Here is a 47,927-nt window from a genome sequence, read left to right as displayed (position 1 = left end):
ACATCTCCGATCCCTACACCATGCGATATTCCCTACATCATGGGGACATACCGCACTCGCAGAGCACCCCCCAAGGTGACGTTTGCGCAATACGGGTATCCTGAGCATCATGACGACAACGCAGGTAGACGCCACCGGCGCCCGCGAAGGGGCCATTCGGATCAACCAGGAGGCGCACACCACATGACCATCACCCTATCCACCGACGGATCCGCCCTCGGAAATCCGAATGGCCCCATGGGCTGGGCCTGGGCCGACCACACCCCGCATGCGGGCGGCACGACCGGTCACGAGCATCCCGGCGACTGCGACGCCGGTGGCGCGACGAACGGCACGAATCAGATCGGCGAGCTGTGCGCCGTGCTTGAGGCGCTGCGCGCGCATCCGGGCGACGAACCGCTCATCATCGAAACGGATTCCCAGTATGCGATCAACTGTTCCACCAAGTGGGTGCAGGGGTGGAAGCGAAACGGTTGGAAGAACGCGCAGAAGAAGCCTGTGAAGAACGCGGCGTTGATCAAGGCGATCGACGCGGAGCTTGCCCGTCGCGACGGCTCGGTCAAATTCGTCTGGGTGAAGGGTCATGCGGGCAACGCCGGCAACGAGAAGGTCGACGATCTGGCGCGCGCCTATGCCGGCGATTGCCGATCCGGTGTACGCGACGGATATCTGCCGCTGGAAGGCTGGCAGTCGCTGCTTGCTTCGGAGTATGCCAAGGGCACCGACGTGCCCGAGGACGCACGCATGCTGATGGATGGTCGTATCAGCGCCGCGCAATATCATCTTGGTCGCGGCGAGGATTCGGATGCCGGCGTTTCCGCCGCTCGGGGCGGCGTCGGCATGTCGGATTCGTCGACTGCGCAGCCGACGCGTTCGGCGCGTTCGGCGAAGCGCTCGTTGATCGATGCGCTTGCCGAACCGGAGGGCGTACCCGCCGATCTTGCGGAATACGGTCCGTTGCACGATGCTGATGCCGCGTCATCGGGCGTTCTGTCCGATCGCGAGAGGCCCGCAGACGCGGCCGAAACGGCAGCCGATGTCGCCGACACTTCTTCCGTCGCATCTGCACAACGCCGACCCGGCGCTCTCGCGGCTTCCGCCCATTCCGATACCGCGCAATCCACCCCAGCGGTCCAATCCACCACCGCAATCCAGCCTTCTGCTGCAACGCAGCCTGCCGCCGCACCCCAGTCAGCCGCCGCCCAGCAGAACGCTGCAGCCCAGCAGAACGCTGCAGCCCAGCAGAACACCGCCACCGCTATGCCCAGCGCGCAGTCGGCAACGGTCGCTTCTGGACTGACCGTGTCGGGAACACTGCGGTTTTCGCCGCCGCCGTCATCCAGTCCGACATATGACGGCACTCCGCGCATGATTCGCGGTACGGTTGCGGTCGAAGGCTACGTGAACGGCGACGGCACGATTACGCTGACCGACGCGCCGTTCGCAATCCGCCGCTCATAGGCGCACTAGACCTTGCGCATGGATCACGCAGCGCGTTCAGCTTTCGCCAGCAAATGTGAACGCATGAACAATCGTGCGGCAACGGGCGTCAACAATACGGGAATCGGCGGCTGCGGACGGCCACCCCTCGGATAGTATAGGAACCGACGTCAATCCTTGGATCACCAAGCCCGATAAGGAGCACACATGGATAAGGCACAGCAGGATGCATTGAAGAAGGCGGCCGGCATCGAAGCCGCAAAGCTGATTCACAGCGGCATGATCGCAGGCCTCGGCACCGGTTCGACCGTCCGATTCCTAGTCGATGAACTCGGCCGCCGCGTTCAGGAGGAGGGGCTGACGTTCACGGGCGTCACCACGTCGCGCCGCACGCAGGAGCAGGCCGAGGGCTACGGCATCAAGATCGTCGACATCGACGATGTCGATCACATCGACATCACGATCGATGGCGCCGATGAGGTGGACAAGAACTTCAACGGCATCAAGGGCGGCGGCGCTGCGCTCCTGTGGGAGAAGATCGTCGCGACGAATTCAAACAAGATCGTCTGGATCGTCGATGAGTCCAAGGTGGTCGACACGATCGGCAAGTTCCCGCTGCCGGTCGAGGTGATTCCGTTCGGTGCCGGACATGTCATCAAACGTTTTGAGACGCGCGGCTACAAGCCGACGCTGCGTCTCGATGCCGAGGGCAAGCCGGTGCGCACCGACGAGAACAACTACGTGGTCGATCTGCACTTGGAGCGCATCGATCATCCGAAGGATCTGGCCGAGGATCTCATCACCACGGTCGGCGTGGTCGAGCACGGCCTGTTCCTCAACATGGTCGATCAGGTCATCGTGGGCGATCCGAATGGCCCGCGCGTGCTGACCAACAGCAACAAGTAAGCCGTTCTTCAGCATTCGATTCAATCCGATTCAATTCGACACATCGGAGTCGGAGAGCACATCGGAGAGCACCTGTGCATGGTGCTCTCCGTTTTTTCTTTTGAGACTACCGCTTCGGCTCCTTCTCTTCAAGGTGTTTGTCTTTTGGGTGATCAACTGCACACATTGACCAACTGCACACCTTCCTCGCGAAGCAATGACTGAGCTGGCGCATCGGAATCATCCGGCATTACAGCTGTTGCATAGCGAAAAGCCCCTTACGGTCATTGTCCGTAAGGGGCTTTGTGGCTCACCATGTGAGCGAAAGACTACTTGCGCTGGTGGCGAGTCTTACGCAGCATTTTGCGGTGCTTCTTCTTGCTCATCCGCTTGCGGCGCTTCTTGATGACCGAGCCCATCGTCAGCCTCCTTGTACGTGAAAGATTGCAACTTGCCCAATAGTACACGACTTAGGGGACGAACGTCACGGCGTTTTCATGGAACGTACCGTAAAACAGTGAATGAACCCACGATGAACAAACCACCGGAAGGCATCCAGACCTCGGATTCCCGAACAGCAGATTTCCAAGCCACTCGAGCCAGTCACCGTAGATCACCACCCGAGTCGCAGCCGATCAAGCGTCAATCAGCCGAATCAGCCAGATCGTCATAGTGGGAATTCCTTGTAGAATCTGTCCACCGCAGCCTTTGCGCCGGTTGCCTGAAACACCACCGTGTCATTTTGCCAAACGGCGACCGAATTCGCCTCATTCGACGCATCCTTGTGCACGGTGTAAGTTCCGGTCGTCGTACCGGAGACCTTGACATTGCCACTCGCCAGCTCGTCGCCCGTCAGGGCGGCCGCCACGGAGTCGTATTGTGCTTTGGCGTTCGTCGCCGTGGACCATTGTGCGACGATAAGCGTGACATCCTTTGATTTGACTCCAGTCGAATAGGTCACCGTGTACTCCTCCAACGGCGAGCTCGATGACCACTGCGCTGATGTCTCCACCTTCGAACGCACATAATTGAGCACGCTGTCCGGCAGAGCCTTGACCAATTCGGAGGATCCATCGGCTAACGGAGTGGCGGCGATGCTTGGTTTGGTAGGCTCGCTGTCCTTGGCTTTGTCACCGGTTTTGTCATCGGTCTGCGAGACGGCGTTTTCGGACTCTCCGGAAGCATTGGCCCCGTGGTTGATCGCCCAGCCAGGCCATACAAATGCGGACAACAGCGACAGCACAATCACCACGACCGCCGCAATCACCACGACGAACAGCTTGCCATGCGACGACTGCTGCACCTGCGGCTGCTGCGACGAAGGCTGCGGGGAACGAGAAATCTGATTCGACGTATTCGGCATGAGTCCGATTGTCTCACAGCTTCCTGACCCAATGCCAGACAATGGCCGAGTATCGCCCGCATGTGCCGAATCCACTCTTGGCAAGTCCGTATTGCGCATCACACACCACCTTCGTAATAGAACGCTTGTTCTCATAGTACACAAACTATCGAACATTTGTCCGCGCGTGTTGTTACTGTGACATCATGGCAAAGACAACGACTCAATACGTCTGTTCCGAATGTGGCTGGAACGGCGTCAAATGGTACGGCCGCTGCCCCGAATGCGGCCAATGGGGCACGATCTCGGAATTCCACGAGCCGCGCGCCGCGTCCGCGGCACCCCGTTCAGGCGCGTCAGGCACCAGAACGGCTGCGCCCGGCCGCACCTCGCGCACATCCGCCGTGGCTGTCGCCGAGGGAACCGCCACGCCCATCACCGAAGTGAGTACTACAAGCGTCGAGCGCATCCCCACCGGATTCTCCGAATTCGATCGAGTGCTTGGCGGTGGGATCGTACCTGGAGCGGTCGTGCTCGTCGCAGGCGAGCCGGGCATCGGCAAATCCACGCTGCTACTGGAGACAGCCGGGGCGATCGCCCGCACTCACCCCGACGCAACGGTCCTCTATATTTCCGGCGAGGAATCACGGGCGCAGGTGCGACTACGCGCATCACGCATCGGCGCAGTGCTCGGCAACCTCCTGCTTGCATCCACGACAGACCTGTCCACCGTTTTGGGACTGATCGAACAGGAGCGACCGGCACTGGCGATCGTCGATTCCGCGCAGACCATCGTCTCACAGAATGTCGATGGTATATCGGGCGGCTCGACTCAGGTGCGCGAGGTGGCGAGCGCTCTGATCGACACCGCCAAGAGCCTTGATGTTCCCGTCCTGCTGGTCGGGCACGTCACCAAAGACGGTTCCATTGCAGGTCCGCGCACATTGGAGCATCTGGTGGATGTGGTGTGTCAGTTCGAGGGCGATTCCCAGACCGCCTTGCGCATGCTGCGCAGCGTCAAGAATCGCTTCGGCCCTACTGATGAGGTTGGCTGCTTCGATATGAGCGGCGAAGGCATTGAAGAGGTGAGCGACCCGTCCGGGCTGTTTCTGTCGTCGGGCGGCGGCACGGCTGACGGCGACGCATCCGCAGACGCGCCTGTGGAGGGCACGTGCGTGACGTTCACACTGGATGGGCATCGCTCGCTGCCAATCGAGATCCAATCGCTGGTCACCGCTTCGGTGCTGCCGACGCCCAGACGTGCCGTCAACGGAGTCGATTCCAATCGCATCGCGATGCTGACGGCCGTGCTTTACCGCCACGGCAAGGTGAATCTTCTGGCGAACGACCTCTATGTGTCGACGATCGCGGGCGGTCTCGCCAAAGAGCCGGCTTGCGATCTGGCTATCACAGCCGCGTTGGCGAGCGCAGCCAAGTCCCAGCCCATACGGCGGACCACCTGCGCCATAGGCGAGATATCGCTGACCGGTCAGGTTCGCCCTGTACCGCGCCTCGAATACCGACTGCGCGAAGCGTCGCGTCTCGGTTTCACCACCGCCGTAGTGCCGCGCATGCGAAAGCAGCTCAGCATACCGGGCATGCACATTGTGCAGACCGCTACGCTGCGCAACGCCCTAGACGCCCTGCTTTCGTAGCGGGCGCGAAAGCGCCTGCTATGTGCTCCTAGTGGTCTGTCTCGTCATTATTTGCGAGACAGATCACTAGCAATTGGGCAACCAATGACACCAGACCGATCAGTTACCAACGAACCGCTAGCGAACTCAACGAACACCCTATTGGCAGGAGGACCAAGATGCACTTTACAGTGGCAAACAGCACATCATGCCGTCAGGCGCTTGGTCTCCTCGACGTTACGGGCAAGTTCTGCCTTCAGCGCGTCGACACCGTCGAACCTTACCTGCGGGCGAAGGAAACCGGCGAACTCGACACGCACCCGGTGACCGTACAGTTCCAACCAGTCGTCGGTGATGCAGTAGGCTTCGACCACGCGCTCGTGCAGTCCGGTCTTCTCGCTGAACGTCGGTTTGGTCCCGATGGAAATGGCCGCTGGCCATCGCGCCCCGCTCTTCGCAGCAGTGGTATCGTCGGCTTCCACAGTCGCATCGGTTCCAGCACCGGCATCGGTGTCAACGTCAGCCACGGAACCAAGATCAATCAGCCAACCTGCATATACGCCATCGACCGGCAGATATCCGATGACATCCGCACTCAGGTTCGCCGTGGGAAAACCGATCGTGCGTCCGCGCTCCTCTCCGTGCACCACCGTGCCGATGACACCGTGCGCACGCCCGAGAATCTCATTGGCATCCTTGATGCGTCCATGTCCCAGCAGATAGCGCACATTGCTGGAACTCCATGCGCGCACGCTCCTCGCCTGATGACGCTTGCTCCACGCACGGCGTTCCGCCTTCGACGCGACGGCCAGCGGATCAGCCGGCTCTCCCCACGCATCCGGCATCTGCGGCTTCCAATCTCGAGGAATCCTCACCTCACCAGGACCGAGGTCATCAACCACATCAAGCTCGAACACCCCGGCGGAGGCAGCGAGAGCGGCGATGGTCTTCACATCGCCCTTCCGCCCTGCGCCAAGCGCGGCATCAGCACCCAACACCAACGTGCGCATACCCAGTCTGCCAGTGCACTGGCCAAGGAAGAACAGATACGACTTCGCCGCAAATGCCAGCGAGTAACGAACCACCAGCGCATGCTCCACACCGGCCCGACGCATATACGCCAAACGATCATCAACCCCGCTCAGCGCATTCACATCGGTCACATCGTCGGAAGGCTCTTCACCGTCATGCGCGGCCGCCCACCCATGAACGAATGCAGGACGAGGATCAAACAGAATGACGATCGACATCGCGTCATGCTTCTTCGCCAATGCCACCACGCGATCGATCACCGCCTGATGCCCACGATGCATGCCATCGAATGCGCCCAGCGTCACGACGGAGCGACGATTGCGATCGAAATCCGGCCACGCGATGTCGCCGTTCTCATCCGGAGTCAGGTACGTGATATCCATTGCCGTCCTTGCTGTTGCTGTTCATTGAAGACCATTGCGGTCAACGCCGCAGACCGATCATGTGCGAGAAGATGCCATCGCACGCCATCGCACACCGATCCGTCCGCATGCCACGATTCAAGATGCCGCGTCTACTGTAGTGGGCGGCATCGAAAACCGTGCATTCACCGTATCGAACGTAGGCAGCCACGCTCACTGCGCAGCCGTGAACACTGTCACCGGCTTGATCTGATGGGCATTCGCGCGTTCGACGATGGCAACGAGATCACCGAGCTCAGCGTCACCATCTCCGTCATCGCCACTGTGGCTCGCATCGCACACAAACGGCGCGATCGCAGCATACGCCGTGTCCTTGCGCAGACCACTGCGCTCGATGCGCTGGCCGAAGCGCAGCAGACGCGCCTCATCAATGGTGATATTCAGGCATGGCATCGCCCCTCGTGCGGCATCCGCCATGTGCAACGCCTGCGAGCGCAGCCATCCGGCCCTGTCGAGCGACAGATCGCTGGCAGAGCCGTTGCCTGCCTCACCGTCATGGTTTCCATCGGGATTTCCCTTGGGATTCCCATCAGCGTTTCCACCGGAGTACCCCACAGAACCACCGGCATGGGTGGCACCAGAATCATCGGAGCCACCGTTATCACCCGTATCAGATGTGTCATGCACCGCAACGTTTCCGGCGACGCCAGTAACCGACGGCACATCAAATACGCACTTGAGCCGCGTCACGGTCTCGCCGTCGCGATTCACGAACGTCTTCGGCTCGGCATGCGCATGGATCACCGGCATGTCAATCACGGCCGCATCACCAGTCACACCTGCATCAACGCGCTCAGCCACCGTCGTAAGCAACAATCGATCGGAATCCACCGTTGCACCCCCGGCATTCGCCGCACCCTGATAGTCGGGCAACGCGAATCTGCCGACGCGGGTGCGACGCAGCCTCGTCAGGTAACCGCCGCAACCGAGCATGGTGCCGAGATCGCGAGCCAACGCGCGAATATAAGTGCCAGCGGAACAAGTGACACGCACATGCACATCGATCGCAGGAACAAACTCAGTCCGCTCACAGCTTTCCGTGCGCGCACTGGAACCGACGCTACCGATGCCCGCATCAACGATACCAGCAACATCGATATTGACCTCATCGACATTGACTCCAATGAAGCCAGCACCGACAGAATCAGCGCCAGAAGAACCTCTGCTAGCAGAGCGAGCATCGGCAAGACAACCATCATCAGCAACAGAGCAACCATCAGCAACACAGCCAGCAGCCGCATAGTCGAGCAGCGGCCCATTCGTGCGACCCCGATCCACGAATCCGATGCGCATATCCAGCAACGAAAACGCATGAATGACCACCGGCCGCGCTTTGAGCTCAACGTCACCGCCCGCTCGCGCCAGGTCGTAGGCCCGTCGGCCATTGATCTTGATGGCGGAGAACGTGTTCGGCACCTGTTCGATGCGTCCGGTCAGCCGTTCGGCGATCGTGCTAGTGATGAGCTTTCGCCACTCCTGCGTTGCCGAACCCATGTCGATAGCCGAGCCGCCACGCGAGTCCAACCGCGCAGCCAGCACACGCCACGCATCGCCATACTCGGTCAGCGGCATATCAATCAGTTCGCCGTCCGCATCATCGGTGGTGGTGGATCGACCGAGACGAATCGTAGCCTCATAGGTCTTGTCATGTTCGACGATATACGGCAGCAGTCGCGTCGCATCGCCGAACCCGACGATCAGTGCGCCGGTCGCCATCGGATCGAGCGTGCCGGCATGGCCGACCTTCTTCATGTGCAGCGTCCCACGCACGGCAGCCACCACGTCGAAACTCGTCACCCCCTGCGGCTTGTCGATGAGCAGCAGTCCGCTGAGCGGCAGCCGCCGACTCGGGCGCTTCTGCATCGACTTCACCCGATTCGACCGCCCCCGACTCGGCGGCTGCCCCGCGCCAGAAGAAGACGCCGAGACCATATGCGTCGCGATCACGCCTGATCCACCGAATCCGGGCCGTCGAAGTCCTCGACCTGCACGGCATCGGCATCGCCTTCGGCCTCATCGGCCAGCAAGGCATTCTCATCGCCGTAGTCGGCGTCAATGTCCGTGTCGTCGTGGTCAGCCGCGTCGTCATGGTCAGCGTCATCGTAGTCCGCGTCATCGGTATCAGCGTCGTAGTCCGCATCATCGTAATCGGACTCGTCGCGTTCCTCGGGATGCTTGTACGGGTCGGATTCGCCAGCATACTGCGCGGTTTCGCGCGCCTTGGCGAGTTCGGCGTCACGCTTGCGTGCCATGGCGAGAATATCCTCGATCTCATGCGCCTCGGTCGGCACCTCATCATAGATGAACTGCAGCTGCGGGGTCAGACGCAAGCCGGCCTTCGCGCCGACCAGTGAGCGCAACCGTCCCTTGGCCTGCTCAAGCGCCTGCTTGGCACGCTTGCGCTCGCCCTGCTCCTTGCCTTCGCGCCCGAGCTGAGTCCAGTAGATCTTGGCGATCTGCAGATCGTTGGTGACGCGCACGTCGGTGATGGTCACCGACGCAAGACGCTTGTCGTGCAGCTGCGCTTCCATCGACGAGGCGATGACGCGCTGGATAAGTGCGGCGATGCGCGCCGCGCGCGGATTCGTTCCTGCCATATAGAGTCCTTTCAACAAGCAAAACAAATCAACAAACAAAACAGAACAAACAAGTATGGCCCCCTCGGCTGAGGGCTGAGGGGGCCATACGATTACGGGCTGACGCTACTTGCGCTCGACCTCGCGCATCTCGTAGGTCTCGATGATGTCGCCCAGCTCGATGTCGTTGAAGGTGCCGAGGTTGATACCGGCCTCGTATCCTTCCTTGACGGACTGCACGTCGTCCTTGAAGCGACGCAGCGACGCGATCTCCAGATCGTTGACCTTGGCGACGCCCTCGCGCAGGATACGGCACTTCGTACCGCGCTTGACCTCGCCGTCCTGCACCATGACGCCGGCGATGTTGCCGAACTTGGAGGAGCGGAAGATCTCGCGGATCTCCGAATGCGAGGTGACGACCTCCTCGTATTCCGGCTTGAGCATGCCCTTGAGCGCGGCTTCGACATCCTCGATCGCCTTGTAGATGATCGAGTAGTACTTGATCTCGACGCCCTCACGGTCGGCGAGATCCTGCACCTGACGGTTCGGACGCACGTTGAAGCCGATGATCACGGCCTTGTCGACGGAGGCGAGGTTGACGTCGTTCTGGGTGATCGCACCGACACCGCGGTGGATGACCTGGATACCGACCTCGTCGGACACCTCGATCTTCATCAGGGAGTCCTCAAGCGCCTCGACGGAGCCGGAGGAATCGCCCTTGATGACGATGTTGAGCATGTCGACCTCAGCCTTGGCGAACTGCTCCTTGAGGCTTTCGAGCGAGACGACCTTGCGACGCTTCGCCAGCTGGGCTGCGCGCTCCGTGGCCTGACGCTTTTCGGCGATCTGGCGCGCGGTGCGGTCATCGCTGGCGACGAGGAACAGGTCACCTGCGGTGGGCACCGAGGTCAGGCCGAGCACCTGAACCGGCGTGGACGGTGCGGCGGACTGCATGTGGTTGCCGTTCTCGTCAAGCATGGCGCGCACGCGGCCATACGAGGTACCGGCCACGATCGCGTCGCCGATGTGCAGCGTACCCTGCTGGACCAGCACGGTGGCCACCGCGCCACGGCCCTTGTCGAGTCGTGCTTCGATGGTGGCGCCACGCGCATCCATGTCGGGGTTGGCGCGCAGATCGAGATCGGCGTCGGCGGTAAGCAGGACCGCTTCAAGCAGCTTGTCGACGTTGGTGCCCATCTTCGCGGAGATGTCGACGAACATGGTGTCGCCGCCGTACTCCTCGGGGACGAGTCCGAACTCGGTGAGCTGGCCGCGCACCTTTTCGGGGTTCGCGCCCGGCTTATCGATCTTGTTGACCGCGACGACGATCGGCACCTTGGCAGCCTGCGCATGGTTGATCGCCTCCACGGTCTGCGGCATGACGCCATCATCCGCGGCGACGACGATGATCGCCACATCGGTGATCTCGGCGCCACGTGCACGCATGGCGGTGAACGCCTCGTGGCCAGGGGTATCAAGGAACGTGATCTTGCGCTTCTCGCCGTCCAGCTCGACCGTCACCTGATAGGCGCCGATGCGCTGGGTGATGCCGCCGGCCTCGCGGGCGACGACGTTCGTCTTGCGGATTGTGTCGAGCAGTCGGGTCTTACCATGATCGACATGGCCCATGACGGTGACGACCGGAGGACGAGGCTTGAGATCCTCGTCATCCTGCAGCTCCTCCTCATCAAGGTTGATGTCGAACTGCTGCAGAAGCTCCTTGTCTTCCTCCTCGGCGGAGACGATCTTGATGTTCCAGCCGATCTCCTCGCCCAGAATCTGGAACGTGGACTCGTCGAGCGACTGGGTTGCGGTGGCCATCTCGCCGAGATGGAACAGCACGGTGACCAGAGCCGCCGGATTGACGTTGATCTTCTCGGCCAGATCGGCGAGCGAAGCGCCCTGACGCAGACGGACGGTCTGTCCGTTGCCGGTCGGAATGCGCACGCCGCCGATGACCGGAGCCTTCATCTCCTGGAATTCCTGACGCTTTGCAAGACGGTTCTTGCGCGCCTTCGAGGACTTGCCGCCCTGACGACCGAACGCGCCTGCAGCGCCGCCGCGACCTCCACGACCGCCGCGTGCGGGACCATTGCCCGAACCGGCCGACTGGAAACCGCCGCCCTGCGCGCCATTGCCGCCGAAACGGCTGCCGCCGCCCTGGCCCGGACGCGCACCGCCCTGCCCCGGACGGCTATGCCCCCACTGACCGGGACGAGGAGCACCGCCCTGACCCGGACGACCACGGAAACCGCCACGCTGCCCGGCACCTGCACCGGCGCCACGGCCACCGCGACCTCCGCGCTCGTTGCTGTTCACGGACGGACGCGCCATCGGATGCGGACGCGGGATATCGCCCGGCGTGGGCGTATGCATGCCCTGCTTGCGGCTGAACGGATTGTTGCCCGGACGAGGTCCGGGAGTCGCACCATGCATGCGATTGCCGGCCGCGGCTGCAGCCTCGGCACCCGGCTGAGCCGGACGCGGGGTATGCGGACGCGGGGCGCCCGACATCGGGCGACCGCCGCGCTCACCGCGCTCATTACGCTCACCGCGACCATCACGGCCATCACGAACCGGACGCTCATCGCGATCACGGCGCTGCGAAGGACGAGGCAGAGCCGCGCCCGGCTTCGGGACATCGTGTGCAATGGTGTGAGGCGTCGGAGCGGACGGCTTCGCCGACATCGGGGAAGGAGCCGCAGCCGGTTCGGATGCACCCGCATCCCGAGTCTGCCTCGGTGCGGTCGGCATGGGTGCCGCGGCACGCGCGGCCGGGGTCGGAGCCGACTTCACAGCCTGCGGATGACCCGCAGCGGGACGCACCTCGCGCTGCGTCTTGTTATCGCGGTTATCGTGATCGTCCTGCTTGCCACCGGGGATTGCCCCCTTCTTGACAAGCGCTGCATGCAGTCGCCGAGCAGCCGGCGGCTCGACGGTTGATGATGCGGACTTGACGAACTCCCCCAGTTCCTTGAATGTGTCAAGCACCGTCTTGCTGTCTATGCCATAATCCTTGGCCAATTCATACACGCGCTTTTTCGCTGCCAATATCTCTCCTGTTCACAACCGCGTGCATGTGAGCCGCGGTTATTGTTTGATTACCGAGCGCCTACCTCGTATCATCGTGCGACCATGATCGTGCTGCCTCAGTTCTTCGTCATTCAGGCATGACCGTAGAGCGCGGCCATGCTCGGATTCGCACACAAGCATACCCGTGCCGCTGGATGTGCGCGCCCAGCGCGACACACCCGAATGGATCGGGCGCCGCACAACGCGACGCCCGTCGATCACAACGTCAATATCACCATCACGTAGTCGATATCAGTCAATATCACGGAAGACTCACCGGCGTCAATCTCACAGGCGCTTCATTTCGCCTGTGTCGCCTGCCGCTGCGTCATTGCGCCGACTGAGCCGACTGAGCCGACTGCGCAGCCTGAGCAGCCGCCTGCTTCTTCGCGTGCGCCTCAGCCGACTCGATACCGATCTTCCAGCCGGTGAGCTTGGCCGCAAGACGGGCGTTCTGTCCCTCCTTGCCGATGGCCAACGACAGCTGACTGTCGTGAATGAACGCGATGGCGGTTTTGTTCTTCTCGCTGATGATCTGCACGCCGGTGGCGACGGCCGGAGACAGCGCCGATGCGACGAACACCGACGGATCCGCGGACCAGTCGACGATGTCGATCTTCTCGGAGCCGAGATTCTCCATCACCGCACGCACACGTGCGCCGCCAGGACCGATCAAAGCGCCCTTGGGATTGACGCCCTCCGTATTCGCCTTGACGGCGATCTTCGTGCGGGCGCCGGCCTCACGCGCGATGGCCATGATCGACACCGCGCCGGAAACCAGTTCGGGCACCTCGCGCTCGAACAGTTTGCGCACCAGTTCCGGATGGGAGCGGGACACGACGATCTCCGGCCCCTTGAGGCCGCGGGCCACGTTGACCACATAGACGCGCAGACGCTCGCCGTGGCGGTAGCGCTCGCCCGGCACCTGCTCGCGCCGGGGAAGGATGGCCTCGACATCGCCGATGGCGACATGCACATTGGTCGGATCGCTGGCATCCTGCTGTACGACACCCGTCACCAGATTGCCCTTCTGCCCCGAGAACGCGCCGAAAATGCGATCATCCTCGACTTTGCGGAACAGCTGGCCGATGACCTGGCGCGCGGTGGCCGCCGCGAGACGACCGAAATCGCGCGGCGTATCGTCATACTCCTCGCTCAGCTCGGGCTCGGGATGCGGGTTGTCTTCAGTGGGTTCGACCGGAATCTCCTTGCGCGCCCAGATGGTGAAGGTGCCGGCGCGCTCATCGAGCTCGACGCGAGCATGCTTGGACGGATGAGAAGTCTTCATGTATGCCAGACGCAGTGCCTCGGACAATGCGGCATCCAGCGTCTCGGGATCAATGCCCTGTTCGGCGGCCAGCCGATGCATCCCCGTCAGATCCAGTTCCATGCGTCCCGACCTCCTATGAAGTTATACAGGGCTTTGTCGCCCCTATGGTCACAGTCAGATATTAGTGTAGGAGCTTATGCAGACACGTCATCGACTCTCCCCCGCCCGCATAACCGCATGTACGCTGGCGTTCACGATGACTGCGATCGCAGGCGGATGCGGCATGCCTCGCGTTGACGGTGCGGCAGAATCGCAGCAGACCTTCAGCGCATGCGAATCGGCGTTCTATGCCGCGTCCGCCCACCACGACACCGTATTCGCAGCCGCCGCACCGCTGATCGAACGGTATTTCGCGGCGCGATCGGCCGAATCCGAATGGCTGGACGTTGCGGCCGGATGCGAAAACCGCATGCAGGAGGGCGCGTTGCGCAGCGCGCAAGCCGGCATTGCGGCATGGCGGCTGGTGCAACGACTCGATTCCGCGGATGACGACTATCCCGATCCATCATCCGACGCAATCGATGCGACCGCTTTGTCGGCGCTGTCGACACAGTCGGATCGGTCGAATCCGTCGAATCAGTCACAGAATGTCGCCGCGGTCGCGCCGAAGCAGCTGACGACGATGTCGCTGGCCGAGGATCGCGCGGGATTCGCCCTGGAGCTGCTGGCTGCGCGCGGCGCGTCGGGCGCGAGTCTGACGCTGAGCGATCATCATAAGACAACCGCGCAACAGCTGATTTCAGCCGCGCAGAAAGCCGACCATACCGTCAGCGATCCGCGACAGAAGGTGTATGCGATCGATCAGCTCATCGCCGACCCTGATTCCGCGATCGATCCGGCGACCGGGCTGCATGCGCCCACGACGGCCATCATCGAAATCGACTGCGCGCGCGAGGAGCTGGGAGCCTTTGCCGACGACAGCACCGCGACGGGCACCGATGGCGCGTCAGGCGCCGCGGCTCTCGGCACGGTCGATCCGGCACGACGCGCATTGGCACTGCTTGCTGCGACGCGCGCCAAGCAGGCCTTCGCACTCGGCTACCCCAGCGGCGACTACGCATTGTTCCGCTGAACACGGCACATGGGCATGGGGCATGGATCGTCCGTCGCCGTCCAAAAACCACCCAAATTGCCTAGTCTCAAACACAGAAAAGAAAACAGAAAAGCGCCAAAACCCTTGAGTTTCAGCGCTTTTCGTGGCTTGTGCCACTGGTACCCCCAGAGAGAGTCGAACTCTCGTTGTCAGATTGAAAGTCTGGTGTCCTAACCGTTAGACGATGGGGGCAAACAACTTGATAGACGATACCGGTTCATACTGAAAAAGGCAAATCAGATGCCAAACGGCGTGTCGCACGATGCCACGGGCGTCCGTCACGGATGTCCGTCACGAGCGCCGTCACGAGCGTCGCGGACCGCACATTGCATTGCGACCCGCATGCCCCCGCGCAGCCCGTCCGTTCACATCGCATCACATCGCATCACGATGCGACACATCGCGTCAGACCGCGCGATACGCGAAATCATGAATCACACGACCCGCCGCAATGCCTTTCTTCTCGAAGTTGGTGAGCACCCGACCCTCGAAGCGGCCCGACTCGGGGAAATCCGCATGAGGCAGCTGCCGCGCATCATCCGCGTTCCCTTTGCCGACATGGCCGGTCGGCAGACTGACCGTCACATCCTCTACGAGACGCCACCCGACGCGCCCATCCATCACCTCGTGCACATGCAGCGCATAGTCCTCGATATCCGTGGCGATGCGCCACACGCCATCGGCCACCAGCGCGCGATGCACGTCATCCGCAAGCTTCGGCTGCACGATGCGGCGCTTGTGATGCTTCATCTTCGGCCACGGATCAGGGAAGAACGTCCAAACCTCCGCCACCGCTCCGGCACGAGCCGAGGCGAACAGATCCGGCGCGTTGATCCTCGCGATGCGCAGATTCGTCAGGTCGTTCTTTCCGGCAAGCAGCATGGTATGCGCCACGCCGGGATCATAGACCTCCAATGCCAGATAATTGCGATCAGGATGCGACTGAGCCGCGGCGACGATGTTCTCCCCCTGCCCCGTGCCGATTTCCACGGTCAGCGGATGATCGTCGCCCCAATGGCGCTCCACAAACGCGCTATCCAACGTGCAGCCGGGCCGCAAGCGCAGCGATCCCTCACCGTCGTTGATATCCAACAGATACCGTTCGCCATACGCATCCCATGCCCGCTGCAGTCGCGCATCCAGCCGCCCGGAGCGGCGGACGAACGACAGCAGCGGACGGAACGGATGGCCGCCACGCGCGCCGGCCGTGTTATCATCGGCTGCGGCAGCGGCGCCGACGTCGGCTGCCGCATCGTCATCAACGGCGGCACCACCGTCGGATGTGGCACTACCGGCAGTAGCGCCAACGACTGCGGCACCACCAGCTGCAGCGCCAGCTGCGGCATCACTGATCACTGCGGCCGCCTGCGTCAACGTCTCCTGCTGATCGGACTGCTCTGCGGCCATGACAACTCCTTGCGACGCGATTGATAAGGACACAATGTAGGCCATCATATCGTTGCCGCCACCCGAGCCCGGGCCGATGCTGCCGAGAAGCGGCGGCTGGCCGATCATAAGGCGATGCGAACCGGGCGCGGACCGATGCCAGCGAGTCCAAGTCCGGCAAATGCCGACGACCGCGGCACGATCACCCCGGCAGCGCCCGATCACCCCCCCCAGCAGCGCAAGAGAATCTCGAAATAAGCGGCCATCTCGAGAAAACCTTGCGCTGGCATCCCTCGCAGCGCAAGAGAATCTCGAGATCAAGGCCAACCCCGAGAAAAACTTGCGCTTAGCCGTGGTTTTCCGCAAGGTTTTCTCGAAATGGCCGACGATTTCGAGATTCTCTTGCGCTGTCGGTGGCACAGCAATATGGCACACCACGGCGGCACAGCATGACGACACACCACGGCGGCACAGCATGGCGGTACACCACGGCGGCGCGAATCCGCTGAGGTCGAAACCGCGCCATGGCAGCATACCGCGCCGATTCCGCGCTGTGCCGATTCCGCGCTGTGCCGATTCCGCGCTGTGCCGATTCCGCGCAATGCAGTCGATAATTCGTTGAAAACACACGCGACACGCCGCAATTTGCATTCACCGCCAATATGGGTAATATTTCTACTCGTTGCGCAAAGCAAGCAACACGGCCCCGTAGCTCAGTTGGTTAGAGCGCCGCCCTGTCACGGCGGAGGTCACCGGTTCAAGTCCGGCCGGGGTCGCGAATGGTACGAGACCCGGTTTTCCGGGTTTTTTCAACTATTCTCTGGCTCTGTAGCTCAGTTGGTAGAGCGAGCGACTGAAAATCGCTAGGTCAGCGGATCGATGCCGCTCGGAGCCACCACCAATCCGGCATGCTGTTGCGTGTCGGATTTTTTGTTTTTGCTGCCGTTGGACATCTTCGATCATCTACGACATGCGCGGATGCCACTGCAGGACCATGCTTGTTCCCTCCCTGCTCTGAAGCAGCCTGATTCTTGTTCCGTCTCTACTGTGAGACGGCTTGTGCCATTTGCTGTCGTCGAGAATGCTCGTTCTCCGCGCCACGTGACCTCGCCCCGCGCGCCCAACCCAGCAGCCTGCCGCCCGTCGCGCGCCACCCGACCTAGCCCCGCCGCGCTAGGCGCGCTTGAGCCGCTCTTCGATCCAGTCGACGATGTAAGGCGCGACCTCGTTGATCTGGTCGATGGCGACCTGGAATTCGCGCGGCCCGCCATACCACGGATCGACCAGATCGATCTCATCCTCCCTACCGGCCGGCGGCTTGGGAAGATTCGGGTCGAAACTGCGATACATGTGCACTTCCGCGCGCTTCGCGGGTGGCAGCAGACGCAACAGCGAGCGCATATGCGAGGCGGTCATCGGCAGAAACAGATCGCTTTCCTCGATCTCGGAACGCGTGATGCGATGCGCGAAATGATGCGCCGGAATGGCATATCCATCCGCACGCAGCACCCGGACCGCACGCGGATCGATCGGGTGGCCGTACTCCTCGTCGCTGACGCCGCTGGACATCACCCGCACCCGATCGGACAGACCACGACGGTCAAGCTGCTCGCGCAGAATGATCTCGGCCATCGGAGAACGGCAGATGTTGCCGGTGCACACGGTCATCACGGTATATGGGCGTTCAGCGTCGCGCGTATCGCTCATGGCTGGTTCTCCTTGTCACAGTATCGCTTCAGTATCGCTTGGTTGCAGTCAGTATCGTTAGGTTGCAGCATCGCCTACTGTTCATATTGCAGGCCGTTTTCGCTGATGAGGCGACGCTTGCCGACTCGACGAGCCCGAATCGACGATGCATGCCCCCGCATTCGGCGTGTCAGCGCGTCTTCTCGTAGGTTACGAACCGGTATGCGGAGATGTCTTCCTGGGTATGCTCGGGCGTATACCACGGGGATTTCTCCGTGACCTGCCACAATCCGGCCTTGACCAGCGCTTTGATGTCGGGCGCATATGCATCGGCGTCCACGTGGGCGCGAATGCGGGTCACGTATGCCTTGTCGGCAAGCGGCAGCGCCTTCTCGAACACCTGAGCGCCACCGATGATCCAGATCTCGCTGCGGTCAAGCCCGTCGTCGGGGATGGCCTCCTGACGTGCCAGATCCAGTGCGTCATCGAGGCTTTCGACGACGGTAGCCCCCGGTGCCACATATTGCGGATCATGAGAGATCACGATGTTGTCGCGATTCGGCAGCGGACGGAACTTCGGCTGAATCGACTCCCAGGTCCGACGCCCCATAATGACGGGATGGGACACCGTCAGTTCCTTGAAATGCCGCATATCCTCCGGCAGATGCCATGGCAGGTCACCCTTGTAGCCGATGGCGCCGTCGCGACCGGATCGATCATGGGCCTGAGCCCAGATGAGATTCACCGAGAACGTCTTGGGAAAGTCATCTCCCCAGTCCTCGGACTGCTGCCCGGCCAAACCGGGCTCGGGTTCGTGATAGCCGTTGTGGCTACTGTCATGCTCCATTTCGTTTACTCCTTGGCTCGCACTAGAGCAGTAGTGTATGCGATGGTTCAGACGGCTGGGCGCAGTCGCTGTCCGGCAATGGCCGATCCCGTCAAACGGCGACGGCCGAGCCGTCAAACGGAAAGTCCAGCGGACTTTCCGTAGGCGAGGTGAGGCTCCGCGCTATCAGCGGAACCGAAGGGAGCCTGTTGCTGTCTGGCGAGCGACTCATGTCGCCCATCAAACAGCGACAGGCGCCTTGATCGTCGGATGATGCCGGTACCCGACGATCGTGAAGTCCTCATACGTGTAGTCGAACAGCGAATCGGCCTTGCGGATCTCGATTTGCGGATACGGATACGGTTCCCGACCGAGCTGCTCCAACACCTGCTCGACGTGATTGTCGTAGATATGGCAGTCGCCGCCGGTCCACACGAACTCCCCGGGCTGCAGACCGGTCTGCTGGGCCATCATCAGCGTCAGCAGCGAGTACGACGCGATGTTGAACGGCACTCCGAGGAACATATCACAGCTGCGCTGATACAGCTGGCAGCTGAGTCGGCCGTCGGCGACGTAGAACTGGAACAGGGCATGGCATGGCGGCAATGCCATCTGCTCCACTTCGGCGGGATTCCATGCGGTGACGACCATGCGACGCGAGTCGGGATGATTGCGGATCAGTTCCAGCACATTGCTGATCTGATCGATGGTGCGGTTCGGATCGTCCGGCGTGGGTGCCGGCCAGCTGCGCCACTGCACGCCGTAGATCGGGCCGAGATCGCCGTTCTCGTCGGCCCACTCGTCCCAGATGTGCACATTGTGCTCCTGCAGCCAGCGGATGTTGCGTGACCCCTTGAGGAACCACAGCAGCTCATAGGCGAGTCCCTTGAAGAACACCGTCTTGGTGGTCAGCAGCGGGAATCCCTGTGTCAGATCGAACCGCATCTGCCGTCCGAACAGCGAGATGGTGCCCGTTCCCGTGCGATCCGATTTGAGCGTTCCCTCGGTGAGGATGTCACGCACCAGATCCTCGTACGGCGTGGGGATGTCGGTGACCGGCCGTGCCGGGATCCTGGCACGGATGTCCGCCAGTTGTTGCGATGTCAAAGCCATGCCCACCAGTGTATCGTGCGCCGCGCCGAACGTGGTCAGCACCTATTCGGCATCGTTTGCGCATGGATACCACGATTGCACTACGATTGCACTACGATTGCACTACATTGGAGTTGATGCGGCACGGCGGACGTGACGCACAGTGACCTTCCAAGGAGGATGCATGGGCAAGCGACTGTGGGTGGAACGCAACAAGGACGGTTCCTGGGATGCGTTCAGCGAGGATGGCGCACATCTCAAATTCGGCAAGGGGCGCGGCGTGTTCACGCCCGGTGATCTGATGAAGATCGCCCTTGCCGGCTGCGCGGCTCTGTCGAGCCAGTTCGCCGTCGAGCATACGCTTGGCGAGGGCAAGGGGGCTCGCATCGTCGTCGATGGCACGTATGACGCCGATGACGACGCCTATCTGAGTTTCAGCGAGCAGGTCGTGGTGGATGCCATCGACGCGGGGCTTAGCGACGATGACGCGGCCAAGCTCAAGGAGCGTGTGACGCGGCACATCGAAAAGGGATGCACGGTCAAGCACACCTACGAGCGTGACACGCCGGTGCGCATGGATGTGACGGTGCGCCACTGAGAGCGCGCAGTCGCGCTGATCTGACACAACGCTGATCTGACACAACATGAGCGGGGCATGACCACTGGCCGTGCCCCGCTCATGTTGCATATCCGCTATTGCCCAATCGCCGCCGCTACCAAACGCCACGAGAACACGCCACGGGACGCTGCCAGACGGCTGCCGAACGGCAACCAAACGCTAACTGCAACCAAGCGCTAACTGCAACCAAACGCTACTGTCGATCGGGATCGATCGTCGCGTCGATGTTGCGCGCCACCTCGGTATCCGCGGTCGGCACCGCAATCTCCTCGACGCCGCTGATCTCGTCAAGCGACTTGGTCGGCACCTCGGAAGGCGAGCTGGGCACCGTATTCAGGCGGCTTTCCGCAGCCTCCACATACTTGCGCGGCACCACATAGACCGGACCGACCGCATGCTGCAGCAGCCCCTGACTGGTCGAGCCGAGCAGCAGACCGGTGAATCCGCCACGGCCGCGGGAACCGACCACCACCACATCGTGATCGTAGCTGGCCTTGGTCAGCGCGCCGACCGCAGGACCGGGTACGACGCTACGGCGGATTTTCAGATTGGGGTACTGTTCGGCCAGCGGCGCGATGCGCACGTTGAGATCCTCCATATAGGAGTCCATGACCGAACCTTCCGCATCGATGCCTTGCATCTTCGGGACGGCTGATATGACGTCAAGCTCGGCATCCCAGGCATCGGCGAAACCAGCTGCGATCTCAAGCGCCTTGAGTCCCCACTTGGACTCGTCGGAACCGACGGCGACCTTGGTGATGGTGTTGTTCAGATGCATCAGATTGCCGTCGTCGTCGGTGTAGGGCACGACGACGATCGGGCAGTACGCGTATGCCGGCAGCGACGAACTGGTCGTGCCCAGCAGCCGTTCGGCGAGTCCGCCTTTGCCTCGGTTGCCGATGACGATGAGATTGTAGTTGCGGCTCAGTTCGACGAACACCGACGCCGGGTCGCCGGTGACGATCAGCGTGGTCGCTTCGACGCCCTGCTCGTCGGCGATGGCCTTCGCCTTGGATAGGATGTCCTGCGCGTCGCTATGCGCCGCATTGTCGTCGCCCATGGCGGTATATGTGGCATCGAACGACACCGCGGCATAGCTTGGCAGCGAGTAGGCGCAGACGATCTGCAGCGTCAGCCCTGCATGTTTCGCATAGTTAGCGGCCCACCATGTCGCCTTGTAGCTGGCATGCGAACCATCGACGCCAACGAGAATAGCCTTGTCGTTGATCATGACGACCTCCTTGCGGAAAGTTTTCAACGCCTCCATGCGTCTTGATTCCACAATACCCCGTTCGTTCGCGATTGGAACGCATGAACGCGCAAATAACGCGAAATACCGCGCAAATTAGGCGCAGGAAGCGCAAATGACCATCGACTATCGGCTATCGGCGACATACGAAAACGGCGTTGTGTCGTATCGCCGGAGCAATCGCTCAAGCGACACGACACAACGCCGTTTTGCGAAAAGAACACCCCACGCTCGCACCGCACGCCTCGGCATGCGATGCGCCGCATGAATGAAAAAGCTGACTTAGAGCACGCGCACGTAGATGTAGCTGCTGGGGATGACCGAGGCGACCGCGTTGATCGCCGTGCCCATGCCGGGATTGGCGGCGTGGACCATCATGCCATTGCCCAAGTAGATGCCAGCGTGGCTCATGTCGGTCGAGATCATCAGATCACCCGGCTGCGGATCGGTGACACGCTTGCCCGCGTTGATCTGATCGTAGGTGACACGACCGATGTTCTTGCCAAACTGGGAGAACACCCACTGGGTGAAACCGGTGCAGTCCCATCCTGCCGGCGTATTGCCGCCGTAGACGTAGGGATGACCGACGTAGCGCGAGGCGAAGCTGGCGAGCGCGGCACCGTTCTTGGTGGCGGGAACATCCGCCGCGGCATCGGATGACGATGCGGAATCGGTTCCGGCGCTCAGGGATTCGCGCGCTTCGGAGCGGCTTGCGGCCTGAGTCTGCTCGGCGGCGGCTGCCGCGGCAGCCTCGGCCTGAGCCTGCTGCTCGGCTTTGGCCCGCTCTTCGGCCTGCTTTGCGGCTGCCTCCTGCTCCTTCTCCGCAGTCGACTTGGTCTTGGGCACGTTCACCGTTTCGATGCCGCCCCACTTGGAGTTGTCATCGACCTTGGTGGAGGTGGATTCCGCGAGGAAGTCCTTCTTGACCGTGGTCACCTTCGGGAACGAACGGACCGAGGAGACCGGTTGTGTTGCATCCGTCGCCTGAGCGAGCGGAGCACCGACCGCCAGCGTTGCGCCGGCGACGAACATGACGGCTATGGCCGTTAGGGTATTCTTCTTTTTCATCGCCTACCAACGTACCACACGTTGGTGTCCTACGTCGGATCCGACCCTGATGAACGCCCGCTCGCAACGCTGATTACACACGCGACACGCCGTGGTTTGATCAGCATCGGCACCATGGTTATGATTACAGCCTTCTTTTCAGGTTTCTCTCAGAGAGCAATCGACGAAACAACGCCTCAGTGGAAGACGCGAACCACCTTGTCGGGGCCTCCCGTGGAGACGTTCACGCCGGCCAACGCCACCGTGCCGCCGTTGAATCCGCCGTGGATGGCCTTGCCATTGCCCACGTAGAGAGCGACGTGATCCCAGTGGGCGCCGCCGTTGTATCCACCGGTGTACCGGTAGATGAGAATGTCGCCGGGCTTGAGCGATCCGTCGGTCACCTCGACGCCGCCGGGCACGTTGACGTACTGCTCCGGCCAGCCGTGGAAGTTGATCCCAGCCGCGGCCAGTGCCCTCGACACCAGCATCGTGCAGTCCATGCTCTGCCCGATCAGCGAATACGCCTCACCGATGGCGGCGCCTGCACCGGAGGTGACATCGCCGTCCTCATACACGAACTCGGTGAGCGCCTTGCGTTCCTCGGAACGGCTCGCCGCCTGCGCGGTCTGGCTCGCCACGGCAAGATGCTGCGACTCCTCCAAGGCGCGCTCGGCCTCCTCGGCCTTGCGACGCTCCTCTTCGGCCTTCTTCGCCGCTGCTCGCGCGGCTTCCTCCTGCTTTTCGGCGCTGGACTTGGTCCTGGGAACGTTGAGATCCTCAATGCCGCCCCAGTTGCTGTCGGACTCGACTTCGGTCGACGTGTGCTCGCCGATGAAATCCTTGCGAACCTGGGAATACGCGGGGAACGAACGTACCGCGCTGAGCCCCGAGGAGGACTCGGCGGCGTGCGCCATTGGCGCGACGGCGAACAGCATGCCGGCGGCCACGGTCGCAGTGAATGCGGACATCATGGTCTTGGAAAGCCTCATGGTTGCCCAGCGTATCATGCACGAATCCCATGCCATCGCCGCAGCAATCGGCAAAACGGCTTATCGATTGGCAACGCGCCGACCCTATGTCTGTTAATCTGCACAACGCTGTGCAAAGCAATGGATGAAGCCGACCAGTCAGCTGACCAGTCAAACCCACCTCGTCAGTCCGACTGCCAACCGATCAGCCGATCAACCAACTGGCCAATCAGTAGTGGATGTAGTTGAGCTGCGCGGCATCCGCGGCACTGAACGTGCGATGGGAGACCACGCCAAGCCCCTTGACGTTGGATTCGGAAACCTCGATGGAGCCATCCGAATTGATGCGCTCGACGACGGCGACATGCCCGTAGGTTGCGTCGGCGCCGAACTGACCGGACTGGAATGCGACGACATCACCGGGATGACGCGCCGTGTGATCCACCCAGTATCCCATGGAGCGAGCGGAATCAGCCCACATATTGCCATTGCCGAAGAACGAACCGACCGGCAGTCCGAGCTGCACGCGGCGCTCGTACGCCCACCATGTGCACTGACCGTAGGGATAGGAATTGCCGTCCTGACCGGTGGCATGGTTGGGATTGAATCCGTCCGGCGTGTGGTCGTAATCGGTGTCGAGCAGCTGTGCCACGTTCGGATTGTTGGCCAAAGAACGGGACATCTGGTCGACGTCAAGCGCGCTATCAGCGCCGAGCGTCCACTCGCCCTCTGAAGTCTCGGACGACACAGACTCACTCGCCACCGCGTTACCTGCGGCATTCGTCTGATCGCTCACCGCACGATCGGCAAGGGACTCACGAGACTCGGAACGCGACGCCGCCGCATCGGTGATGCGACGCAGCGTCGACGTGGTGGTCGCCGGATCCTGCGCAACGTCCAGCGAGGGAGCGTGCGGGTTCGAGAATGCCATTGCGGTTGCCGCAGTGCCGACCAGCGCTGCCAGCGATGCCGACGTGATGATATGGGATCGACGCTCCGCGGCACGAGCCGCCTCTCGCATGGCACGCCTCGTCTGCGGCGCGACCTCGTTGAGCTTGTCTGCGAGCGCCTGATCGATACCGAGAATAGCGGCTCCGCCGTCGGCGAGAGCCACCTTCAGCGCGGTCTGTCGAGCCGTATGCGAACCGAAGCCGGACTCGAACACCGTGCGTGCCGTTCGGATACGCTGGGAGGGCGCTTTGGCTGCCTTGTGGGCTCCATGCCTCATATGCTGACCACACTCCTTGCCATATCGATCTCGTCGCGACGGCACTGTGATACCGTCACCAAGCAACTAGTGTATACCGCCGGTGAGACCCGCATCGTGATGCGCGCCACATTCGCCATGCGTCTTCACCATGCATCGCATGCACGGCACCCCCTGAACTTCGTTTCATATGTGATATTCGATTCCCGCTCTGCGAACGCATTGCGCACGTCATCGCATCATGCCGCTAGGGTGAATATATGACTACATCAATCATCATTCCGAAGTCACTGCTGCCGCAGGACGGGCGGTTCGGCTCCGGCCCGAGCAAGATCAGGCAGGAACAGGTCGAAGCGTTGGAACGAGGCGGTTCCACCCTGCTCGGCACATCGCATCGCCAGACTCCAGTCAAGCAGCTCGTCGCATCGATCCGCGAAGGACTGGCATCGTTCTTCTCGCTGCCCGACGGCTATGAGATCGCCCTTGGCAACGGCGGCGCTAGCGCGTTCTGGGATATGGCCTGCGCCTCGCTGATCAATCGACGAGCGGCATTCGGCGTATACGGCTCGTTCAGCGAGAAGTTCGCCAAGTCCGCCCAGTCGGCACCGTTCCTGGAGGCGCCCGTCCTGTACCGGTCAGAGCCCGGAACCTTCCGACTTCCTCAGTTCACCGACAACGTGGACGCCTACTGCTGGGCGCACAACGAGACCTCTACCGGCGTCGCCGCCCCGGTGCGTCGAGTCGAGGGAAGCCTTGAACAGGATGCACTGGTCCTCGTCGATGGCACATCGGCCGCGGGAGCGCTTCCCGTCGACGTCAGCCAGACCGACGCCTATTATTTCTCGCCGCAGAAGGCGTTCGGCTCGGATGGCGGCCTATGGCTGGCCGTGCTTTCCCCGCGTGCCGTCGAACGGGCCGAACGCGTCGAGCTCAGCGCCACGCTGGAGGGGGCGCGCCGGTGGGTGCCTCCGTTCCTGTCGCTGACGTCCGCCATCGCCAACGCCCGTAAGGATCAGACCCTCAACACCCCCTCCGTGGCCACGCTCATCATGCTGGAGAATCAGGTCCGCTGGCTCAACAGCAACGGCGGCATGGCATGGGCGACCGCACGATGCGCGAAATCGGCATCGACGCTCTACAACTGGGCCGAGCGCTCCCAGTACGCTCATCCATTCGTCACCGATCCGGCGGCGCGTTCGCATTCGGTGGTGACCATCGACCTTGACGATGCCATCAGCGCCAAGCAGGTGGTGGCGATCCTGCGCGAGAACGGAATCGTGGACACCGCCGGTTACCGCAAGCTCGGCCGCAACCAGCTGCGCATCGGCGTGTTCCCCTCGGTCGAGCCTTCGGATGTGGCCGCGCTGACCGCCGCCGTAGACTACGTAGTCGAGCACCTGTAGACCGCTCGGCGAGGCTGTATCGCATGGCTTGCCGGTTGGTCTGCGTATGGTTGGTGGCGCACAAGCTGCGAACCAGGCACGGCCATGCGATACAGCGGTCGGACTACAGTTGGCGGCATGAAGATCGCCCCAATCATCAACCCCGACGTTCGTCGGCCCGCACCCAAGCCGGTGCAGGTGGATCTGCGCAAGGTGTTTCTCGTGGGAACGGCGCTGTGGTCCGTTGCGCTGGTCGTCTGCCTGATTCTGCTGGCCTTCCGGCTGCCCATATTGCAGTTGCTTGTCGTATGCGCAGCCGGCACGGTCATCGGGGTGATGATGCTGATCTGGGAGCATTTCGATCGCTGGGACTACCGGCGTCTCGGCGCATGATCATTGCGAATATCGCGAAACATCGCGATCATTACAGTCATTGTTATTGCGTCATCTGATTGCAACCATTGCAGCCATTGCGGCTAATGCAGCAGCCATTGCAGCCACTGCGGACGCGCCGACGCGCCGCCGCACTACTGCGCCAACGGCAGTATCAGGCTGAACGTGCTGCCCTGACCGGGCATGCTCCATACCGTGGCATTGCCATGATGCGCCAATGCCACATGCTTCACGATGGCAAGTCCCAGACCGATGCCGCCGGCTGATGCCTTGGTCTGGTTCGCGCCACGATAGAATCGTTCGAAAATGTGCCGCTGATCGGCGCGGGATATGCCCACGCCCTGATCGATCACCCGGACCACGGCGAATTTGCCGTCCTGCGACACCGACACCGTGGCGTTCACCGTACCGCCCGCAGACGAATACACCAGCGCGTTGTCGATCAGCCGGTTGATCGCGGCGCAGATCTGCGCGCCCTCGCCGTTCGTCGTCAGCGACGCATCCCCCTCCACACGAAGATCGACGCCCAGCCGGTCGGCAAGCGAACGCAGCTGCCCGGCGGCGCGATCCAGCTGATGCTTGACGTTGACCCGATTCGCAGACGATGCGATGACCGGCGCCTGCACCTTCATCAGCAGCAGCAGATCCTCCACCATATGATTGAGCCGCAGACACGCCTGGCGCACTTGACTCGACTCCTGCGCCACGCGCACGGCATCCGTGCTGTGCTGCTCCATCGATCCGGCCAGCTGCTCCAACGCATCCATCGGCTGCACCAGCTGCTCGGAAACGTTTGCAATGAAATCATCCCGCGTTCGCGCGAATCGAATCGCATCGCTGACATCATCGATCAGCACAACCACGAAACGCGCGTCGATGCGGCCGACGGTGATCTTCAGCCAGTTGGGGCGCTCCACCGATTGCGTATCGTCGGAGATCTGCATGGAATCATCGTCCTCGGCCTCGGCGCCCGAGGCGGTCATGCCCGCATAGAACTCCGGCGTGGATGTCGTCAGATCAAATGATGAGCGCCCGCCCATCTGACGGACCTGGCGAATCGCATCGCGCACCCGCTCATTGACGATCGCCTCGTCATCGACGATGCCCAGCGTATAGGCGGACGGACTGGCGCGCAGCACCGTATCATGATCATCCACCAGCGCCGACGCGGTGGGCAGCATGGACAGCAGCGACAGCACCGCCGCGGGCGGCTCCTCCTCGCCGTCCGCACCACCGTGATGACAATGATGCATCTTCGCCGTCAGATCGCTCAGATGATGCCGCCACGAATCGTCTGCAGCCGCCGTATGGGCACGCCCCGCCAGTCTGGCGGACACGCGCCAATACAGCGCAACGACCGCCGCAGACAATACGGCCAGCGCGATAAGCGCAAAAACCCCACCTATGATCCATGCCGATGCATCCTGTGCCATAGCCACCATTGTCTCATACCCGACGCGGCTCCGCAGTCAAAGTGAATGGACGGTGAACCATTCAATGAATTTTGCACCAACACAGCATGGCGTTTAGCTACGTTGTCGACAAAGATGCGCCCTTCCTAATACACTAATAGAGGTTGCAATAGAGGTTGCACTATGCGCCATGGGTTGCAAAACGCCAACGCAGGAAAGGCTTTAGAAATGCGCGTGATTTTTAACGAGGAAATGAAGGCCGTGGCCGACGATCTCGACCGTATGGCCCAGGATGTCCGCAAGGCCATCAAGGGCGCCGGCGAGGCTCTGCTCAAGTCCGATGTCGAGGCCGCTCAGGCCGTCATCGACGGCGACATCGAAATCGACGCTCTGGAGTTGAGCATCATCGACCAGTGCGTCCGTCTGCTCGCCAAGCAGACTCCTGTCGCCACCGATCTTCGCGTGGTCGTCTCCACGCTGCGTCTCGCCGCGACGTTCGAGCGCATGGGCGACCTTGCGCGTCACATCGCCGAGGCCGGCCGCCGCTCCTACCCGACCTCCCCGCTGCCCGAAGAGGCCAAGCCGCTGTTCGAGCAGATGCAGGCGTTCCTCAATGAGACCGCCGACCGTCTGGTGACGATGCTGCAGGATCGCGATGCGAAGACCGCCGAGCAGATCATCGCCAACGATGACACGCTCGACGAGTTGCACAGCAAGACCTTCCAGCTGGCGCTCTCCGACGAGTGGACCGGAACCCGTCAGCAGCTCATCGACGTCGTGCTGCTTGGCCGCTTCCTGGAGCGTCTCGGCGACCACTCGGTCTCCGCTGCGCGTCGCGTGGTCTACATCGTCTCCGGCTTCGACCCTTCCAAGGAGCCGAGCCGCGACGAGGACGGCGCCGTCGAGTGACGTTTGTCCAATAGGCTTGGCACTGGTTTAGGCTTGGATTTCACTCAGCAAGTTTGTGAATCCGGCTGGTGATCCGGCTTGCGATCTGGCTCCGTACAGGTATGGAAAAGCCTCCCCTTGGCGGGAGGCTTTTCCATACCTGTACGGCAAATCGCTAAGATGCCTAGGCGACACGTGCCTGGGGACATGTGCTTGGGCGACATGTGGGGCAAAACGTCACAGGCGATCCGTCGTGCGATTCATCAGACGGTTCGTCGGACGATTCATCGGACGAATCGTCGGCCACTCAGCCGAATCGGCAAAGTATCTCGTATTGTCGATCACCCGCAGCCCGATCACACGACGTCCCGTGACAAAATACGAGTCTTCGCCAGTTTGTGTGGTGTGTGGTTTGGTCTCGGTGTCTTCGCCGGGGCTGATTTCGGGAGCGACGGGCTTGTTTCGAGATTCTCTTGCACTTGCGAGCTGCTCCGCGCAAGGATTTCTCGGAAAGAAGGGGAACTTCGTAGAATCTTTGCGCTGGGACAGGGCTTAGCGCAAGGATTCTACGAACTCAAGGAGGATTCCGAAAAATCCTTGCGCTGAGATGCCGCCTAGCGCAAGGATTCCAGGGACTCAGGGCAAATCCCGAAAAATCCTTGCGCAAAGGAAGCACCAGACAGGAAGCGCCAGGAAGCACCAGAGGGCGACGAGAGATGGGCGCTGTTTAGCGCAAGGATTTCTCGCAAAGAAGGGGAACTTCGTAAAATCCTTGCGCTGGGACAGGGCTTAGCGCAAAGATTCTACGAACTCAAGGAGGATTCCGAAAAATCCTTGCGCTAAGACGTCGCTGAGCGCAAGGATTCTACGAACTCAGGGCAATTCCCGAAAAATCCTTGCGCAAAGGAAGCACCAGACAGTGAAGCACCAGACAGGAAGCACCAGAGGGCGACGAGAGACGGGCGCTGCTTAGCGCAAGGATTTCTCGGAAAGAAGGGGGACTTCGTAGAATCCTTGCGCTGGGACAGGGCTTAGCGCAAAGATATTACGAACTCAAGGAGGATTCCGAAAAATACTTGCGCTAAGACGCCGATTAACGCAAGGATTCCACGAACTCAGGGCAAATCCCGAAAAATCTTTGCGCAAAGGAAGTGCGCAAAGGAAGCACGAGCGAGGAAACACGAGCGAGTGCAAGCGAGAGAACTAGAGAGAGGTAGAGAAAGATAGAGAAAGATAGAGAAAGACGCAGGAGGGACACCAGAGCAAAGACACCAGAGCAGGGACACCGCTTGGCGCAAGTTCCGTGGTTCTTCTTGGTCGATGACTTGGTCGATGACTTGGTCGATGAGCGTCTTAACCGAAAAGCGCCATTTCTCTACCATCCCAACGGCTCAGCAACGAGCCATCACCAACGATAATGACAGAAGCGCCTGGAAAAACGGGCATTTCACAAACCCATGGCAGCGCGGAAAGCTGCGCGGAAAGCCCCGCAACGCGATGTAAACGATCACAAACGATCGCGTGACTGCGCAAACCAGCTGCACGCCCCGACACGAACAACGCGACACGAACAACGCGACACGAACAATCCGAAGTGCGCAACCCGACGTATGGCCATGGCACCACAGCTACGGCACGGCAGCCATGGCACCGCATCGCGGCACAATCCACATCACAATCCGGTACAAACAATCCGATACAAGCCGAACCAGCTAACCGAACTGACATCCGAGCATCAGCCCAAACAACACTACACAAACAAAGTGGGGAAGCTGCATTGCTGCAACTCCCCCACTCAATGATCAGTGACGAAGACCGGTCTTGATGAGCGGTCTTGCCGACCGACATCGGTGGCCACAACGAATGACCATCATCCCGCGCCCAGCGTCCAAAACCTACTGACTACCGACTGCCGACGAATCGGCAACCCACCATCAGCAAGAGACGCGACGCAGGGAGTCAGATCACTTCTGGCCCTGAGCGGCGACGGCGGCGGCACCGGCGGCGGCAGCCTCCGGGTCGAGGTACTCGCCACGCGGCTTGACCGGCTTGAAATCGTCGTCCAGCTCGTACAGCAGCGGGATGGCGGTCGGGATGTTGACCTTGGCGATCTCCTCCTCGGTCAGGTTGTCGAGCATCTTGACGATGGCACGCAGCGAGTTGCCGTGAGCGGCGATCAGCACGGTCTTGCCGGCGCGCAGCTGCGGCTCGATATCGGACTTGAAGTACGGCTCGACGCGCTTGACGACATCGGCCAGGCACTCGGCTTCCGGAACCGGGTCGCCGGTGTAGCGCGGGTCATGGTTCTGCGCGTACTGGTCGTTCGGGTCGATCTGAGGCGGCGGGGTGGCGTAGGAGCGGCGCCACAGCATGAACTTCTCGTCGCCGTACTCCTGACGGATCTCGGTCTTGTTCTTGCCCTGCAGAGCGCCGTAGTGACGCTCGTTGAGACGCCAGCTGCGCTCGACCGGAATCCACAGACGATCTGCGGCGTCCAGTGCGATGTTGGCGGTGTTGATGGCACGACGCAGCAGCGAGGTGAAGACGATGTCCGGCAGGACGTTCTTCTCCTTGAGCAGCTCGCCGCCGCGCTTGGCCTCGGCTTCACCCTGCTCGGTCAGCGGGACGTCGACCCAGCCGGTGAACTGATTGGTTTTGTTCCATGCGCTCTGCCCATGGCGGAGCAGTACTAGTTTGTAAGTCATATGGCCAGTCTACAGCCGAGTGGGGTCAACACGCGCGTCGATTCGCCATTCGTGAGATCGACGGTGGTCAACCTCACCGATCAGCCGATCCACCGATCCGCCGATCCGCCGCACCACCGCATCGCCGCTCCGCCGCGTCGTCTCATCTGCAGTCGTCAGCCGCACCACCGCATCGCCGCATCATCACATCATCAGCGCAACGACGACGACCAGCGCGAACAGCACGGTCTGATAGACGGAATCCGCGAGCGCGCCGCGATAGCCGCCCTTGGCAAGACCACTGACCAAGCGAGCCGGAACGCCGATGCCGGAAGCCATCAGCACCCCGCCCCACGGAATCCACAGCGCCATGCCGACGTAGATCGCGATCAGCCACGCAAGAACGATGACCACATTCATCACCATGCGCGCGCGCCGGGCACCCAGCCGCACCGCCAGCGTGCGCTTGCCGTGGCGATCATCCGATTCGACATCGCGCAGATTGTTCACCATGAGCACCACGCAGTCGAACAGCCCGGCGCACACCGCGCAGATGATGCCGAACACGCTCAGGGCACCGGTCAGCGCGTACTGCGTGCCAAGCACCGCCGCCAGACCGAAACAGACGAACACGCCGAGTTCGCCAAGGCCGGCATATCCGTATGGATGCTTGCCACCCGTATACCCCCATGCTGCGAGCACGCAGACGACACCAACCGCCAGCAGCCACCACGCCCCGGTCCATACGACCGCGATCAGACCGAGCACGCAGGCGGCAACCGCACAGCCGATCGCCGCAAACAGCACATTACGCGGAGCAACCTTGCCGGATGCGGTCAGACGCATCGGCTTGGGGTCATGCTTGCGCGCGTCCTGATTCGCATCCTGATCAGCACCGGCGGCCGTGCCACCCTCGGTTCCGCGCCCCTCATCGACGCCGCGTATGCCGTCGAAATAATCATTCGCATAATTGGCCGAGACCTGCAGCAGCACCGCCACGGCAAGGCACAACAGCAGCACCGGCCAGAACCGCGAGCCCAGCAGCGCGGCACGCTGGGCATTCGCCGCGCAATAGGCCGGCGTGGGAGAAACCGCAGGGCAGACGCCCAGCCCCTCGATGATGGGCCAGGCGACGCACGCGCCCACGACAACGGACGATACGGCCACCGGCAAGGTCATAGGGCGAGCGCCCTTGAACCACAATTTCGCACTCATATCGTCCAGCCTAGCCCATGCCGATTACCGTGGCGAAGGCGGCCGCATCAGCCACCGACTCAGGCGACGAGCGGCTTGACGAGCGGGAAGGTGATGGTCTCGCGAATCGTGGCACCGGTCAGCGCGATGAGCAGTCGGTCGATGCCCATGCCCATGCCGCCTGCCGGAGGCATGCCCACGCCGAGCGCCTCGAGGAAGTCCTCGTCGATGTCGCAGGCCTCCTCGTCGCCGGCCATGGCGTCCTTGGCCTGAGCAACGAAGCGCTCGCGCTGCACGACCGGATCGTTGAGCTCGGAGTAGCCGGTGGCCAGCTCGAAGCCACGCACGTAGAGATCCCACTTCTCGACCACGCCGGGCTTGGAGCGGTGGCCCTTGACCAGCGGCGAGGTCTCAACCGGGAAGTCGCGCACGAATGTCGGCTCGTAGAGCTTGTCCTCGTAGAAGTGCTCCCACAGGTGTTCGACGAGCTTGCCGTGGTTCTCGACCTCGTCGCGCTCGACGCCAAGCTTGTCGGCGATCGCGCCAAGATGCTCGACGCTCGTACCCGGCGCGTCCGGGCCGCCGTTGGGCACGATTCCCTCGCCGAGCGCCTCGGAGAGCGAATCGTACATGCTGATCGTCTTCCACTCGCCGCCGAAGTCGTATTCGGTGCCGTCGAGCAGCGTGACCTTGTGCGAGCCGAACACGTCCATCGCGGTCTTCTGCACGAGTTCCTTGACAAGCTGGCCGATCGTGTCGTACGTGCCGTACGCCTGGTATGCCTCGACCATCGTGAATTCGGGGGCGTGCGTGGCGTCGACGCCCTCGTTGCGGAAGTCACGGTTGATCTCGAACACGCGGTCGATGCCGCCGACGAGGCAACGCTTCAAAAACAGCTCCGGCGCGATGCGCAGGTAGAGGTCGAGATCGAACGCGTTCATATGCGTGGTGAACGGGCGCGCCGCCGCGCCGCCGTGCACGGTCTGGAGCATCGGAGTTTCGACCTCAAGGAAGTCATGGCTCGCGAACGTGTGGCGCAGCGAGGCGACCGCCTTGGAACGGTTGCGCACCATGTCGCGCGTCTTCTCATCGGCGATCATCGCCACATAGGGCTTGCGCGTGCGCGTGTCGTCGTTGAGGTCCTTGTGCAGTGCTGGCAGCGGCTGGAGCGCCTTCGAGGCGATCGCCCACTCAGTGGCGAACACCGACAGCTCGCCGGTCTTCGACGCGATCACACGACCGCGCAGATACAGGTGGTCGCCCAGATCGACGAACTGCTTGAACTGCTTGAGGGAGTCGGCCCCGATCTCCTTCTTCGAGATCATGCCCTGCAGCTTCGTGCCGTCGCCGGCCGCAAGCTGCACGAAGCACAGTCCGCCGCTGTTGCGCAGGAACAGCACGCGACCGGCCACGCCGACCATGTCCTCGGTCTCCTCGCCCGGCTGGAGCTTGCCGTCGTAGGTGGCGCGGATCTGCTCGATGGTGTGGTCGACATCCAGATGCACCGGATACGGCTGAAGGCCCGCGTCCAGCATCATCGCACGCTTGGCGACTCGCATCTGCACCTGCTCGGGGTGCGCAAGCGGACCGAACTCCTTGTTCGACGGGTCCACGGTTTCATCCAGCGTCGCGCCATCGGCGATGCGCCTGGCAATCGCACGATCCTGCTCCAACAGCATCTCGGCGTGCTCGACCGTGGTCATCGCGACCGGCGCCGCCTCTTCCTCATTGGTCTGGGAATTAGTCTGGGATTCCTGAGTTTCACACATACCGCCCCAGTGTAGCGATATTGCGCGATATACCACGCGTGCGCGAAATACGTCAACAACATATCCGCCACACACCCACGACACGCCGAAACTTGACTCGCCAACTGTACGTTGTAATATAGCGGGCGTTGCCAAAACGGGCTGTAGCGCAGCTTGGTAGCGCGCTTCGTTCGGGACGAAGAGGCCGCGGGTTCAAATCCCGCCAGCCCGACGCATCAACGACAAGGGAATCACTGATAGCTCAGTGGTTCCCTTTTCTTTGTCCCCACATCAATCACAAGCCCGCAAACCCATCACCAACCAAGCAGCCACAAGCAGCCACAAGCAGCCACAAGAAGGAACCGTCATGAAGAAAAGCCTGATCGCCCTCGCATTCGGCGCATTCGCGCTTGGCGCCGCCGAATTCGTGATGATGGGCATTCTGCCGCAGACCGCCGCCGCCATGCAGGTGGACATCCCAACCGCAGGCCATTTCATCTCCTCCTATGCGATCGGCGTGTGCTTCGGCACGCTGATGCTCGTCTTCGGCCGCCGCATACCGCCGAAGCGGCTGATCATCCTGTTCATGGTGATCACCATGGTCGGCAACCTCCTCTCCGCGGTTTCGCTGAACGCATCCATGCTGATCATCGCGCGATTCATCTCGGGTCTGCCGCACGGCGCGTTCTTCGGCACCGCCACGCTGATCGCCAAGACGGTGGCCGACAAGGGCAAGGAGGCGCAGGCCGTGTCGGTGATGGTCACCGGGCAGACGCTGGCCAACATGCTCGGCGTCGGCATCGGCACGCTGATGGCCGAATCCGTTTCGTGGCGGCTTACATTCGCATTGCTTGCCGCATGGGCCGCCGCAACGATACTGCTCTCGCTGGCATGGATTCCCGAGGTCGCCGCAGTCAAGGACGTCGGTCTCGCCGGCCAGTTCCGATTCCTTACCAAGCCCGGCCCGTGGGTGATTCTGGGGGCCGTGTTCACCGGCAATGCGGGCGTGTTCTGCTGGTGGAGCTACGTGTCGCCGTGGCTGCAGCACGTAGGCGGCTACGCTGCCGACATCGTGCCGTTCATGATGATGCTCGCCGGATTCGGCATGGTGGTCGGCGGCATCGTCGGCGGCCAGATCACCGATCATTGGCGGCATGCCGGCACCGCCGCCGTCGGGCAGATGCTGTCCGGCATCGGTCTGCTGCTTGTCTTTCTGGTGCCCGGCTCGTATGTCAGCTGCGCGCTGTTCACCTTCTGGATCGCGTTCGGCCTGTTCTTCATCTCCACGCCGCAGCAGCTGCTGATGGTCGAGGCCGGCAAGGGCGGCGGCGAACTGCTCGCCGGTGCCGCCGTTCAGGTGGCGTTCAATTTCGGCAATGCGGTCGGTTCGATCGTCGGCGGCGCGATGCTCAGTCTGTCGAATATGAACTATCACTTCACCGCGCTTGGCGGACTGCCGCTGGCGGTGGTCTCGGTGGCGCTGTTGGCGATCTATTCGATGCGCCACGAGACCAATACCGATGCGATCGAGCGCATGCGCGAAATCGCCGTGTGAGCGGGCACGCGATCAGACCGACTGTGCGATCAGGCCTTCCACCACGGGCGCAGCGGATACCAGTCGCCCATCGGGTGACCCACGCGGTCGGGACGCACGGCGAGGAACTGGTGAATCTGAATGCCGTCAAGCTCGAAGTTGAGCGAGCAGGCGGCCATGTACAGGCCCCAGACCTTGGCACGCTCGAATCCGACCTGCTTGACGGCGTCGTCCCAGTGCTCGGAAAGGTTGCGGTTCCAATGATGCAGCGTCAGCGCGTAGTGCTGGCGCAGATTCTCCTGATGCACGACGTTGAAGCCGGCATCATGGATGCATGATTCGATGAAGCCCGGCGTGCCGAGGTCGCCGTCGGGGAAGATGTAGCGGTCGAGGAACTCGTCGGTGCCCGGCTTGCCGTTGGGCTTGTCGTGGCTGATGGTGATCTGATGGTTGAGGAGTCGGCCCATCGGCTTGAGCAGACGGAACATCTCCTCGAAATAGCGCTGGTAGTTCTTCACGCCGACGTGCTCCATCATGCCGATCGAGCAGATGCCGTCGAAGTCGCTTTCCGGCACCTCGCGATAGTCCTGCACGCGCACCTCGGCGAGATCGGACAGCCCTTCGCGCGCGATCCACTCGTTCGCATACTCGGCCTGCTCCTTGGACAACGTGACGCCGAGCGCCTTGATGCCGCGACGGGCGGCGGTGATGACCATCGATCCCCAGCCGCAGCCGATGTCAAGCAGCCGCTGACCGGGCTCAAGACCCAGCTTGTCGAGGATGAGCCGCAGCTTGTTGGCCTGCGCGTCCTCAAGGCTCATCGACGGATCGTCGAACACCGCGCAGGTGTAGGTCATCGAGGGGCCGAGAAAGTCGGCGTAGAACTCGTTGGACATGTCGTAGTGGAAGCTCACGGTTTGGGAATCCGCCTTCTCCGTGTGCGGCAGCAGACCGCGCTTGATGCGGTCGAATTTGCTTGGCCCCTCGGTGGCCGGCACAGGCGGACGACGCAATCCGTGGCTGAACACGCCGGAGGCGACCTTGGCGACGGCCAGCGGCCTGATCGGCTTGACGTAGGGCGCGATGGCGAGCAGCTGACGCATCTGCGGGTACGGATCGGCGTAGTCGATGCCGTCGAAGTCGATGTCGCCAAGCACGTAGGCTCGCACCGCGCCGATCTCATTGGGTTGGGTCAACAGCTGATAGACGGCATCCGGACGCACAACCCGCACGCGCAGGTCGGCGGACGGCTCGCCGAACGTCGATCCGTCGAACGCCTTGACATAGATGGGCGCTTCCGGTTTGATGAATTGACCGATCATCTCACTTACGGTCATGGATTTGCCGAATCCCATAATCGCCTCTTTCCCCAACAATTGCGAAACGACAATGCATGCCTCACGCGGCACGGCCGTCGCGCGAGGCGATCACCGCCAGTGTAGTCCCGTCATGGCGATTTCGCCCACAGCCGCCCACAACGCAGTCAGATGGTCGCCGGCAACGCAGCGCAGCCGGCTATGCAGCACAGCCGGCAACGCAGCATGGCCGACCACACAGCACAAGTCAGTCACACAGCACAGTCAGCCAAGCAGCGCAAGCAGATCGTCGCGCGTCAGCGAGGCGATCGAATGGCCGGTCGCAGAGGCCGCGTCGACGAACCGCGATGCGAGATCTGTCTTCGACTGCTGCAGTCGCAGAATGCGCTCCTCGATCGTGTCCTTGGCGACGATCTGATAGACGTTCACATCGCGCGTCTGGCCGATGCGGTGCGCACGATCGGTCGCCTGATTCTGAGCGGCGGCGTTCCACCACGGGTCGGCGTGGACCACCACGTTCGCTCCGGTGAGGTTGAGTCCGGTGTTGCCCGCCTTGAGCGAGATGAGGAAGACCGGCGTGTCGCCGGCGTTGAAGCGATCGACCAGTTCCAGACGCTTCTTCTTCGGCGTGGCGCCGGTGATCGTATAGTAGTCGACGTCGTCCGCGCGCAGCCGCTCGGCGATCAGATCGAGATAGCTGGTGAACTGGGAGAAGATCAGCATTCTGCTGCCGGCGTCGATGCAGCTGGCGACCAGCTCCTCGATGGCGTCGAGTTTGGCCGACGAGGGGCGTCTTCCCGGCTTTCCGGATTGTTTCACGGGTTGTTTCACAGCTGATTTGGCTGATGCCGCTGATTTGGCTGATGCTGCCGAGCTGGCCGCATCGCGCGCATCGCGCGCATCGTCGTCGCCTTGGACGTTCGCGTACAGCAGCCGTGGATCGCAGCAGACCTCGCGAAGACGGGTCAGCTGGGCGAGCACCTGTATCTTGCCCATCGCGAACTCGTCGTCCCTCTGCCGGTTGATCGACGCCCGCAGCTGCTGCTCAAGGGCCGCATACAGGCGACGCTGTTCGCCGGCGAGCTGCACGGTGATGACGTTTTCGATCTTGTCCGGCAGCTCCTTGAGCACGTCCTTCTTGAGACGCCTGAGGATGAACGGGCCGACCAGCGCCTTGAGCCGCGACTGCACATCCTCGTCACCGGAGAGGATCGGACGCTCGAAACGTTCGGAGAACCGTCGGTACGAGCCGAGCATGCCGGGCATGAGAAAGTCGAAGATGCTCCACAATTCGGCCAGACGGTTTTCGATCGGCGTGCCGGTGAGCGCGAAATGATGCCGTGCCGCGATGAGGCGAACGGCCTTCGATGCCTTGGTGGCGGCGTTTTTGATGTATTGCGCCTCGTCGAGCGTCACGCAGTAGAACTCGATGCCGTCGTAGTTCTCGATGTCGCGGCGCAGCAGATCATACGAGGTGATGAGCACGTCGGGGATGACGGTCGGCGGTTCGCTTGCTCCGGCAGCATCATCCACGCCGGCAGCATCATCCACGACAGCAGCATCATCCACGACAGCAGCGCCACGCACCCCGTCGAGCATCGCCTTGCGTTCGGCGGCGGAACCGGCCACGACCCCTACGTTGAGCGATGGCGCGAACTTCGCGCATTCCGCCGACCAGTTGTAGACCAGCGATGCCGGGCAGACGATCAGGGTCGGACCGACCCTGCGCTGTTCGTCGCGTTTGGCGACCAGCAGCGACAACAGCTGGACCGTCTTGCCCAGACCCATCTCGTCGGCGAGAATGCCGCCGAAGTTCTTGTCGCAAATGGCGTTGAGCCAGCGGAATCCCTCGACCTGATAGGGACGCAGCACATGCTTGAGCGATTCGGGCACGACGTAGGCGGTCGGGTCGATGACGCGCGTCGCTTCGAGATAGCGTCTGAACGCGACATCCTTGTAGCCGTCGTCAACCTCATGGTCGAGATAGTAGGCATCCCACGACGGCACGTCCACCGACCCGTCCTCAAGACGCTCCATGTCGATGCCCAGATCGTCGGCGATCCGGCTGACCGCGGAGACGTCCACATCGGCCATATCGACGAACGCGCCGCTGCGCAGCCTGTGGAAGCGCCGACGATGCCGGTAGCTGGACAGCAGGGCCGGCACGTCCTTGGGATCGATCTCGTCGGCGATCGGCGAGATCTCCACCAGATCGGACTTCATCGACAAGCCGACGCGAATGACCGGTCGCGGCGCCGCGCTCAGCCCGTCGAACGCGGGCGTGGCATAGACCTCGCCCACGCTGCGCAGCACGGACAGCCCCTCGCGCAGCAGATTCCACACCGCATCCTCGTCCGTCTCATCGATCGCAGCGACCGTGCCCTCGCTTGGACGCGGGAAATAATGCGACACCGCCTCGACGGCAAGACGCTCCAACGCCTTGTCGCGTTCGACGGGCTCGTGCGCGCCGATGCCGGCGAACACCTCGAAGGACCGATCACCGTATCGCGCCCTCGCATCGCAGGTCACCAGACCGTCGGATCGGTCAAGATAGAAGCCGATGCTGCAGGGCACGCGCATCAGTCCCTCAAGCGAATCGGGAATCTCGATATCGAGACCGCCGCCGGTCTCGCCTGAGGGTGCCGCCGGCGCGTCTGCATTGCCGCCGTCTGCACCGTCGGATGCAGCATCGTTCGGCACCGCACCGCCATCGGCTGCACCGCCGAACGCGCCGCCATCCGCACCCGCATCACCATGCGCCGCCCCGGCAGCCATCCGGCGCAATGCGGGCAGCACGGTCTGAGCGAACGAACTCGCGTCCGCACCCGACAGAAACATGCCGTCGCCGCCATCGCCGCACAGCATGCGCAACAGCCGGCCGTTGCGCACCAATGCAGCGTCGCAGCGACACAGCATGCCGCGTTCGGCCGGTTTCGGATTCGCAGGGCTCCTCGACGGCACCACCAGCACATACGACGACTGGCGACCGGCGGCGAGCGCGACGATGCTCAATCGGTGCTCGATGCGGTATCCGTCCTGAAACGGGGTGATGCGTATGCCCAGATCCGGATTGCCGTCGACCACCGTCGTCGGCACGGTGTCGGTGGTGTAGCTGCCCGGCACGGCGATGTTGAGCGGCACGCCGGAATCGACATACAGATCGAACAGCTCCACCGCCTCGTCGTCGGTCAAGGTGAGCTGCCCGACCTGGGACTTGGGGCGATAGTACTGGTAGCGGTAGGTGTCGGAATAGTCGGAGGCGACCGAACGCCGGATGCGCATCGCCCGGTCGAGAATATCGAGCAGTCCTTGGGAACGCTTGTCGAACGCGTCCGATTCGTGGATGAACGCGAGCTTCTTGCCGTAGGCATGGAACGACCCCGCGCGCACGAGGGATGCCAGATCGCCGAGATCCTTGACGACGTAGGTCGCCGAACGACTCGGACAGCTGATGCGCAGCCTGAGCTGCCATCCGGTGCCGTTGCCGAAGCATTGCAGTTGCGGCTGAAGCACGATGCTTCCCGGCGGCACGATTCCCGCCGCGCCGGCGTTGCCGACATTGTCGATGCCGCCCGCGTTGCCCACGTTGCCGCCGCGGCCGCCTGTCGCGGCATCGTCGGCGGCCGACAGCCCGCTGATGCGCCGCAGCAGCCCCACCTGACGCTGCTGATCGCGCTGACGAATGCGTTCGGTCTCCTGCTGCATGAACACGGCCAGCGGATACGACGTCCGCTGCTTGGCCGACTTGGATTTGGCACCCTTGCGACGGCCTGACGCACCGGCACCGGTCTGCGGTCGGGACTGCCACGTCGTGCGCTGCACGAGGGAATCATCGCTGGATCTCGTCTGGTGGAACAGCTCGGGCGATTCGTTGTACATGCGCGCGAGCGCCACGACGTGCTTGCAGCACAATGCGCCGTACCGGCCGAACGCCGGGCAGCTGCAGTGGGATTTGACCAGTCCGCCCGACGATTCGTCGATGAGCGCGGACACCTCGTAGTCGTCCCCGAATCCGTCCGCCGCTCGACTCGACCCCGACAGCACCAGATAGTCGCCGATGTCGGTGGCGGCCAGCCCGGAGAGCCGATGGCCGAAGATCACCTCGTTCGCACGATAGTAGGCGTAGCCGGAGGCGCGACGCAGATCGTCCTCGTCGATGGTGACGACATGCCCGTAGATTCTGCCGTCCACGCCGGCCGCGTCGTCCGAAAAATCCGGATAATCCGAACTATCCGAATAATCCCGGGAATCGACGCCGGGGTAGCCCGAGCCGGACGAGCCCGAGGTATACGAGCCATAGGAACCCGAGCCGTACGAGCCGTACGATCCGGGACCATCGGAACCGCCGAATCCGCCGGAATCACCGCCGAATGAGTCGTCTCCCGCGCGAGATCCGTATACCGACGCATGCCAGTCCATCGCCACCACCTTGCCTCGACGCGGTGCAAGCCCGCATACCGCTGCGCATACCGATCGACCTTAACACAAGTCGCACATCGCGGCATGCGCCGAAGGCACCCGCGCGAAAGCGTCAGCGCAATGCCGTCAGCGCATCTGCTGGGCGTTGTCGATGAGCGCGTTCTTGAGATCGGCCTCGATCTGGCGCATCTTGACCTCGGCGGCCTCGCGGTTGGCCTTGCCCTCCTTTTGGATCTGCACGGTCTCGCGCAGCGTCGAAATCAGCTCGCTGTTGACCTTCTCCAGCGTCTCCGTGTCGATGACCGCACGCTGGTTGGCGCGTTCGGCGTCCACGGCACCCTGATGCAGGGCGCGCGCGTTCTGGGCGAGCATGCGGTTGGTCACGTCGTCGGCCTGCTTCTGCAGGTCAAGCGCCTTGCGCTGGTTCTCCAGGCCGAGCGCGATCACCATCTGCGACTTCCACACGGGAATCGTCGTGGAGATCGTCGTGTCGATCTTGTCGACGATGGTCTGATCGGCGTTCTGGATGATCTTGATCTGCGGCGCGGTCTGCAGCGCCACCACCGACACGCGGTCGAGATCGTCGAGCCGCTTGGCGAACCGGTCGAGCTTGGCCTTGAAATCGGTGAGGATCTGCGCCTGCATCGGATCGCTGGAGGCCTGCGCCTGGGCTTCGAGCCTGGGCAGCTGGTCGCGGTTGAAGTCGCGCAGGGCGGTCTTGCCGGCGAGCACGTACATCTTGAGCTGACGGTACTGTTCGGCGTTCTGCTGGTACATGGTGTCGTACAGGGAGATGTCGGCGACCAGACGGGTCTGCTGCGCCTCCAGCTTGCCGACGATCTCGTCGATCTGCGACGACACCTTCTGATACCGGCGACGCAGCTTGTCGGCGCCGCCCAGCAGATTGCCCAGAATCGGCACCTTGCGGATCGCGCCCAGATCGGCGTCATCGACGGTGGTCAGCAGATTCTGCAGCAGTTCGCCGGCCTGACCGGTGTCCTTGGACTGCACTTTGGCAAGAATGTCGTCGGCAAAGCTCGACGTGGACCGCTGCGCATCCTTGGCGTATGACGATTCGATGCCCTTCTTCGTGAAGTCGATGCCGTCGGCCAGCTGCATGATGCGGGCGCGATCCGCATCGGGAAGGTTGGCGATCTGCGCGTCGAGCTGCGCCTCGGGCGTCAGCTGGGCGTGATTCGCCTCCAGCACGTTGCCGGTGCCGTTGAGATCGTTAAGCGTCAGCGCCTGCGACTCATCCGCGGTCGCGGTCGCCGGGGCCGCCGCGTCGGATCCTTTGGTCAGGTCGGCGAGGGATATTTCCTTGGCCATGTCATTGTCCTTTCGATAGCAGGGTGATCAACGCGTTCATCGCGTCGTTGCCGGGCAGTTCCGATACGGCACTGATCGATTCGAGCGTGCCTGGCACTTTGAACCGTGAGATGCTGGACGTGCCGTTGAAGTTCGCCGCCCGGAATCCGTGGCGCTCCCATGCGAGCTTCTGCACGTCGCCGCCTTTGAGCAGCTTGAGCAGCTTTTCGCCGTTGTCGTCGGTGGGGATGAACACATGGGTGGACCATACGGTCGGCGTCGGGTAGACGATCACGACGTCGTCCTTGACCTGGTTCCACGCGTCGGGATCGTTGACGGCAAGATCGAGGATCTGGCTTTCGTAGCCGACCATCAGCGGCTTGGAGCCGACGCCGAGGTTGAGGAACTGGTTGAACGAATCCTCGGAACTGGTCTCCATCCAGCCTGATTTCGAGAAGATCGCGCTGATCTTGTCGCCGTCGCGGCTGATCGACGCGGTCGTCGCCGGACGGCCGCCGTTGAGGACGGTGGCGATGAGGGCGGCGTATTCGTTGCCGGAATTCGATTTGACCGGATCGGTCGAATCGATGCGGAACTGGCCGTATCCCGACGTCCAGCCGACATCGGCCCACGTCTTGTCGGCGATCATCGCATCGACCGCCTTGGCCATGTCCATGCGATACACGCCGTCCGTCCTGCTCATCAGCCCGGATTTGACGAGCGCCTCGGCCACCGGCTTGTGCGTGTACAGCACGATCGGCGAATTGAATACGATATCACCGCGCGAAGTGTCCACGCCCTTCGCCTTGCCGTATTCCACGGCGGCGCGCGACGAGGGGAACAGATAGTCCATGCCCTTGCGGTCGGCATCCATCATGGCCAGCGAGCCGGCCTTGCGGTAATCGACCTTCAGCCCCTGCGCCTCGGCGAGTTTGTCGAACTGCTCGTCGTCGAACAGCGAGATCTTCTCGCCGCCCAGATATCCGTTGACCGTGGTGAGCTCAACCGGCTTCGGCTGCGACTGACGCCATACGATGATGCCGCCGAACACCAGAAACACCAGTAGAAGCGTCACGAGTCCGGCGACTTTGGCTTTCGTGAATCTCATTGCCTCTCCCCTCGTCGCCCGGTCGTGTCGGCCGGGTCAGTTGCGCCAGATGCGCCGGCAGCGTCAGATGCGCCGGTCGCGCCGTCGGCTTCAGCCGTACCGGCAACGTCGGCAGCGCCGTCCGCCGACGCGGCGGCATCCAGATCGTATCCGTCCATGCTGGCCAGCCGCACGATCGCATCGGAATCCGCCGACAACGCGAGCGTCTTGGCCTCCACCGCGCGGCGCAGTTCGCCGGCGGCCGTGGTCTCCAACGCCTGAAGCGCCTCGATGGCCTCGGTGCGCGCCCTGGCTATCTGCGACGGCACGCCGGAGCGCTCCACGTCGAGATAGCCCTTGATCAGGCTTTCGGTCTGCTCGCCATACACGTTGATGTAGTGGCTGAGCGTCGGATAGGAATGCGGATCGGTGTTCACGTATCGGATCAGCGCCTCGGTGGCCGCAATGAAGTCGGCGGCCTCCTTGTTGACCCGCCCATCGATCACTCTGGCGGACAGCGCGCGAATCGACTTCAGCCTCGCGTTCGCCGCATCGATCGCAGCCAGCGCCTTGTCGCCATCCGGCACCAGATCAGCGGTCATATCGCCGATCTTGCGCGGCCGTTCGGCGATCAGCGACACGCCCACATAGCCGCCCACCGCAACCACGGCACCGACCGCCAATCCCAGCAGCCCGCCATGCAGCAGCGCGAACGCGGCGCCGCCGAGCAGCAGCCCGGCAATGAAACCCAATATCAACGACACCATCAGTTGTAGCCCTTCACCTGACGGAACACGGATGCAAGATCGCCGTTGCGCCCGTCGAACACCTTCGCATTCGACAGCGTGGCGATCTCCTTGAGCTGAGTCGGGTCGGCGTCGCCGAACATGATCGAGAAGATCGGATACTGCCTGGACGCGGACCGGTAGTTGTCGTTGAACGTGGACTGATCGTCGGTCAGCGACTGACCGTCGGTCATCAGCACGATGGCGGTGGTGTACTTCGACGGATCGGACGGCATGTTGCTCTCCAGCGCCTTGTCGAGACCGTCGTAGATGTTGGTGCCGCCGCTGGCATCCAACGATTCGGCCTGCGCGAGCAGATCGGACGTGTCGGTGCCGGTGGCCCTGATCGCGCTCATCGCCTCCGAATTGAACGGAATGAGGATGTTGACGTCCTCATCGCCCGGTTCGATCATCGACTTCGCCGCTTCGGCGGGGTCGAGCGCCGACTTGAGGCCGTTGACCACGCCATTCTTGCCGGCGCCGAACATGGAGCCGGAATAATCGACCACCCACACCGTCCAGCTGGGCTTGCGCAGATCGCGCTGGTAGACGTCCAGCGCCTCGCTGATCACGCTCGCCGAGGGCAGCGCGATGGTCTTGAGCGCGTCGGCGCTGGTGTTGATGCCCCATTCGGCGCGGAACGCGTCCTTGACCTTGGCGTCCGACGCATAGGCGAGGCGGCCTCCAAGACCGGTGCGCCGACCGGCCTGCTCGAACAAAAGCTTGCCGTCCTTCGACGTGAGCGCCTTGACGAAGTCACGATACGCGCTTTCGCTGTTCTGCCCGCGGTCGACGTAGCCGATCGGCGAATCGCTGACCGCGATGCCGTCCGATGGGTAGATCGCCAGCAGCGGGTCCTTACCCGCCTTGGTGAGCTCAAGGTCGGCGGCGATCACCAGCGATTCGTAGTTGACCATCGAATCGAAACGATCCGGGTTGGCGACGACCATGTCCTTGAGCCAATCGGAGCTGCCCGAACTGCGATCGACGCCGCTCAGCAGCGTTTTGGCGGATTCCTGCAGTTTCGCATCCTTGAGCGTGGCGGAGGTGAGCGCCTCGTTCTTGCCGCTGAGCGCGGTGAGGAACGCGAGGTAGGCGGAAGCGCCGGAATTGGATTGGGTGGCACTGGTCATCGAAAACGTCAGTTTGCCGGCGCTCACCGCATCGATGAGATCCTTGGTGCTGACCGGCTTCGTGGTGCCGTCGTCGGACGCCCAGCCGAGCGAGACCGCCTTGGATTTGGCGATGCCGAAGACGATCGGCGTGGTGGAGGTGCTCTGCTGGTCCTTGACGATATGCTTCGTGTCGCCCATCGAGATCCACATGGAGCTGGCCGGCCACACAGCATCGTACTGGTCGCCGCCGCGCTTGAGGGTGCTCATGATGTCGAGCGAACCCATGTAGTCGAGCGTGACCGTGACGCCGGAGTCTTCGGCGGCCTTCTGCACGGCCGACGCGACCTCGCGGTTCTCCGAGCCGGAGGCGATGGTCAGCTTGCCGGAGGACTTGCCGGACTTCGGAGTGAAGGTCTGCGTCTTCGAGGAGTCGCCGGATTCGTTCGCTGAGTCCGAGCCGTTTCCGGACGAGCAGCCCGCGAGAGCGAGCGCCATTGCGGTGGTCGCGGCCACGACGGCTGCGAGGCGTGTGATCGCGCGGCGCAGCGGCGTTGGCGATGGATGCTGCTGGTGTTGCTGACGTTGGCGTTGCTGCCATGCCGGCCGCTGGTTCGGATCGTCTGATTGATCGGACTCGCCGAGTTTCGTTATCGCCCGGGTCATTTCTGTACCCCTCTCCGCGCGCCGCGCTGACCGTCTGCGTGTCGGATGCCATTGCGAGGCAGTTGTCAGCGGTTGCGTCAACGGCAGACGACACGTCTGTGTAGTGTCATTGTCCCGCGAGAAACAGACAATGACAACCCCGTTTTCCCTTGGAAAACTTGGGTTGCGAGGGGTTGAACATGGGATGAATGGGGAATGAATTCCAAGTGTGCAATCGGTGAGTGATCGATGTCGCAATCGATGCGCAATCAGCATTGCGATCGAGGTTGCAATCGATGCGCAGAGCGCATGCGACTGCACATGTCGCCTGCGCTCACGCTGTGACAGCACACGCCGCCCAGTGATTTGCCTTGCTCATGATTGAGGATTTCAGCCCCTGCATCCAGTCGGCTTCATAGCCGGTCGGCTCTGCACTGCTCTGTCCCTTGAGATCGGCCCATCCTTCTCATCCCCCTGTAGTCATCGTGTGCATGGCACGTGCATAACGGGGTATGATGGGGCCCTCCCGGACGTGTCGGGCCGTTGATTGTGTGCACGGAACGTACATAAGGCGCTGCTGATCGTGTGCACGGAACGTACATCTACGCGATCGTGTGCATACGACGTACACGAAGCGCGCGTTTCGCGCCTCTACACATCCGTTCCATGCACACGATGCATCCGACGACATACATCCTGTGCACACGATGGCCACGGATAGTCCACGCGGCATACATCCCATGCACACGATGGGGAAAAGCACGATGAAAGTCACGGTGAAAGACACATCGAGGTGTTCTCCAGTGATCGAAATTCGGGAATCGAGGCCACTTCTCCCGAATTTCGATCACTGCCGGCCGCTCAGCGAACAACATTCGGGAGCAATGGGCCATATTCCCGAATAATGATCACTGACACAATCCCAGCGAACGAAATTCGGGAGATAGCCGTTCTTCTCCCGAATTGTGATCGCCGAGACGGTCTGCCGAGACGGTCCCAGTGAGCGTAATTCGCCGGCGTGTCGAAGTGTATATATATTTCCTGACTTGGTTGGTAGTGCCCGGATTCTTGCGCACTTTGGTCTTCGCCCGGCTCTGCGACGATGATCAGT

The 47,927-nt window shown here is 62.2% G+C and carries 33 protein-coding genes, 4 tRNA genes and 2 pseudogenes; 12 read left to right on the top strand and 27 right to left on the bottom strand.

Annotated features, from left to right (window positions below):
• The first annotated feature begins 183 nt into the window (after positions 1 to 183).
• Both EHS19_RS06570 and rpiA read left to right on the top strand, forming a co-directional pair.
• Complete coding sequence (locus tag EHS19_RS06570) at positions 184 to 1,461, top strand: ribonuclease H family protein (protein WP_151916977.1); 1,278 nt, start codon at positions 184 to 186, stop codon at positions 1,459 to 1,461.
• A gap of 186 nt (positions 1,462 to 1,647) precedes the next feature.
• Entirely contained in the window at positions 1,648 to 2,346 is a 699-nt protein-coding gene (rpiA, locus tag EHS19_RS06565; RefSeq protein WP_151916976.1) for a ribose-5-phosphate isomerase RpiA, read from the top strand.
• A gap of 308 nt (positions 2,347 to 2,654) precedes the next feature.
• On the opposite strand, the gene EHS19_RS06560 is transcribed toward rpiA, so the two are convergent.
• Together EHS19_RS06560 and EHS19_RS06555 are read right to left on the bottom strand one after the other, a co-directional pair.
• Positions 2,655 to 2,744 carry a 30S ribosomal protein bS22 gene (locus EHS19_RS06560; protein ID WP_003817716.1) on the bottom strand — a complete coding sequence of 30 codons (90 nt, stop codon included), beginning with the start codon at positions 2,742 to 2,744 and terminating at the stop codon, positions 2,655 to 2,657.
• 248 nt (positions 2,745 to 2,992) lie between these two features.
• Positions 2,993 to 3,667 carry a hypothetical protein gene (locus EHS19_RS06555; RefSeq protein WP_421745373.1) on the bottom strand — a complete coding sequence of 225 codons (675 nt, stop codon included), beginning with the start codon at positions 3,665 to 3,667 and terminating at the stop codon, positions 2,993 to 2,995.
• 206 nt (positions 3,668 to 3,873) lie between these two features.
• Here EHS19_RS06555 and radA point away from each other — a divergent pair, with 206 nt between their 5' ends.
• Complete coding sequence (gene radA, locus EHS19_RS06550) at positions 3,874 to 5,322, top strand: DNA repair protein RadA (RefSeq protein ID WP_151916975.1); 1,449 nt, start codon at positions 3,874 to 3,876, stop codon at positions 5,320 to 5,322.
• A 185-nt stretch (positions 5,323 to 5,507) separates the two neighbouring features.
• Here radA and ribF read toward each other — a convergent pair whose 3' ends face one another.
• The 6 genes and pseudogenes from ribF to nusA all read right to left on the bottom strand — a co-directional run bounded on the left by ribF (position 5,508) and on the right by nusA (position 13,793).
• Positions 5,508 to 6,716 carry a bifunctional riboflavin kinase/FMN adenylyltransferase gene (gene ribF / locus EHS19_RS06545; RefSeq protein WP_151916974.1) on the bottom strand — a complete coding sequence of 403 codons (1,209 nt, stop codon included), beginning with the start codon at positions 6,714 to 6,716 and terminating at the stop codon, positions 5,508 to 5,510.
• A 909-nt stretch (positions 6,717 to 7,625) separates the two neighbouring features.
• A pseudogene (locus tag EHS19_RS11845) lies at positions 7,626 to 7,769 on the bottom strand (tRNA pseudouridine(55) synthase TruB); the annotation flags it as partial.
• Positions 7,770 to 8,068: 299 nt separating this feature from the next.
• Positions 8,069 to 8,618: pseudogene (locus EHS19_RS11840) on the bottom strand (tRNA pseudouridine(55) synthase TruB); the annotation flags it as partial.
• An 80-nt stretch (positions 8,619 to 8,698) separates the two neighbouring features.
• The gene (gene rbfA, locus EHS19_RS06535; protein WP_151916973.1) at positions 8,699 to 9,352 is read right to left on the bottom strand and encodes a 30S ribosome-binding factor RbfA; all 654 of its coding nucleotides are present in this window, start codon (positions 9,350 to 9,352) and stop codon (positions 8,699 to 8,701) included.
• 105 nt (positions 9,353 to 9,457) lie between these two features.
• Positions 9,458 to 12,382, bottom strand: a complete 2,925-nt coding sequence (gene infB, locus EHS19_RS06530) for a translation initiation factor IF-2 (protein ID WP_151916972.1) — start codon at positions 12,380 to 12,382, stop codon at positions 9,458 to 9,460.
• A 349-nt stretch (positions 12,383 to 12,731) separates the two neighbouring features.
• Positions 12,732 to 13,793: a transcription termination factor NusA gene (gene nusA / locus EHS19_RS06525; protein WP_151916971.1), complete on the bottom strand. Its 1,062-nt coding sequence runs from the start codon at positions 13,791 to 13,793 to the stop codon at positions 12,732 to 12,734.
• 136 nt (positions 13,794 to 13,929) lie between these two features.
• On the opposite strand from nusA, the gene EHS19_RS06520 reads away from it, so the two are divergent.
• Complete coding sequence (locus EHS19_RS06520) at positions 13,930 to 14,805, top strand: hypothetical protein (protein ID WP_241677128.1); 876 nt, start codon at positions 13,930 to 13,932, stop codon at positions 14,803 to 14,805.
• A 138-nt stretch (positions 14,806 to 14,943) separates the two neighbouring features.
• Here EHS19_RS06520 and EHS19_RS06515 read toward each other — a convergent pair.
• Both EHS19_RS06515 and trmB read right to left on the bottom strand, forming a co-directional pair.
• Positions 14,944 to 15,018: transfer RNA gene (locus tag EHS19_RS06515), tRNA-Glu, on the bottom strand.
• Between the two features lie 213 nt (positions 15,019 to 15,231).
• Positions 15,232 to 16,233 carry a tRNA (guanosine(46)-N7)-methyltransferase TrmB gene (gene trmB / locus EHS19_RS06510; protein ID WP_206666331.1) on the bottom strand — a complete coding sequence of 334 codons (1,002 nt, stop codon included), beginning with the start codon at positions 16,231 to 16,233 and terminating at the stop codon, positions 15,232 to 15,234.
• A gap of 681 nt (positions 16,234 to 16,914) precedes the next feature.
• On the opposite strand from trmB, the gene EHS19_RS06505 reads away from it, so the two are divergent.
• Both EHS19_RS06505 and EHS19_RS06500 read left to right on the top strand, forming a co-directional pair.
• Positions 16,915 to 16,988 (top strand) — tRNA-Asp (locus EHS19_RS06505).
• Positions 16,989 to 17,034: 46 nt separating this feature from the next.
• Positions 17,035 to 17,110 (top strand) — tRNA-Phe (locus EHS19_RS06500).
• A gap of 275 nt (positions 17,111 to 17,385) precedes the next feature.
• Here the strand turns inward: EHS19_RS06500 and EHS19_RS06495 are convergent.
• The 3 genes from EHS19_RS06495 to EHS19_RS06485 form a co-directional block, all read right to left on the bottom strand.
• The gene (locus EHS19_RS06495) at positions 17,386 to 17,919 is read right to left on the bottom strand and encodes a low molecular weight protein-tyrosine-phosphatase (protein WP_151916970.1); all 534 of its coding nucleotides are present in this window, start codon (positions 17,917 to 17,919) and stop codon (positions 17,386 to 17,388) included.
• A 169-nt stretch (positions 17,920 to 18,088) separates the two neighbouring features.
• Entirely contained in the window at positions 18,089 to 18,745 is a 657-nt protein-coding gene (locus EHS19_RS06490; protein WP_151916969.1) for a dihydrofolate reductase, read from the bottom strand.
• 219 nt (positions 18,746 to 18,964) lie between these two features.
• Complete coding sequence (locus EHS19_RS06485; RefSeq protein ID WP_151916968.1) at positions 18,965 to 19,837, bottom strand: thymidylate synthase; 873 nt, start codon at positions 19,835 to 19,837, stop codon at positions 18,965 to 18,967.
• Positions 19,838 to 20,000: 163 nt separating this feature from the next.
• On the opposite strand from EHS19_RS06485, the gene EHS19_RS06480 reads away from it, so the two are divergent.
• Positions 20,001 to 20,414, top strand: coding sequence for an OsmC family protein (locus EHS19_RS06480; RefSeq protein ID WP_151916967.1), 414 nt, complete (start codon positions 20,001 to 20,003; stop codon positions 20,412 to 20,414).
• Between the two features lie 214 nt (positions 20,415 to 20,628).
• On the opposite strand, the gene EHS19_RS06475 is transcribed toward EHS19_RS06480, so the two are convergent.
• From EHS19_RS06475 to EHS19_RS06460, 4 genes are all read right to left on the bottom strand, one after another.
• Positions 20,629 to 21,666: a universal stress protein gene (locus EHS19_RS06475; RefSeq protein ID WP_151916966.1), complete on the bottom strand. Its 1,038-nt coding sequence runs from the start codon at positions 21,664 to 21,666 to the stop codon at positions 20,629 to 20,631.
• A 300-nt stretch (positions 21,667 to 21,966) separates the two neighbouring features.
• Positions 21,967 to 22,752: a C40 family peptidase gene (locus EHS19_RS06470; protein ID WP_151916965.1), complete on the bottom strand. Its 786-nt coding sequence runs from the start codon at positions 22,750 to 22,752 to the stop codon at positions 21,967 to 21,969.
• Positions 22,753 to 22,928: 176 nt separating this feature from the next.
• A complete protein-coding gene (locus EHS19_RS06465) occupies positions 22,929 to 23,741 on the bottom strand; it encodes an NlpC/P60 family protein (protein WP_241677127.1) in 813 nt (270 codons plus the stop codon).
• A 190-nt stretch (positions 23,742 to 23,931) separates the two neighbouring features.
• On the bottom strand, positions 23,932 to 24,930 hold the full coding sequence (locus EHS19_RS06460) for a CHAP domain-containing protein (protein WP_151916964.1): 999 nt from the start codon (positions 24,928 to 24,930) through the stop codon (positions 23,932 to 23,934).
• Positions 24,931 to 25,169: 239 nt separating this feature from the next.
• Here EHS19_RS06460 and serC point away from each other — a divergent pair, with 239 nt between their 5' ends.
• Complete coding sequence (gene serC / locus EHS19_RS06455; RefSeq protein WP_151916963.1) at positions 25,170 to 26,312, top strand: phosphoserine transaminase; 1,143 nt, start codon at positions 25,170 to 25,172, stop codon at positions 26,310 to 26,312.
• 117 nt (positions 26,313 to 26,429) lie between these two features.
• The gene (locus EHS19_RS06450; RefSeq protein WP_151916962.1) at positions 26,430 to 26,684 is read left to right on the top strand and encodes a DUF2530 domain-containing protein; all 255 of its coding nucleotides are present in this window, start codon (positions 26,430 to 26,432) and stop codon (positions 26,682 to 26,684) included.
• A 134-nt stretch (positions 26,685 to 26,818) separates the two neighbouring features.
• On the opposite strand, the gene EHS19_RS06445 is transcribed toward EHS19_RS06450, so the two are convergent.
• A complete protein-coding gene (locus EHS19_RS06445; protein ID WP_241677126.1) occupies positions 26,819 to 28,117 on the bottom strand; it encodes a sensor histidine kinase in 1,299 nt (432 codons plus the stop codon).
• 207 nt (positions 28,118 to 28,324) lie between these two features.
• On the opposite strand from EHS19_RS06445, the gene phoU reads away from it, so the two are divergent.
• Positions 28,325 to 29,005: a phosphate signaling complex protein PhoU gene (gene phoU, locus EHS19_RS06440; protein ID WP_151916961.1), complete on the top strand. Its 681-nt coding sequence runs from the start codon at positions 28,325 to 28,327 to the stop codon at positions 29,003 to 29,005.
• Positions 29,006 to 30,948: 1,943 nt separating this feature from the next.
• Here phoU and EHS19_RS06435 read toward each other — a convergent pair.
• From EHS19_RS06435 to lysS, 3 genes are all read right to left on the bottom strand, one after another.
• A complete protein-coding gene (locus EHS19_RS06435; protein ID WP_151916960.1) occupies positions 30,949 to 31,689 on the bottom strand; it encodes a phosphoglyceromutase in 741 nt (246 codons plus the stop codon).
• 183 nt (positions 31,690 to 31,872) lie between these two features.
• Positions 31,873 to 32,883 carry a 1,4-dihydroxy-2-naphthoate octaprenyltransferase gene (menA, locus tag EHS19_RS06430; protein WP_151916959.1) on the bottom strand — a complete coding sequence of 337 codons (1,011 nt, stop codon included), beginning with the start codon at positions 32,881 to 32,883 and terminating at the stop codon, positions 31,873 to 31,875.
• Between the two features lie 59 nt (positions 32,884 to 32,942).
• Positions 32,943 to 34,631 (bottom strand): lysine--tRNA ligase, encoded by a 1,689-nt coding sequence (gene lysS, locus EHS19_RS06425; protein ID WP_151916958.1) that lies wholly within the window; start codon positions 34,629 to 34,631, stop codon positions 32,943 to 32,945.
• Between the two features lie 137 nt (positions 34,632 to 34,768).
• On the opposite strand from lysS, the gene EHS19_RS06420 reads away from it, so the two are divergent.
• Together EHS19_RS06420 and EHS19_RS06415 are read left to right on the top strand one after the other, a co-directional pair.
• A tRNA-Pro gene (locus EHS19_RS06420) sits at positions 34,769 to 34,842 on the top strand.
• Positions 34,843 to 34,977: 135 nt separating this feature from the next.
• The gene (locus EHS19_RS06415) at positions 34,978 to 36,165 is read left to right on the top strand and encodes an MFS transporter (RefSeq protein ID WP_151916957.1); all 1,188 of its coding nucleotides are present in this window, start codon (positions 34,978 to 34,980) and stop codon (positions 36,163 to 36,165) included.
• Positions 36,166 to 36,194: 29 nt separating this feature from the next.
• Here EHS19_RS06415 and EHS19_RS06410 read toward each other — a convergent pair whose 3' ends face one another.
• From EHS19_RS06410 to EHS19_RS06385, 6 genes are all read right to left on the bottom strand, one after another.
• Positions 36,195 to 37,499 (bottom strand): class I SAM-dependent methyltransferase, encoded by a 1,305-nt coding sequence (locus EHS19_RS06410; protein WP_151916956.1) that lies wholly within the window; start codon positions 37,497 to 37,499, stop codon positions 36,195 to 36,197.
• Positions 37,500 to 37,724: 225 nt separating this feature from the next.
• Positions 37,725 to 41,879, bottom strand: a complete 4,155-nt coding sequence (locus EHS19_RS06405; protein ID WP_151916955.1) for a DEAD/DEAH box helicase — start codon at positions 41,877 to 41,879, stop codon at positions 37,725 to 37,727.
• Positions 41,880 to 42,005: 126 nt separating this feature from the next.
• The gene (locus tag EHS19_RS06400) at positions 42,006 to 43,208 is read right to left on the bottom strand and encodes a toxic anion resistance protein (RefSeq protein ID WP_241677125.1); all 1,203 of its coding nucleotides are present in this window, start codon (positions 43,206 to 43,208) and stop codon (positions 42,006 to 42,008) included.
• A 1-nt stretch (position 43,209) separates the two neighbouring features.
• The gene (locus EHS19_RS06395; RefSeq protein ID WP_151916954.1) at positions 43,210 to 44,295 is read right to left on the bottom strand and encodes a substrate-binding domain-containing protein; all 1,086 of its coding nucleotides are present in this window, start codon (positions 44,293 to 44,295) and stop codon (positions 43,210 to 43,212) included.
• Positions 44,292 to 45,041, bottom strand: a complete 750-nt coding sequence (locus EHS19_RS10775; RefSeq protein ID WP_206666330.1) for a 5-bromo-4-chloroindolyl phosphate hydrolysis family protein — start codon at positions 45,039 to 45,041, stop codon at positions 44,292 to 44,294. The genes EHS19_RS06395 and EHS19_RS10775 overlap by 4 nt, the downstream gene beginning before the upstream one ends.
• A complete protein-coding gene (locus EHS19_RS06385; protein WP_241677124.1) occupies positions 45,041 to 46,837 on the bottom strand; it encodes a substrate-binding and VWA domain-containing protein in 1,797 nt (598 codons plus the stop codon). The genes EHS19_RS10775 and EHS19_RS06385 overlap by 1 nt, the downstream gene beginning before the upstream one ends.
• Positions 46,838 to 47,927: the final 1,090 nt, after the last annotated feature.

Source organism: Bifidobacterium jacchi, from assembly GCF_009078285.1.
In the GTDB taxonomy this organism is placed as follows: domain Bacteria; phylum Actinomycetota; class Actinomycetes; order Actinomycetales; family Bifidobacteriaceae; genus Bifidobacterium; species Bifidobacterium jacchi.
The sequence above is the reverse complement of the archived record's forward strand: the minus strand, read 5'-3'. Positions and strand labels throughout refer to the sequence as shown.

What these genes read in the sequence shown, in the direction of transcription:
- EHS19_RS06475 (WP_151916966.1), bottom strand. Translation starts at nt 21,666, where the DNA reads ATGATCAACGACAAGGCTATTCTCGTTGGCGTCGATGGTTCGCATGCC.
- nusA (WP_151916971.1), bottom strand. Translation starts at nt 13,793, where the DNA reads ATGGAACTGGATCTGACGGGGATGCATCGGCTGGCCGCCGAACAGGGC.
- EHS19_RS06460 (WP_151916964.1), bottom strand. Translation starts at nt 24,930, where the DNA reads ATGAGGCATGGAGCCCACAAGGCAGCCAAAGCGCCCTCCCAGCGTATC.
- EHS19_RS06495 (WP_151916970.1), bottom strand. Translation starts at nt 17,919, where the DNA reads ATGAGCGATACGCGCGACGCTGAACGCCCATATACCGTGATGACCGTG.
- EHS19_RS06415 (WP_151916957.1), top strand. Translation starts at nt 34,978, where the DNA reads ATGAAGAAAAGCCTGATCGCCCTCGCATTCGGCGCATTCGCGCTTGGC.
- ribF (WP_151916974.1), bottom strand. Translation starts at nt 6,716, where the DNA reads ATGGATATCACGTACCTGACTCCGGATGAGAACGGCGACATCGCGTGG.
- EHS19_RS06450 (WP_151916962.1), top strand. Translation starts at nt 26,430, where the DNA reads ATGAAGATCGCCCCAATCATCAACCCCGACGTTCGTCGGCCCGCACCC.
- EHS19_RS06395 (WP_151916954.1), bottom strand. Translation starts at nt 44,295, where the DNA reads ATGAGATTCACGAAAGCCAAAGTCGCCGGACTCGTGACGCTTCTACTG.
- EHS19_RS06410 (WP_151916956.1), bottom strand. Translation starts at nt 37,499, where the DNA reads ATGGGATTCGGCAAATCCATGACCGTAAGTGAGATGATCGGTCAATTC.
- trmB (WP_206666331.1), bottom strand. Translation starts at nt 16,233, where the DNA reads ATGGCCGCAGAGCAGTCCGATCAGCAGGAGACGTTGACGCAGGCGGCC.
- EHS19_RS06470 (WP_151916965.1), bottom strand. Translation starts at nt 22,752, where the DNA reads ATGAAAAAGAAGAATACCCTAACGGCCATAGCCGTCATGTTCGTCGCC.
- EHS19_RS06480 (WP_151916967.1), top strand. Translation starts at nt 20,001, where the DNA reads ATGGGCAAGCGACTGTGGGTGGAACGCAACAAGGACGGTTCCTGGGAT.
- lysS (WP_151916958.1), bottom strand. Translation starts at nt 34,631, where the DNA reads ATGTGTGAAACTCAGGAATCCCAGACTAATTCCCAGACCAATGAGGAA.
- EHS19_RS06570 (WP_151916977.1), top strand. Translation starts at nt 184, where the DNA reads ATGACCATCACCCTATCCACCGACGGATCCGCCCTCGGAAATCCGAAT.
- radA (WP_151916975.1), top strand. Translation starts at nt 3,874, where the DNA reads ATGGCAAAGACAACGACTCAATACGTCTGTTCCGAATGTGGCTGGAAC.
- EHS19_RS06560 (WP_003817716.1), bottom strand. Translation starts at nt 2,744, where the DNA reads ATGGGCTCGGTCATCAAGAAGCGCCGCAAGCGGATGAGCAAGAAGAAG.
- serC (WP_151916963.1), top strand. Translation starts at nt 25,170, where the DNA reads ATGACTACATCAATCATCATTCCGAAGTCACTGCTGCCGCAGGACGGG.
- EHS19_RS06385 (WP_241677124.1), bottom strand. Translation starts at nt 46,837, where the DNA reads ATGACCCGGGCGATAACGAAACTCGGCGAGTCCGATCAATCAGACGAT.
- EHS19_RS06400 (WP_241677125.1), bottom strand. Translation starts at nt 43,208, where the DNA reads ATGGCCAAGGAAATATCCCTCGCCGACCTGACCAAAGGATCCGACGCG.
- EHS19_RS10775 (WP_206666330.1), bottom strand. Translation starts at nt 45,041, where the DNA reads ATGGTGTCGTTGATATTGGGTTTCATTGCCGGGCTGCTGCTCGGCGGC.
- EHS19_RS06445 (WP_241677126.1), bottom strand. Translation starts at nt 28,117, where the DNA reads ATGGCACAGGATGCATCGGCATGGATCATAGGTGGGGTTTTTGCGCTT.
- EHS19_RS06490 (WP_151916969.1), bottom strand. Translation starts at nt 18,745, where the DNA reads ATGGAGCATGACAGTAGCCACAACGGCTATCACGAACCCGAGCCCGGT.
- rbfA (WP_151916973.1), bottom strand. Translation starts at nt 9,352, where the DNA reads ATGGCAGGAACGAATCCGCGCGCGGCGCGCATCGCCGCACTTATCCAG.
- rpiA (WP_151916976.1), top strand. Translation starts at nt 1,648, where the DNA reads ATGGATAAGGCACAGCAGGATGCATTGAAGAAGGCGGCCGGCATCGAA.
- EHS19_RS06405 (WP_151916955.1), bottom strand. Translation starts at nt 41,879, where the DNA reads ATGGACTGGCATGCGTCGGTATACGGATCTCGCGCGGGAGACGACTCA.
- EHS19_RS06520 (WP_241677128.1), top strand. Translation starts at nt 13,930, where the DNA reads ATGACTGCGATCGCAGGCGGATGCGGCATGCCTCGCGTTGACGGTGCG.
- phoU (WP_151916961.1), top strand. Translation starts at nt 28,325, where the DNA reads ATGCGCGTGATTTTTAACGAGGAAATGAAGGCCGTGGCCGACGATCTC.
- EHS19_RS06435 (WP_151916960.1), bottom strand. Translation starts at nt 31,689, where the DNA reads ATGACTTACAAACTAGTACTGCTCCGCCATGGGCAGAGCGCATGGAAC.
- menA (WP_151916959.1), bottom strand. Translation starts at nt 32,883, where the DNA reads ATGAGTGCGAAATTGTGGTTCAAGGGCGCTCGCCCTATGACCTTGCCG.
- EHS19_RS06485 (WP_151916968.1), bottom strand. Translation starts at nt 19,837, where the DNA reads ATGGCTTTGACATCGCAACAACTGGCGGACATCCGTGCCAGGATCCCG.
- EHS19_RS06465 (WP_241677127.1), bottom strand. Translation starts at nt 23,741, where the DNA reads ATGATACGCTGGGCAACCATGAGGCTTTCCAAGACCATGATGTCCGCA.